A 56,368-nucleotide genomic window follows, 5' to 3' on the forward strand; every position below is an offset into this window, starting at 1 on the left:
GGTAGCGTGCGTAGCGCGTCGTGGCGAACGTTCTCGGCCGCGCGCCTCTCGGACATCCCGCAGAATGGATGCATGAGGTGCGCCCGAGCGCGATCGGGCACGGACGTCGACGCGGCCCCCTGGTCCGCTCCGTCCAGGCCCACCGCCTTCAGGCCGGCGCACCCGAGTGACGGCGTAGGAGAGAAGCGATACCTGTGAGCGCAGCGACAACGCGAAGCCGCACCACCGACCGCCTGTGTGCCGAGGCCGTCGACCTCGCCCGCGCCGCAGCCGAGGAGGCCGCCGCGCCCGGCGTGGTCGGCGAGCACGCCGGCCTCACCTCCGAGGGCGACCGTGTCGTCACCCACTTCTTCGAGTGCAAGGAGCTCGGGTACCGCGGCTGGCGCTGGGCGGTCACGGTGGCCCGCGCCTCCCGCGCCAAGATCGTCACCCTCGACGAGGTCGTCCTGCTGCCCGGCCCGGACGCCCTCCTCGCGCCCGAGTGGGTTCCGTGGAGCGAGCGCCTGCGCCCGGGCGACATGGGCCCCGGCGACCTCCTGCCCACCGACGCCGAGGACCTGCGCCTGGAGCCGGGCTACTCCGGCGACGACGAGCCGGTCCCGTCCTCGCCGGTCTCCGAGGAGATGGCGGAGCTGGTGGAGGCGGAGGACGCGGAGGTCACGGCCGGCACCCCCGCGAACCTCCCGGTCGCCCCCGCCCGCGGCTCCATCACCTCGGTCGCCGAGGAACTGGGCATGCGCCGTGCCCGCGTCCTGTCCCGTTACGGCCTGCACGTCGCCGCGGACCGCTGGGACGAGGCGTACGGCGCGAAGACCCCCATGGCCCAGGCGGCCCCCGCGACCTGCGTCAGCTGCGGCTTCCTCCAGCCGATCGGCGGCTCCCTCGGCCAGGCCTTCGGTGTCTGCGCCAACGAGTTCTCCCCGGCGGACGGCCGGGTGGTGTCCCTGTCGTACGGCTGCGGCGGCCACTCCGAGGCCGCGGTCATGCCGAAGCCGCCGGTCCCGGCCCCGCCGGTGATCGACGAGACCAAGGTCGACCCCTTCCCGCTGCGCCCGTCCGCGGACTCGGGCTCGGTGCCGGCGGTGGCGGACGAGGACGCGGCGGAGCTGGGCCACTCGTAGCCCCCGGTCCGGAGGGCGGCCCCTGGCGCTCTCCTCCCGCGCGCGGCGGTACCTTCGTGCTCACGCCGATGAGGAGAGTGAACGTGAGCAAGTTCGTGCGGCCCGCAGCCGAAGGTGCGGATCCCTTCGGGACCGCCCGTCTCAGGCGTGGTGTGCTGGATGCCTGGGCCACCAGCCCCGCCCGTTTCCGTGAGGACGCCAACGCCGAGGAGGATCTGGTCCTCGGCGGGTACCGGGACCGGCTCGTCGTCGAACTCGCGCAGAACGCCGCGGACGCCGCCGCCAGGGCCGGCGTGCCGGGGCGGCTCCGGCTCACCCTCCGCGACGGCGTCCTCGTCGCCGCCAACACCGGTGCCCCGCTGGACGCGGCCGGTGCCGAGTCGCTCGCCACGCTGCGGGCCTCCGCCAAGCGGGACACCGGGGACCGGGACGGGGCTGTCGGGCGGTTCGGCGTCGGGTTCGCGGCCGTGCTCGCCGTGACCGACGAACCCGCGGTCGTCGGCCGGCACGGCGGTGTGCGGTGGTCCCTCGCCGAGGCGCGGGAACTCGCCGCGGACACCGCGCGGCACAGCCCCGGGCTCGGCGACGAGATCCGGCGGCGGGACGGTCATGTGCCGCTGCTGCGGCTGCCGTTCGCGGCCGAGGGCTCCGCCCCGGACACGTACGACACCGTCGTCATCCTTCCCCTGCGCGACACCGCCGCCACCGACCTCGCCGAGCGGCTCCTCGACGCCGTGGACGACGCGCTGCTCCTCGCCCTGCCGGGCCTGGAGGAGGTCGTGGTCGAGACCGACACCGTGCGCACCCTGCGCCGCAGCACCGACGGCCCCTTCACGGTCGTGGAGGACTCCCGCACCGGCACGACCCGCTGGCGCACCGTCGCAGCGCACGGCCCGCTCACCCCGGACCTCCTCGCGGACCGCCCGGTCGAGGAACGCCTCCGCCCGCACTGGTCCGTGACCTGGGCCGTACCGGCCGACGCCGACGGCAGCCCCGCCCGCCCCGCCACCAGCCCGGTGGTCCACGCCCCGACCCCGAGCGACGAGCCCCTCGGCGTACCGGCCCTGCTCATCGCGTCCTTCCCCCTGGACACCACCCGCCGCCACGCGGCCCCGGGCCCGCTGACCGACTTCCTCGTCCAGCGCGCGGCGGACGCGTACACCGAACTCCTCGGCGCCTGGCGCCCGGTGGGGGAGGGGATCATCGGGCTGGTGCCCGGGCCCCTGGGCAAGGGCGAACTGGACGGCGCGCTACGAGCGGCGATCCTGGAGCGCCTCCCGCGGACGGAGTTCCTGCCCCCGGCGGCCGAGCCCACCGTCGGCCACGAGGGCGAGGGCGACCTCGACGTCGTACTTCCCGAGTCCCTGCGCCCCCGAGACGCCGAGATCGTCGAAGGCGCCGGGGTCGACACCGTCCGGGTGCTCGCCGAAGTGCTGCCCACCCTCCTGCCCGCCGGGCTCGAACGCCGGGCCGAGCTGCGGACCCTGGGTGTCGCCCGCGTCCCCCTCACCGACGCCGTCGACCGGCTCGCGGGGCTCGAGAAGGAGCCCGGCTGGTGGCGGCGGCTCTACGACAGCCTCGCCGGGGTCGATCCGGACCGGCTCTCCGGGCTGCCCGTGCCGATGGCCGACGGGCGGACCACCATCGGGCCCCGGCAGGTGCTGCTCCCCACCGCGGACGCGGCCCGTATCGACCCGGACGTGCTCACTCGGCTCGGGCTCAAGGTCGCCCACCCGGACGCGGCCCATCCGCTCCTGGAGAAGCTCGGCGCGCTGCCCGCCACCCCGCGCGCGGTCCTCACCACCCCGCAGGTCCGGGCCGCCGTCGCCGCCTCGCTCGACGACGAGGGCGGGCTGGACTGGGAGCAGGAGGCCCCGGACGCCGAGGAGTTGGCCGACACCGTCCTCGCGCTCGTACGGGACGCGGGCCTGGAGCCCGGCGACGAGCCGTGGCTCGGCGCCCTCGCCCTCCCCGACGAGGACGGCGAACTGGCGCCCGCCGGTGAACTCGTCCTCCCCGGCAGCCCCTTCCACAACGTGATGCGCGAGGGCGAACTCGCAACCGTCGACGCCGAGTTGGCCGACAAGTGGGGCGAGCAGCCGCTCGCCGCCTGCGGTGTCCTCGCCAACTTCGCCCTCGTCCGGGCCACCGACGTCGTCCTCGACCCGGACGAACTGGAGCCCCGGGAAGGGGACTTCGCGGAACCGGACGACGCCGGGCTGCTCGACGCCGTGGACGTGTGGAGCGAGGACGTCCTCGACCGCTTCCCCGACACGCCCGTACCGCCCGTCGCCACCGAGCTGATCGCCGTACGGGATCTGGACCTCGTCGACGACGACAAGTGGCCGCAGGCCCTCGCGCTGCTCGCCCAGCCGCCGCTCCGGGACGCGCTCACCCAGCCGGTCCGGATCCTGCTGCCCGACGGCACCCACGAAGTCGTACGGCCCTACACCGCATGGTGGCTGCGCGGGCACCCGGTGATCGACGGGCGGCGGCCCGCCGGTCTGCTGGCCGCCGGCGGCGACCCGCTGCTGCGCGGCCTGTACGACGAGGCCGACGCGACCGGGTTCGACGACGAGCAGGTGCTGAAGGCGCTGGGCGTGCGGACCTCGGTCGCGGCACTCCTCGACGAGCCGGGCGGGGCCGCCGAGCTGCTGGACCGGCTCGCCGACCCCGAGCGGCCGGTGAGCGGAGCCCAACTGCACGCCCTCTACGGGGCGTTGGCCGACCTGGACCCCGAACAGGTCACCCTGCCCGACGAGTTGCGGGCCGTCGTGGACGGGCGGGTCGAGGTCGTGGACGCGGCGGACGCCGTGGTCGTCGACTCGCCGGACCTGCTGCCCTTCACCGAGGGCGTGCCGCTGCTGCCGGTGCGGCCGGCGCGCGCGGCCGAGCTGGCGGAGCTGTTCCAGGTGCGGCGGCTGAGCGAGTCGGTGACCGGCGAGGTGGACTCCGAGGGCGCCGAGCACGACGTACCGGATTCGGTACGGGTGCTGCTGGGCCCGCGGACCCCCGCCACGTACGTGGAGCACGAGGAACTCTTCGTGGACGGCGTGGAGTTGGACTGGCGGCTGACCGGCGACGGCGTGCTGCACGCGGCCACCCTGGAGGGGGTCGCCGCGGGGCTCGCCTGGGCTGCCGGGCAGTGGCCGCGGCGGTTCGAGGTGGCGGCGCTGCTGGAGGATCCCTCGCGGACCGAGGAACTCGCGCGGGACCGCTGGTTCGACTGACCGGAAGGACCGCCCTTCACAGGGTGGTCCTTGATCTCAAGATTTCTCGCACAAATTCTTTACCCCCGTACAACCATTCCCCTCCGTCGCGGATCTGATCACGTGAGCCAACAGGCTCACTGGTCACTTCCTTACGGGGATCACATGCGTATGCGCACCACCGTGGCCGCCGTCACCGGCGCCCTGGCCCTGTCCGCCCTCGTTGCGCCGTCGGCCCTCGCCGCCGACGGCCCGAAGGCCCCCGCGGGTGTCGCCGCCTCCAACGAGGCCGCCCACTCCGCCGCCGGCAAGACCGCGTTCAGCACCGCGGACGTCACCGGCACGCCGTACGCCCTGAACGCCACCTTCTCCAACGTGAAGGTCAACAAGGGCAAGAACATCGTCGTGGGCACCACCAACGTCGTGAAGGTGCCGGTCTCCTTCACGCTGACCCACGGCGTCGAGGTCAACATCCACGCGGACGACTTCGTCTCCGCCGTCGAGCTCTACCGCGGCGCCTCCTTCGACGACGAGGAGTGGTGGATCGACAGCGACGTGGCGAAGTGCACCGACACCTCGGACACCGTCGCGACCTGCACCGCCACCGTCGCGGTCGACCCGTTCACCCTGCTGAACGAGGACGCGGGCGCCTGGAAGGCCGCCGCCTTCGCCGTCGCCTGGAACGACCAGCTCCCGGACGACCCGGACCTGGACCTGAGCAAGGTCGGCGTCGCCGTCAAGGACAAGGTCGCCGCCTACAACCTGCAGCGTCTGTCCAAGCTGACCGTCAACGCCGCGCCGGAGCCCGTCAAGAAGGGCAAGACCATCACGGTCACCGGCAAGCTCTCCCGCGCCAACTGGGAGACCACCAAGTACGCGGGCTACGCGAACCAGTCGGTGAAGCTGCAGTTCCGCAAGAAGAGCTCCAGCACCTACACCACGCTGAAGACCATCAAGACGAGCTCCACCGGCACCCTGAAGACGACGACCAAGGCCACGGTCGACGGCTACTACCGCTTCTCCTTCGCAGGCACCTCGACCACCCCGGCGGTCAGCGCCACGGGTGACTACGTCGACGTGAAGTAAGCGGCGAACACCTGCGAGTGACGGCGGCTTCCGGACGGGGACCCCGGAGGCCGCCGTTTCTCCGTGGATGGCAAGGGCTTCGCAATCCACGGTAAAAATCCCCGTTCCCCGTACAACTCCCCACATGCGTCACGGATCTGATCCCGTGAGCCAACAGGCTCCACGATCACTTTCTCCACTTGGGGAACACATGCGCATACGTGCCACTGTGGCCGCCGTCTCCGGCGCCCTGGCCATCTCCGCCTTCGCCCTGCCGGCCGCGCAGGCAGCGGACTCGTCGTCCTCGTACCAGGCGGAGGCCGCGAAGATCCTCGCCGCGCACTCGGGCAGGACCACGTTCAGCACGGCCGACGCCGCCGCCGCGGACCTCGGCGTCACCTTCTCGGACCTGAAGATCGCCCAGGCGATCAAGGTCGGCGTCAGCGGCCACTACTCCACCACGGTCACCTACACGCTGACCCACGGTGCGAACTACGACCTCACGTCGGACGACTTCGACAGCGGTCCGGTCATCTACAAGGGCTCGATCAGCGCCCCGACGAACATGCTCGGCGGCGAGCAGCCCGCGACCTGCACGGCCACCTCCGACACCACCGCCAGCTGCACGGGCAAGATCGACATCTACCCGGGCGAGGGCGACCTGGTCAACTCCGACGCGGGCAAGTGGTCGGCCGGCGCGCTCGCGCTGCAGTACAGCACCGGTGACTACTCCCTGCAGGGGTCCCTCGGCACCACCCTCGTCCAGCGCTTCTCCAAGCTGACGGTGAACGCCGCGCCGGAGCCGGTGAAGAAGGGCAAGACCATCACTGTCACCGGCACGCTCACGCGCGCCAACTGGGAGGACAACAAGTACCACGGCTACACCAGCCAGCCGGTGAAGCTCCAGTTCCGCAAGAAGGGCTCCACCACCTACACCACCCTCAAGGGCATCTACTCCAACTCGACGGGTGGCCTGAAGACGACGACCAAGGCCACGGTCGACGGCTACTACCGCTTCTCCTTCGCGGGCACCACGACGACCCCGGCGGTCAGCGCCACGGGTGACTACGTCGACGTGCAGTAAGCGGGGCTAGGCAGGGAAACGGCGGTCGACCCACTTCCAGAGCAGTTCCAGGGCGGCCGCCGCCACCGCCGCGATGCCCACCGCGACCCACGGCATCGTGACCCCGACCAGCTTCAGCGCGAAGAAGTGCTGGAGCCACGGGACGAAGAGCACGAACAGGAACGCCACGCCCATCGAGGCCACCAGCGCGATCCGCCACCAGGTGTAGGGGCGGGCGATGATCGCCAGCACCCACATCGAGATCAGGAAGAGCGTGAGCGTCGCGGCGCTGGTCTCCGCGTCCAACGAGCCCTCGCCGACGTAGTAGTGACGGGCGATCAGATACGTCACGAAGGTCGCGACCGCGGCCACCACCCCGCCCGGGATCGAGTACCGCATCACCCGCCGCACGAAGTGGGGTTGCGCCCGTTCCTTGTTGGGCGCGAGGGCGAGGAAGAAGGCCGGGACGCCGATCGTCAGGGTGGACAGCAGCGTCAAGTGCCGTGGCAGGAACGGGTATTCCACCTGCCAGCACACCACCAGCACCGCCAGCAGCACCGAGTACACCGTCTTCACCAGGAACAGCGTCGCCACCCGCGTGATGTTCCCGATGACCCGGCGCCCCTCGGCGACCACGTCCGGCAGCGTCGCGAAGCTGTTGTTGAGCAGCACGATCTGCGCGACCGCCCGCGTGGCCTCGGACCCCGAGCCCATCGAGACCCCGATGTCCGCGTCCTTCAGGGCCAGTACGTCGTTCACCCCGTCCCCGGTCATCGCGACCGTGTGCCCGCGGGACTGCAACGCCCCGACCATGTCCCGCTTCTGCTGCGGGGTGACCCGCCCGAACACCGTGCCCTCGTCGAGCGACTTCGCCATCTCCTCCTGCTCGGAGGGAAGTTGGCGAGCGTCGACCGTGCTGCCGCTCAGCCCCAGCTTCGCGGCCACCGCGCCCACCGAGACCGCGTTGTCCCCGGAGATGACCTTGGCCCTGACGTCCTGCTCGGCGAAGTAGCGCAGGGTGTCGGCCGCGTCGGGACGCAGCCGTTGTTCGAGTACGACGAGAGCGGTCGGCCGGGCCTCCCGCGCCGGCTCGGGATCGTCCAGGTCGCGGCCGGCGCGGGCCAGCAGCAGCACCCGCAGCCCCTGCTCGTTGAGGCGTGAGGTCTCCGCGAGGGCCGGGTCGCCGTCGCCCAGCAGCACGTCCGGCGCGCCCAGCAGCCACGTACTGGACTCGCCGTTGCCCTCGCTGAAGGTGGCGCCGCTGTACTTGCGGGCGGAGGAGAAGGGCAGCGACTCGGTGCAGCGCCAGTCCTCGACGTCCGGGTAGGCGTCGATGATCGCCTGGAGGGAGGCGTTCGGGCGCGGGTCGGACTCGCCGAGGGCGCCGAGCACCTTGCGCACGTACGACTCGTCGGCGCCCTGCAGCGGCCGCAGCTCGGTGACGTCCATGCCGCCCTCGGTGAGGGTGCCGGTCTTGTCGAGGCAGACGGTGTCGATGCGGGCGAGGCCCTCGATGGCGGGGAGCTCCTGGACGAGGCACTGTTTTCGGCCAAGCCGGATGACGCCTATCGCGAAGGCGACGGAGGTGAGGAGCACCAGCCCCTCCGGGACCATCGGCACGATCCCGCCGACCGTCCGCGCGACCGAGTCCTTGAAGCCGTGCTCCTTGACGAAGAGTTGGCTGATGACCAGGCCGATCGCGGTCGGGATCATCATCCACGTCACGTACTTGAGGATCGTGGAGATACCGGTGCGCAGCTCGGAGTGGACGAGGGTGAAGCGCGAGGCCTCCTCGGCCAGTTGGGCGGCGTACGCCTCCCGGCCCACCCTGGTCGCCTGGAACGCGCCGCCGCCGGCCACCACGAAGCTGCCCGACATCACCTGGTCCCCGGGCCGCTTGACCACCGGGTCGGCCTCGCCGGTGAGCAGCGACTCGTCGATCTCCAGGCCGTCGGCCTCGACGCACACCCCGTCGACCACGGCCTTGTCACCGGGCCCGATCTCGATGAGGTCGTCCAGCACGATCTCCGAGGTGCTGACCTGGGCGGCGACCCCGTCCCGCCGTACCGTCGGCTTCGCCTCCCCGATCACGGCCAGGGAGTCGAGGGTCTTTTTCGCCCGCCACTCCTGGATGATCCCGATGCCGGTGTTGGCGATGATCACGTACCCGAACAGGCTGTCCTGGAACGGCGCGACGAACAGCATGATCAGCCAGAGCACACCGATGATCGCGTTGAACCGGGTGAAGACGTTGGCCCGGACGATCTCCGCCATCGACCGGCTGCTGCGCAGGGGAACGTCGTTGACCTGCCCCCGGGTCACCCGCTCGGCCACCTCGGCCGCGGTCAGTCCGCGCGCTGTCACGGTGGCGGTCACAGGGTGCACAGGGTCGAGCTCGGCGCCCGCGTCGATGTGCGTCATGCATCCGACGGTACGTGCGGATTTGCGGCTTCACCCGCCGAGTGGGCGGAAGATCCGACCTGGGGAGGAGCAGACTCGTACGGCGGTAGTACGGCCTATTCGGCCGAGTCGGCCTCCAGGGCCGCCGCCCGCTTGATCGCCGCGTCGCGCCGCCGGACGAAGTAGATGCCGTACAGCCCGAGCACGCCGCCGGCGAGGCACGTCCACAGCCACCACAGGTGCCCGTGGTCGTCGTACCAGCCGTAGAAGGGCAACTGCACCAGGAAGAGGACGAACCACAGGATCGTGCCGCCGGTGATGGTGGCGACCACGGGGCCCTCCAGGGGCTCCGGCGCCTCGTGCTGCGGTGTCCACTTCGCCATGGGGACAGCTTACGAGGCGATCACATCTACGCGCGGAGATGGTCACCGGCGATCTCATATGTTCATACTGAAACCGTTTGCGCCTGTCCACTTCTGCTCGTAGGAACGTCCAATGCACACCGCCCTTGACCGCTATTTCAAGATCTCCGAGCGGGGCAGCACCCTGCCCCGCGAGATCCGGGGCGGGTTCGCCACCTTCTTCGCGATGGCCTACATCATCGTGCTGAACCCGATCATCCTCGGCAGCGCGAAGGACATGTACGGGCACCACCTGGACAACGGCCAGCTGGTCACGGCGACCGCCGTCACGGCCGCCTTCACCACCCTCCTGATGGGCGTCGTCGGCAACGTCCCGATCGCCCTCGCCGCCGGCCTCGGCGTGAACTCGGTCGTCGCGCTCCAGCTCGCCCCCCGGATGTCCTGGCCGGACGCGATGGGCATGGTCGTCCTCGCCGGTTTCATCGTGATGCTCCTGGTCGCCACCGGCCTGCGCGAGCGCGTCATGAACGCCGTCCCCTTCGGCCTGCGCAAGGCGATCTCCATCGGTATCGGCCTGTTCATCATGCTGATCGGGCTCGTCGACTCCGGCTTCGTCTCCCGCATCCCGGACGCCGCCCAGACCACCGTCCCGCTCCAGCTCGGCGCCGACGGTCACCTCAACGGCTGGCCGGTCCTCGTCTTCATCCTCGGCGCGCTGCTCACCCTCGCGCTCATCGTCCGCAAGGTCTCCGGCGCGATCCTGATCTCGATCGTCACCATGACCGTCCTCGCGGTGATCATCGACGCGGTCGCCAAGGTGCCCTCCTGGGGCCTGACCACCCCGAAGTGGCCCGGCAACCCCGTCGCCACCCCCGACTTCGGCCTGATCGGCAAGGTCAGCCTCTTCGGCGGCTTCGACAAGGTCGGCGTGCTGACCGGCATCCTCTTCGTCTTCACGGTCCTGCTGTCGTGCTTCTTCGACGCGATGGGCACGATCATGGGCGTCTCCGACGAGGCCAAGCTGACCAACGCCAAGGGCGAGATGCCCGGCATCAACAAGGTCCTGTTCGTGGACGGCCTCGCGGTCGCGGCCGGCGGCGCCAGCTCCTCCTCGGCCACCACCGCCTTCGTGGAGTCCACGGCCGGCGTCGGCGAGGGGGCCCGTACCGGATTGGCGAACGTCGTCACCGGCGGACTCTTCGCGATCGCGCTGTTCCTGACCCCCGTCGCCACCATGGTCCCGTCCCAGGCGGCCACCCCGGCGCTGCTCGCGGTCGGCTTCCTGATCCTGTCCAACTCGGTCAAGGAGATCGACTGGGCGGACTACACGATCGCCGTCCCCGCCTTCATCACCATGGTGATGATGCCCTTCACCTACTCGATCACCAACGGCATCGGCATGGGCTTCATCACCTTCGTGGTGCTGCGCCTGGCCGCCGGACGGGGCCGGGAGATCCCGGTGCCGATGTACGTCGTCGCGGCGGTGTTCGGCTTCTACTACCTGATGCCGGCGCTGGGTCTGACCTGACCTGACCGGTCAGGTCACCCCGTAGAACTTCTCCGTCTCCTCGACGGCGGTCTGGAACCGCTCGTCGAAGTCGTCTCGAATGAGCGTCCGGACCACGTAGTCCTGGACGCTCATTCCCCTTTTCGAGGCGTGGTCCCGGAGCCGGGCGAGCAGCTCCCCGTCTATCCGCAGGCTGAGCACTTCGGTCCCCATGCAGTCGAGGGTCGCTGGCCGGGTTCCGGTGATGTTCACTTTCCGCCGTCGACTCACTCGTACGGGTGATGCCGCGGTTTGCGTGGCCGGAGTCACGGGAATCCGGGTGCGCCCCAGCTTGTTTAGAGAGAGTAATGAGTTACGCTAAAGAGATGCCGGACCTCACCCATGGCGACGACGCTGCCGCCGTGAACTCGCTTCGCTCAGCTGTCATGCGGCTGTCCCGTCGGCTCAAGCACCAGCGGGTCGACGAGTCGCTCAGCCCCACCGAGATGTCGGTGCTGGGCACCCTGTCCAACTGGGGCCCGTGCACGCCGGGCGAGCTCGCCCGCAAGGAGCATGTGCAGCCGCCGTCGATGACCCGCATCGTCGCGCTGCTGGAGGCCAAGGGGCTGGTGCGGCTTGAGCCGCACCCCGAGGACCGGCGCCAGAAGGTCGTCACCAAGACCGAGCAGGCCGAGGCCATGCTCGAGGAGAGCCGCGCCAAGCGGAACGCGTTCCTGGCCAACCTGGTCGAGGGCCTGGACGAGGACGAGTGGGCGAAACTGCGCGCCGCCGCCCCCGTACTGGAGAAGCTCGCGCATCTCTGAGCCACATCTGTAAGCAACTTCGAGGAGGCGAACCCTTTTGAGTACGGGATCCGGAGCAGACTCCGCCCCCGCACCGAAGTCCACCCACAACTCCCCGCCCGCCCCGAGACCCGCCCGCAAGTCCTCGATGTTCAGCTCGCTGAAGGTCCGCAACTACCGGCTCTTCTTCGTCGGCCAGGTCGTCTCCAACATCGGCACCTGGATGCAGCGCATCGCCCAGGACTGGCTGGTCCTCAGCCTCACCGGCTCCGCGACCGCCGTCGGCGTCACCACGGCTCTGCAGTTCCTGCCGATGCTGCTCTTCGGCCTGTACGGCGGTGTCCTCGTCGACCGGCTGCCCAAGCGCCGCACGCTGCTGTTCACACAGACCTCGATGGGCGTCGCCGGCATCGCGCTCGCGCTGCTGACGCTCTCCGGCCATGTCCAGGTCTGGCACGTCTACCTCGCCGCCTTCGCCGTCGGCCTCGCGACCGTCGTCGACAACCCGGCCCGGCAGTCCTTCGTCTCCGAGATGGTCGGCCCGGACCAGCTGCAGAACGCGGTCAGCCTGAACTCCGCCAACTTCCAGTCCGCCCGCCTGGTCGGCCCCGCCGTCGCGGGCCTGATGATCACCGGCGTGGGCACGGGCTGGGCCTTCCTCTTCAACGGCCTGTCCTTCGTCGCCCCGATCGCCGGCCTGCTGCTGATGCGCGCCCGCGACCTGCACGTCGTCGAGCGTGCCCCGCGCGGCAAGGGCCAGCTGCGGGAGGGCCTGCACTACGTCGCCGGGCGCCCCGACCTGATCTGGACCATCGTCCTGGTCGGCTTCATCGGCACCTTCGGCTTCAACTTCCCGGTCTACCTCTCGGCCTTCGCGGACGACGTCTTCCACGCGGGCGCCGGCTCCTACAGCGCGTTCAACACGCTGATGGCGGTCGGCTCCCTGGTCGGCGCCCTGCTCGCGGCCCGGCGCGGCACCGCGAAGATGCGGGTGATGATCGGAGCGGCGGCGGCCTTCGGCGCGCTGGAACTCGTCGCCGCGACCGCCCCTTCCCTCTGGCTCTTCGCCCTGCTCATGGTCCCGATCGGCATGTTCGGCATGACGATCAACGTCACCGCCAACACCAGCATCCAGATGGGCACCGACCCCGCCATGCGCGGCCGCGTCATGGCCCTCTACATGATGGTGTTCCTCGGCGGCTCCCCGGTCGGCGCGCCCATCGCGGGCTGGATCACGGACGCGTACGGCGTCCGCGCGGGCCTCGCGGTCGGCGGCGCGATCGCGGCCACGGCGGCGGTCGTCATCGGCCTGGTGCTGGCCCGCGTGGGCGGCCTGCGGCTGTCGGTCGGCTGGAACGGCGGCCACCCGCACGTCCGGTTCGTGCCGCGGGAGCGGCGGGAGGAGCTGACGGCGGTGGCGTGAAGCCAGGGGGCTACACGCGCCGCTCCAGCAGCTGTCCGGGCCACTTTTCCTCGACCATGAAGGCCTGCACGCGGGTGAAACCGTTGCTCTCGTAGTAGCGGACGAGCTTGCCGTCGTCGCCGGCGTAGCAGTCGACCCGCAGCAGGGAGACCCCCTCCCGGCGGGTCTGCTCCGCCGCGTGCGCGAGCAGCGCGCTGCCGATGCCATGGCCCTTGAAGCGGCGGTCGGAGGCGAGCCAGTGGATGTACCGCTCGGGCTCGCCCACCGGCGGCAGGTGGGACAGGTAGGCGCCGGGCGAGTCCGTGAGGGTCAGGGTGGCGGCCGGCACTCCGTCGGCCTCGGCGATGTACGCGGTGCCCTCGTCCATGTACCGCCCGACCGATTCGACGGTCCTCGGGAACCCCGACAGGGGCTTGCTGCCCCACTGCCCGGTCCGCCCCTGCGCGACCAGCCACTCCACACAGCTGTCGAGCATGCCGAGTATCACGGGGATGTCGTCCGGCCCGCCTTCTCTGATGCTGATCTCCATGCCCTCATGGTGGCAGGCTGACCCGCATGAGACTCTTCGCCGCCGTGCTGCCACCGGAGGATGTCGCCGCTGAACTGGCCGCGGAAGTGGCCGAGTTGAAGCGACTGCCCGGCGCGGAGGGGCTGCGCTGGACCGGCCGCCCGGGCTGGCACTTCACTCTGGCCTTCTACGGCGAGGTCGACGACGACGTCGTAACGGAACTGTCGGCCCGGCTGGCGCGGGCCGCGCACCGGACCGGGCCCTTCGCGCTCGCGCTGCGGGGCGGGGGACAGTTCGGGCACGGGCGGGCGCTGTGGGCCGGGGCGGAGGGCGGGCTGCCCACGCTGCGGCTGCTCGCGGACCGGGCGGAGGCGGCGGCGCGGAAGGCGGGCGTGGAGATGGGGGAGCACCGGCGCTACAAGCCCCATCTGACGGTGGCCCGCAGCCGGGAGGCGTTCGACACACGGCCGTACCTGGAGGCCCTCGCGGGCTTCACGAGCCGGACCTGGACGGTGGACGAGCTGGTGCTGGTGCGCAGCAACCTGCCGGTGTCCGGGGTGCCGGGGGAGCAGCCGCGGTACGAGGTGGTCGCCCGCTGGGCGCTCGGCGGGGCCGGTTAGGCTCGGGTACGTGGACCCGAAAACCCGGAACCGGATCATGGCCGGTGCGCTTGTGCTTCTACTCGTGGTCGTCGTCGTGGCGGCGGCTGTCAGGTAAGGGGAACTGCGGCCGGTTCTCGGCTGCGGGCCGTATGTGGCCGGTCGCGCAGTTCCCCGCGCCCCTGGGCGGCGCCCTCACGGCGTTACCAGGCGAAGGCCTCCGGAGACGGCCCCGGACCCGGGAAGATCTCGTCCAGGCCTGCCAGCAGCTCCTCGCTCAGCTCCAGCTCCACCGCCCGCAGCGCCGACTCCAGCTGCTCCGCCGTGCGCGGGCCGACGATCGGGCCGGTGACTCCCGGGCGCGTGAGCAGCCAGGCCAGAGCGGCCTCGCCGGGCTCCACGCCGTGCTTGTCCAGCAGGTCCTCGTACGCCTGGATCTGGGCCCGGATCGTGGTGTTGGCGAGGGAGTCCGCGGCCCGGCCGCTCGCCCGGCGCCCGCCCTCGACCTCCTTCTTGATGACCCCGCCCAGGAGTCCGCCGTGCAGCGGCGACCAGGGGATGACCCCGAGGCCGTACTCCTGCGCGGCCGGGATCACCTCCATCTCCGCGCGCCGCTCGGCGAGGTTGTACAGGCACTGCTCGCTGACCAGCCCGATCGTCCCGCCGCGGCGGGCGGCGATCTCGTTGGCCTGGGCGATCTTGTACCCGGGGAAGTTGCTGGACCCCACGTAGAGGATCTTCCCCTGCTGCACCAGCACGTCGATCGCCTGCCAGATCTCCTCGAAGGGAGTGCGGCGGTCGATGTGGTGGAACTGGTAGACGTCGATGTAGTCGGTCCGCAGCCGCTTCAGGCTGGCGTCCACGGCCCGCCGGATGTTGACGGCGGAGAGCTTGTCGTGGTTGGGCCAGGCGTCGCCGTCGGCGGCCATGTTGCCGTACACCTTGGTGGCGAGGACGACCTTGTCGCGGCGGCCCTCGCCCTTCGCGAACCAGTTTCCGATGATCTCTTCGGTACGGCCCTTGTTCTCGCCCCAGCCGTACACGTTCGCGGTGTCGAAGAAGTTGATGCCGGCGTCCAGCGCCGCGTCCATGATCGCGTGACTGTCGGCCTCGTCGGTCTGCGGTCCGAAGTTCATCGTCCCGAGGACCAGTCGGCCGACCTTGAGTCCCGTGCGTCCGAGCTGCGTGTACTTCATGGTTGACAAGCCAACGACGTGGAGTGCGCTCTAGGCAAGGTCAGGAGTACAGCGCGGCGAACACGGCCCGCACCCGGGTGCCGTCCGGCGACTGCCAGGCACCGGTGACATGGCCGGTCGCGGCCTCGGGGCGGGTGTCGGGGGCGGTGGGGTCGAGGACGCGGTGGATGCGGAGGGTCGTGCCGTCCGGGGCGGGGAGCGCGGTGCCGGTCGCGTCGTCGGCGACCTCGACCGGGCGGGAGGGGGCGGGGAGACCGGGACCGGTGTAGGAGCGGGCCACCTCGTGGTCGGGGGTGTCCGTGATGCTCTGGGCCATGGCCTGGGCGCGGCCCTCGATGAGGGCGAGGAGCTCGGTGCGGAGTACCGGATCGTGGGTGCCGTCGTAGGCCCAGCGCGGGCCCAGCACGCCGTGCTCCATGGTGCCGACGAGGGCGTGTTCGGCGCCGGGGAGAGGGGCGCCGCGGTAGGTGAGGGGCACGTGGTAGGCGACGGGCGCGGGGCCGGCGGTGTCGACGGCAACCATGAACTCGATCCCGACCTCGCCCTCCGGGTCGTCCAGCCGGAACCCGCCGGCCTTGGTCAACTCGGGTGCGGCCGGGCCGCCTTGATACCACGGGCGGGTGGGCAGCCAGTCGGTGAGCAGCTCCAGCTTGGTGGGCTTGAGGGTGGTGTGGTGGATGATCGCCATGCGACGGATTCTGCCAGTCAGTCGCGGGGGAACTCGTCGGTCTTGAGGGTGAGACCGAGGTGGGTGGTCGTCATGTCGACGGCCACTCCGAAGGCCACGGAGAGTTCACTGACGTACTCGCCGTCCTTGGGCTGGGTGCAGAGGTGGCACTTGCCCTGGTAGGGGTCGGCGATGAGGTAGACGGGGACCTCGGCGAGCGCGTATGCCGCCTTCTTGGGGCCGTAGTCGTTGGCGGCCGTGTTCTTGGAAATGACCTCGGCGACGAACTCGACGTCCTGATAGCGCCAGCGTCCCTTGTCGTCCCGCACCGAACGGTCGGCCACGGCTGCCACGTCACAGGCGAAGCCGTTGAGATGCCCGGGGAAGTCGATTCTCACGTCCGAGGCCAGCCGGGTGCGCGGATACTTGGCCCGCAGCTGCTCCAGGATGTCGAAGACGATCTGGAAATGGGTGTGCCGCTGCGGTGACATGAAGATGTTTCCCCCGACGATCTCGACCTTCGTTCCCTCGGGGATGGGCATCTTCTCGAGCCACTCGAACATGACGTCCAGAGTGAGCTCGCCGCTCGCTTCGGCCATCTCGATCCTGTCTTCAACGACGGTCACCGTGGCGCTCCTCCCCGGCTGCCCCACGAACAGGTGCAGCCGCGCAGTACAACGATACGCACGGTGACCAGGACACGCGGAGAGGAACACATGCCCGAACTCGATCCCGTCCCCCTCCTCCGAGCCACCCTCGGCGAGGACAACATCCTCGGCATCCACCTGCACGCCGGGCGCTGACACAGGAGTTGATGAAGGTGTCCGGCGGCGCCAACCGCGGTACCCGCGCAACTGCGAGTACCTGTACGGGGAGTGGCTGCGCGGCGACTACGAGCGGGGGGTCGTGCCGGGGCCGGAGGTCATGCCCGATCTCGCGCCCCTCCTCACCATGACCCTCCTCGGGAACAGCACCCTCCACGGGCCCCCGCCCGCCGAACTCCTCGACCCCGTGCCGCCCGCCGACCTGCGGCGGGCGATCGTCGCCGGCGTGCCGGGGCTGATGGCGGACCTGGACAGCGACACCCGGAACGTCCTGCTCACCCTCGCCCGGATCTGGAGCACGCTCGTCACCGGCCGTATCCGTTCCAAGGACGCCGCCGCGGAGTGGGTGCTGGCGCGGCTGCCGGAGGAGCACCGGCCGGTGATGGCACACGCGCGTGCCGTCTATCTGGGGGAGGAGGGGGAGGAGCCGGGCGGGCTTCGGTCAGGGGCGCGGGCCTGCGCCGAGTTTCTGCGCCGGGCCGTCGAGGGTCACTCCTCGTAGGGCTCGCCGACGTCCCACGCCTGGTGCATCGCGTCCGCGAAGGCCGCCGCGATCCTGTGCTCGCCGCTCGCGTTCGGGTGTGTGCCGTCGTACGTGTCGAGGTTGATGTCGTACGACGGTGGCGGGGACGCCAGGAGAAGGGGGGAGCGGGGCTCGTCCAGGTCGGCGATCGTCTTCGCCAGGAGTTCGTTGAAGCGGGTGACCTGCGCGGCGAAGGGGGCGTCCGTCGTGGCGCGGACGTTCGGGATCACCGGGAGGACCGCCATGCGGACGCGCGGGTTGGCCGAGCGGGCCTCCGCGACGAAGCGGTGGACGTTCTCGGCGGTCTGCTCCGCGTTCGTGTAGAAGCCCAGGTCGATGAGGCCCAGCGACACCAGCAGCACATCCGCCCGGCACGACCGCACCGCCTCCGCGATCAGCGGCGCCATGTGCTGCCAGCCCTCGCCCCAGCCCGCCAGATGGGCGCGCGGGAAGTCGGGGTCGGCGTACTCGTACGAGACCGGCGCCCCCGCCGCCTTGTCGTACAGCGTCTCGCGCGGGCCGACCAGCGCGAACGGGCCGCCGTACGTGTCCCGCAGGTGCTGCCACATCCGGTACCGCCAGGTGTGTTCGCCCGCGCTCCCGATCGTCATGGAGTCGCCGACCGGCATGAACCTAAGCATCCGCTCATGATGGACGATCGGCGGGGGATCCATGGGACGGGTGGGGTGTGAAGCCTGACACCTTGCTGACAGTCCGGGTGCGATCAGTGAACCTCCCGGCGGGATGGCAGGCTTGGGGCATGCGCCGACCGTTCGCTCTCCTCGCCGGGATCCTGCTCGTGGGCGCCTTCGCGCTGCCCGCCTCCGTCGCCTCCGCCGCAGACGACGACGGCAAGGGGGACCAGGGGTTCACCATCAAGGACCCGCGGATCACCGAGTCCAGCGGTCTCACCGCCTCGCACCTCCACCCGGGCATCTACTGGACCCACAACGACCAGGACACGGGCAAGGGCGTCCACCTCTACGCCGTGGACAGCGGCACCGGGAAGACGGTCGCGACGATCACCCTCACCGGGGTGGGCACACAGCGCGACGTCGAGGCCGTCGCCATGGGCCCCGGCAACCAGATCTACGTCGGTGACATCGGCGACAACGACGGCGTGACCTGGCCGTACGTCTGGATCTACAAGTTCCCTGAGCCGAAGGTCCTCAAGGACCAGTCGATCCGGGCCACCCAGTACGTCGTGAAGTACACCGACGGCTCCCGCGACGCCGAGTCCCTCCTCGTCCACCCCAAGACGGGGCGCGTCTACATCATCGACAAGCACGAGGACGGCGGACACCTCTACGAGGGCCCGGCCACCCTCTCCTCCACCGGCACCAACGTCTTCAAGCCGGTCAAGCCCGTCGACCTGTGGGCCACCGACGCCGCCTTCTCGCCGAACGGCGAACGGGTCGTCGTACGCGGGTACCTGGGCGGCATCTGGTACGACTGGAACGGCGGCGACCTCAAGCGCGGCGGCCGTTTCGACGTGCCCCTCGGGCAGGGCGAGTCCGTCTCCTACTCCGCCGACGGCACGAAGATCCTGCTCGGCATGGAGGGCGCCAACAGCGAGGTGCAGGCCCAGGACGCCCCCGGCGGCGCCGCCGGCACCGGCTCCGACTCGCCCTCGTCCAGCGGGAGTTCGGGTGCGTCGGGGGACAGCGGCGACAACGCCGGCGGGAAACTCAAGGTCGGCGCCCTCGCCGTCGCGGTCGTGGCGGCGGTGCTGTTCGGTTTCCGGCGGCTGACCCGGCGTAACTAGCGGGTCGCGTGGGGACATTGGCCGGCATTCGGCCCTGCCCCAGTGCTTGACGTGTTCATGGTGGCTGGCTTCCATGGGAGATGCCGGGTTGTGGGAGCGCTCCCACTCGTTCCGGGCCCGAGCCTCCCGAACTCCCGAGAGGAAGCAGCGACATGTTCCGCAGCCTGCGAAGAGCGCTGTGCGCCGGTGCGGCGGCGCTCCTGCTGCCGCTGGCCGGCGCCGGGGTCCATCCGGCGGACGCGGCCGAGGCGCCCGGTGCCGGGTACTGGCACACCAGCGGCCGGCAGATCCTGGACGCGGCCGGGCAGCCGGTCCGGATCGCCGGGATCAACTGGTTCGGCTTCGAGACCGGCAACTACGTGGTCCACGGGCTCTGGTCCCGCGACTACAAGTCCATGATCGACCAGATGAGGTCGCTGGGCTACAACACCATCCGGCTGCCCTACAGCGACGACATCTTCAAGTCCTCCACCGTCCCCAACAGCATCGACTTCAGCAGCGGCAAGAACGCCGACCTGCAGGGCCTCAACTCCCTTCAGGTGATGGACAGGATCGTCGCGTACGCCGGTCAGGACGGGCTCAAAGTCATCCTCGACCGGCACCGGCCCGACGCGGGCGGGCAGTCGGCGCTCTGGTACACGGCGGCGGTCCCCGAGTCGACCTGGATCGCCAACCTCAAGGCGCTGGCGGCCCGTTACAAGGGCCAGGACACCGTCGTAGGCATCGATCTGCACAACGAGCCGCACGATCCCGCCTGTTGGGGCTGCGGGGACACGGCCACCGACTGGCGGCTGGCCGCCCAGCGGGCCGGGAACGCCGTGCTGGGGGTCAACCCCGCGCTGCTGATCTTCGTCGAGGGTGTGCAGACGTACAACGGCGTGTCCGGGTGGTGGGGCGGCAACCTGATGGGGGTCGCGCAGTACCCCGTGCAGCTCGATGTCGCGGGCCGGGTCGTGTACTCCGCGCACGACTACGCGACCAGCGTGGCCCAGCAGCCGTGGTTCGGTGACGCGTCCTTCCCGGACAACATGCCGGGCATCTGGGACAAGTACTGGGGCTACATCTTCAAGCAGAACATCGCGCCGGTGTGGGTGGGCGAGTTCGGTACGACGCTGGCGTCGGCCGTCGACCAGAAGTGGCTTGCGGCGCTGGTGAGTTACCTGCGGCCCACGTCGACGTACGGGGCCGACTCCTTCCACTGGACGTTCTGGTCGTGGAACCCCAACTCCGGTGACACGGGCGGCATCCTCAAGGACGACTGGACGACCGTGGACACCGTGAAGGACGGGTATCTCGCAAGCGTGAAGGCGCCGCTGTTCCCGGGCACGGGCGGCGGAAGCGGCGGTGGCTCCCCGGGGTCGGCCGCGTGCGGTGCCGCCTACACCGTCAGCAGCGACTGGGGGAGCGGGTTCAACGCCGAGGTGAAGGTCACCAACACCGGTACGGCGGCGATCTCGTCCTGGAAGGTGACCTGGACCTGGAGCGGCGGCCGGCAGGTCACCACCATGTGGAACGCCTCGTACACCCAGAGCGGCGCCACCGTGACCGCGGTGAACGCCGCGCACAACGGGAGTGTGCCGGTGGGTGGTTCGGTGACCTTCGGGTTCGGGGGCGCGCCCGGGGGCGGGGGTGTGCCGACGGTCAGCTGCGCTTCGGCATGAGCCCGTGCAACCGGCGCGGCTTGGGGGCGTCGAGCACGCTGACGCCGTTGTAGCGGAGGCCCAGGACGAAGAACATGGGAGTGGTGAAGAGCGCGACGGCGATCGCGATGATGCTGATGGGGAACAGGACCGGTAGCGACTGGCCCTCGGGCAGCGTCTTGCCGCCTTCGTGGACGGCGTAACCGAAGGCCACGACGAGGACGAGCAAGGACACTGCGGCAAGAGTCCGCAGGATGCCGGCGGTCCGGCGGGTACGGGCCTCGTCGCGGACCTGGGCCACGATGGCGGCGTCGCACTCCGAGCAGGTCAGTTGCACGGTGTGCTTGCCCGATGCCGGCCGGCGCACCCGGTACTCGGTGTCCTGCCAGGCGATCCTGCGGGTCCTGTTCACCACGCCGGTCGTCTTGTCGCTGAGGATGTGGCGCACCGCGACCTGCACGGTGCCGGGTATCGGTCTGTTCATGCCACAGCCGTACCCAGCGCACAGGGCCCTGTCACCGACAGGGCCCTGCAACAAGCTGCACGACCACGTGAACAACTACGTGGACAACCACGCAGGTCGGCCAGGGAGTTACAGCTTCTCGATCACGTAGTCGACGCACTTCGTCAGCGCGTCGATGTCCTCCGGGTCGATCGCCGGGAACATGGCGACGCGGAGCTGGTTGCGGCCGAGCTTGCGGTAGGGCTCGGTGTCGACGATGCCGTTGGCGCGCAGCACCTTGGCGACGGCGGCAGCGTCGACCTCGTCGGTGAAGTCGATCGTGCCGATGACCTGTGAGCGCTTCGCCGGGTCCGCGACGAACGGGTTGGCGAACTTCACGTCCTCGGCCCAGCCGTACAGCGTGCGCGCGGAGGTGGCCGTGCGGCGGACCGCCCAGTCCAGGCCGCCCTGGCCGTTGATCCACTCCAGCTGCTGGTTCAGCAGGAAGAGGGTGGAGAGCGCCGGGGTGTTGTACGTCTGGTTCTTGCGGGAGTTGTCGATCGCCGTCGGCAGGCTGAAGAACTCCGGGATGTGCCGTCCGCTCGCGTGGATGCGCTCGGCGCGCTCGATCGCGGCCGGGGAGAAGACGCCGATCCACAGGCCGCCGTCGGAGGCGAAGGACTTCTGCGGGGCGAAGTAGTAGACGTCCGTCTCCGCCACGTCCACCGGGAGGCCGCCGGCGCCGGAGGTTGCGTCGACCAGGACCAGGGCGCCCTCGTCGGCATCGGCCACGCGCTTGATCGGCATGGCGACGCCGGTCGAGGTCTCGTTGTGGGTGAAGGCGTAGACGTCGACGCCCGCCTCGGCAACCGGGTCGGGGTGCGTGCCGGGGTCGGTGGTGATGACGTCGGGCTCCGCCAGCCAGGGGGCGAGCTTCGCGGCCTTGGCGAACTTCGAGCTGAACTCGCCGAAGCTGAGGTGCTGCGACTTGTTCTCGATCAGGCCGTGCGTCGCGATGTCCCAGAACGCGGTCGACCCGCCGTTGCCGAGGACGACCTCGTAGCCCTCGGGCAGCTGGAACAGCTCGGAGATGCCCTCACGCACCTGGCCGACCAGGTTCTTGACCGGGGCCTGGCGGTGAGAGGTACCGAGCAGGGACGCACCGGTGGCGGCGAGCGCGTCCAGCGCTTCCGTCCGCACCTTGGAGGGGCCCGCGCCGAAACGTCCGTCGGCGGGCTTGATGTCAGCGGGAATCTGGATCTCAGCCACGGGGGGAGCGTAGCCGCTGGAGGAAACGTGGGCGAAACGTCGTCCGTCGGGTGAGACACGGGCGGGCCCGTACGGCCTCTCGTGGAGGGCCGCCTTCCGCGCCACACTCGGGGTCTGGGCGCAGGGGGGCGGGGCCGATGGACAGTGTGGACCACGGGAAGTACGAGTTGCGGCGAAGGCTCGGCCGCGGAGGCATGGGCGACGTCTGGGAGGCCGTGGACCTGGTGATGGAGCGCTCGGTCGTGGTGAAGCTGGTCCGCAAGGACCGCCAGGCCGACAAGGAGATGGGGGAGCGCTTTCTGAGGGAGTGCAAGCTCATCGGGCGGTTACAGCATCGCAACGTCGTACGTGCCTACAGCTGTGGATGGGACAAGGTCGACGGCCGCAGCGTGATGTACCTCGTCCTGGAGTTGCTCGACGGCATGTCCTTGGGCGACCGGATCCGGGAGGAGAGCAGAGGGAAGCGCCGGCTCTCGGTGGAGGACACGCTCGCTTGGGGCGTCGACATCTGCCAGGGGCTCGCGGCCGCCCATGAGAAGGGGCTCGTCCACCGCGACCTCAAACCGGACAACGTCCAGATCACCGCCGAGGGCACCGCCGTCATCCTCGACTTCGGGCTCGCCTGTCTCCAGGAGGACGAGCGGGGGACCCGGATCTCCGAGGAGGGTCTGATCGTGGGGACGGCCGCGTACATGTCCCCGGAACAGACCAAGGGCCGGCGGGTCGACCAGCGCTCGGACCTGTATTCGCTCGGTTGCCTGCTGTACGAGATGCTCACCGGCGATCCGCCTTTCCAGGGCTGGAACGTCATCCAGGAACACCAGCGGAAACCGCCGCTGCCGCCGAGGAGGATACGGGCGGACATCCCGGACGCCCTGGAAGAGCTCGTACTCGACCTGCTGGAGAAGCTGCCCGACAACCGTCCGCGGACAGCCGCCGAGGTGGCGCGGAGGCTGAAGGGCGTCGACGTGGTGGCGGCGCACCGGGAACCGGGACTGGATGCCGGTCCCCGACCGCGGACTGAGCAGCGCGAGGAGTGGAGCCCGGGACCGGAGAAGTGGTACGAGGTGGCCGGCGCGAGCCTGATCACCGGTCTCGGCACCTTCGGGCTGCTGTTCGGCGCCGGTGAGGTCGGCGCGGTTCCCTCGGTCGTCTGGGGTGCCGTGTTCGCCGCCGTTCTCTTCGTGTTCGGGGCGATGGCGAACTGGATGAGCCCGGATGCGGACACGGAGCTGGCGTGGAGCTGCCTCGGGGTACTGGGCTGGGTCGCGAGCGTGGTCGGATGCATCTGGCTCATGGCGGCCAGAGGCGACTTCCCCTGGTACTACGACTTTCTGATCGGCCTGGGCCTGAGCGGAGTCGTGCTCGTTCTCGAGTTCCTCGCCGTCATGGTCGGTGACGAGTGGGGCTGGAGCAGGGGTGCGGGCACGATGGCTCTGCTGGGCTCGGGCCTGCTCGCCGCTCTGGGCTGCGTGCTCTTCGCCGCGCACCTGCACTTCGTGTGGTGGACGACCGTCCTGACCGGGCTCGGACTGTGGGCCGGGACGCTCGTCCTCACCTCGATCGCATCCGCAATCGCATACGACCTGGCCCACCGCTGACCGCGGCCTCAGCCCTCCGACGCCCCCAACCGCACCGGCAACTCGAACAGATCGTTCTGGGTCACCACCGGCTTGTTGCGCAACTCGCCTGCCGGTACGGCCAGTTCGAGATCCGGGAAGCGCTCGTACAGCGCCGGGAGCGCCACCGACGCCTCCAGGCGGGAGAGGGCCGCGCCGGGGCAGACGTGGGGGCCGTGGCCGAAGGAGATGTGGCGGTTGGGGGAGGTGCGGGTGATGTCGAAGTCGGCCGCCGTGGGGCCGTGGGCCCGCTCGTCGCGGCCGATCGCGGCGTACGACACGATCAGCGCGTCGCCCGCCGGGAGGATCCGGTCGCCGACCTGGACGTCCTGTGTCGCGAAGCGGATCAGGACGTGCGAGGTGGGGGTGGAGTGGCGGAGGGTCTCCTCGATCACCGAGGACCAGTCCGCCTTCCCGGCGAGGACCAGGGCGCGCTGCTCGGGGTGGCGTGACAGCTGGACCACCGCGTTGACGATGAGGGAGATCGTCGTCTCGTGGCCCGCCGCGACCATCAGCTGGAGCGTGGAGACGATCTCCTCGTCCGTGAGGTGGTCACCGTCCTCGGAGGCCAGGATCAGGGCGGAGGTCAGGTCGTCACCGGGCTCGGCACGCTTGGCGGCGACCGTTGCCACCATGACGCCCGCGAGTTCCGTGAGGGTGGCGATGACCTCGGCGGGCGGGGTCTGCGTCGAGAAGAACTTCTCGAACAGCTCCTTGAGGCGGGGGAGTCGGGACTCCTCGATGCCCATGAGGTCGGCGATGACGTACATGGGGAGGGGGTAGGCGAAGGCCGCCTTCAGGTCGACGACGGCGCCCGGAGCCGGGGACAGGTCGTTCAGGAGGCCTTCGGTCAGCTCCGCTATCCGCTCCCGCATCCGCTCCACCCGCCGCGGCGTCAGCGCCTGCGCGACCAGCGCGCGCATCCGGCGGTGGTCCGCGCCGTCCACGGTCAGCATGGAACGGCCGGGATTGGCGAGCCCGATCAACGGCCAGTCCGGCGGGATCTCACCGCGCTGCCAGGCACCCCAGACGTTGATGTCCTTCACGAGCCGCGGGTCGGTCAGCAGCTGTTTCGCCTCGGCGTGATGCGTGACCGCCCAGACGGGGACCCCGCCCGGGAGTTCCACGGCGGCCAGTGGTCCCGCGGCGCGCAGCCTCGCGCTCTCGCCGTCGAGGTCGGTGACGAAGGGGTCCAGGGCGATACGGGTGTCTTCCATACCGGTGGTCATGGGGTAGCGCCTCCAAGGGCCGGGATCGTCGGAGTGCCGCGCCTGTCTCTCGGGGGTGGGGGAGTGCCGGACGCCGTCGGATCAGAGCGCCGGGAGCGGTGTGAAGCGGACCGGCAGGTGGGTCAGGCCTCTGAGCCAGGGGGAGGGGCGGCGGGTCAGGGATTCGGGCGGGACGGCCAGGTCGATGTCGGGGAGACGGTCCAGTACGACCTCGATGCCCGTGCGCGCGATGACCTCGGCGACCTCCTGCGCGGGGAACGGACACCGGTGCTCCCCGTGCCCGAAGGAGAAGTGCGCGCTGTTGCCGCCGGTGAGCGCGGAGCCGTCGGTACGGACCTGGGGGTCGGAGTTGGCGCCCTGGAGACCGAGCAGGAGCAGGTCCCCGGCGCGGATCCGCCGCCCGCCGAGCTGTGTGTCCCGGGAGGCCCAGCGGCCGGCCACGTTCTGCGTGGGCGTGTCCTCCCACAGCACCTCGTTCATGGCGTCGGCGACGCTGTTGCGGCCGCCGAAGAGCGAGGCCGCGAACCGTTCGTCGGTGAGCATCAGCCGCAGCGAGTTGCCGATCCAGTCGGCCGTCGGCTGATGGCCCGCCGCCATCATCACCATCAGGTCCTGGGCGATCTCCTCGTCGGTGAACCCGCTGCGGTTCGCGAGCATCCGCGATACGACGTCGTCCGCCGGCACGGCCCGCCGCTCGGCCAGCAACCGTGCCATGGACGCGGCCACATGGCCCTGCCCCGCGATCGCCCGCTCCCGCCCGTCGATCATGTCGTTGAGCGCGCTCACCAGCCCCGGCCCCTGCTCGTCCGGGAACCCGAACAGCCGCGCCAGTACCCGTACCGGCAGCAGCATCGCGTACTCGGCGACGAGGTCAGCCCCGCCGTTCGCGCAGATCCCGTCGATCAGCTCGTCCGCGAACTTCTCGGCGTACGTGCGCAGTTCGGACGGGTCGACCGCCTCCAGCGCGTCGCTGATCATCGCGGCGCGCTCGCGATGGCGTTCGCCGACGGTGTAGAGGATCGACGGCTGGCGGCGGCCGATCATCGGCAGCAGCGGCCAGTCGGCGGGGATGCGCTCCCACTGGTTCCACAGGTCCGAGTCCCGGCTGAACAGCACGGGATCGCCGGTGACCTGGTGCAGCTCGCGGTAGCCGAGCACCAGCCAGGCCGGTACGTCCCCGTCCAGCACGACCGGCGCCACGGCACCGTGCTCGCGCCGCATCTCCCGGTACAGCGCGGCCGGTTCGGCCTGGAACCTGGGCCCGCCGAGCGGTACGGGGGCGGGCGTGGGGAAGGGCGTGGGGACGGGCGCGGTCACAGGGCGAACTCCTCACGGCTGGTTTCAGAGGTTGCGGAGTGCAAGGAGCACCTGTTCCAGGACGTCGGGGTCGATGAAGGCCCCCTTGCGCGGGTGGCGGGCGCTGACGCGGCCCGCCGCGAGCAGGTCGGAGAGCAGGATCTTGGTGATGCTGACGGGCAGCCGCAGGCCGGCGGCCAACTCGACGACCGCGGTGGGGCGTTGGGCGAGCCGCAGGATCGTCGCGTGCTCCGACTGCATGCCGGTGGTCGGATCGCACTCGGCGACGACGAGGGTCACCAGGTCGAAGGGGTTGTCCGCGGCGGAGTGGGCGCGGCCACCGGTGAGGGTGTAGAGGCGGTCGGGTGAGTCGTCCCTGCCGGGGCGGCTCATGACGTCCGGGGCTGCGCGGTCAGGTGGAGGCCGAGTTGCTCGACGAGTTCGGTCATGTTGTGGCCGACGAGACCGGCGTCGGCGTCCTCGGCGGTCACGACGGCGAGGTGGGCGCCGTGGCCCGCCTCCACGATGAACAGCACGCCGCCGTAGAACTCGGTCATGGCCGAGCGCACACCTCCGCTGCCGTCCCCGAACTCCATGGACGCGCCGTGCGACAGCGACTGGATGCCGGCGGCGATCGCGGCGAGCTGATCGGCCTGGTCGACGGTGAGTTCGGGCGTCCGGCACAGCTTCAGCCCGTCCCGCGACAACACGAGCGCGTGCCGCGCCCCCGGAGTCCGCTCCAACAATCCCTCGATGAGCCAGGCGAGCTTTTCGTCAGCGGTGGACGTGCCGGTCATGAGGTGGTGGGGCCTTCCTGGTGGGAGGGAGCGGGGAGAGAGGGGGTGGGGGTGGCTGGTTCGGGGGTGTGCGGGGCGCGGGCTTCGGTGGCTTCGGTGGTGTCGGGCATACGGTCGCGGGTCTCGAAGCCGTGCGCTGTGTGTACGTCGATGCCGTGGGCGTCGGCGTCCGGTGCCGGTGGGGCCTGGTCCGAGAGGGAGCCGCGTACGGCCCGGCGGAAGCTGCTGAAGCGGGCGGCGCGGGCGAGGGGGTCGTCGAGGGAGATGCGGGCGGACTCGGGGGCGGAGGGGTCGGCATCGCCGAAGCCGTCGAAACCGTCGGCACGCGCGCGCGTACGTCCACGTTCCCGGTCGAACTCCGCCGCACGCGCGCGTGCCCGCTCCCGCTCACGCTCGGCCTCCGCGAGGGCCCGCCCACGACGCCGCTTGGGCAGCGCCACGGGAAGCCCGTCGCCGAGCGAACCGGCGCCGCGATCGGCGGCCTCATGGGTGCCTGAGCCGTCGAGCCCACCGCCGCTCCGGTGCTCGTCGTCGGACACATGCGCGTGCCCGTCGTACGCCACACGCGCGTGCCCGTTGGAGGACCCCGGCCCCGGTTCGTCCCCCGACACCCACGGCTTCCCGTCGGCCGGCATCCGAGGCGTCCCGTCGGCGGACTTCCGCACCTGCCCGTCGACCGGCAGCGGTAACTCCCCACTCCCCGGCCCGCCTTGACCGTCGTCGGCCACCCGCCCGGCCACCCCCACCCGCGGCAACGTCAGTCCCTCCTGCGGCCCGTTCCCGCTCACGTACTGCTCCGGTACGAGGATGTCCTGCGGGACCAGCATCAGGACGCCCGTGCCGCCGCGGGCCGACGGGCGGTAGGAGACCTTCAGGCCGTACTTGCGGGACAGCCGGCCCACCACGGCCAGGCCGAGGCGGGTGCCCGTGAGGCCGCCGAGGTCGGTCTCGTCGCCGGAGACCGCGCGTTCGGCGCGGCGGAGCTGGACGTCGCCCATCACCAGGCCGCTGTCCTCGACGGAGACGATGACCCCGGCCGGCACCTCCTCGACGTAGACATGCACCTCGGCCGTCGGCGGCGAGAAGTTGGCCGCGTTGTCGAGGAGTTCGGCCAGCGCGTGCATCACACCCTCCGCGGCGTGCCCCGCGACCGCGGCCTCGCTCGCGGAGTGCACCCGCACCCGCCGATACCCGCTGATCCGCCCCATCGCACCGCGCAGAATCGACTCCATGCCGATGGGCCGCGCCCAGCGCCGCCCCGAACGCGCCCCCGCCAGCACCGCCACGGAGTCCGCGAGCCGCCCCGCCTGCGCCGTACGGTGGTCGAGATGGAGCAGGTCGGCCAGGACGTCCTCGTCGTCGTGCCGCTCCTCCATCGCGCGCAGATCGGCGAGCATCCCGGTGGCCAGCGCCTGCATCCGCCCGGCCGCGTTCGCGGTCGCCGAGATCGCCGCGGCCCGCTCCTGGTCGGCCCGCCGCGCCCGTTCGGCCAGCCGCCCGTTCTCCGCGGTGAGCCGCGCCCGCTCCTCGGTGAACTCGGCGCTCAGCACGGCCCGTTCATGCACGAGTTCGGCGGCCAGCCGACCCCGCTCGTGCGTCAGCTCCTCGGTCAGCCGCGCGCGCTCCTGGTCGAACTCAGCGCTCTGCCGGATGCGGTCCTGCAGCAGCCGCCCGGTGTCCGCGGTCACGGCCTCCAGCCGGCGCCGGGTGATCCGTGCCGTCACGACCGCGCGCGTGGCCACGGTGACGGCCACACACAGCAGCAACGCGCCGATGCTCGCGCCGAGACCGAGCTCGGCACGCTGCGACCTCGGCGCCAGCGCGACCGCGCCGGCGACCGCCAGCGCGGCGAGGACGGCGGTGAGCAGGGGTACGGGCGCGAGGCTGCGAAGGCTGGGTCGTTCGCCGGGCAGGGTGGGGGCGGTCATGAATCGGGTCCTCGGTCGGAGTCCGCGGTCGAAGTCTTGCCGTGCGAGAAGCGACACCTGATGCTCAACTGGCGGTCACTATATGGGAGTTCGTGATCGAATTGGGAAGGTTCCGGATGCGTTCACAGTTTCCGCCGCCGATTCGTGAAGCCCTGCGTGAAGCCCTACGGGAAGCTTTGCGCATGGTGATGTTGACAGAGGCATCGTCACTGTCAGTGGCGGGATGCATGCTGGGAGCATGACGGATCTGGAGCGGGAGCTGCGGAGGGTCGTCCGGGGTGAGGTCGGTTTCGGCGTCACCGACCGGGCGCTGGTCACCATGGACGCGTCGAACTACCGGCGGGTCCCGCTGGGGGTCGTGGCCCCTCGCGACGCCGAGGACGTCGCGGCCGTACTGGCGGTGTGCCGCGAGCACGCCGTGCCGGTCGTGGCGCGCGGCGGCGGCACGTCGATCGCCGGCCAGGCCACCGGCACCGGCGTGGTCCTGGACTTCACCCGCCACATGAACCGCCTGGTCTCCCTCGACCCGGCCGCCCGCACCGCCGTCGTCCAGCCCGGCCTGGTCCTGGACCGCCTCCAGGAGGCCGCCGCCCCGCACGGCCTGCGCTTCGGCCCCGACCCCTCCACACACAGCCGCTGCACGCTCGGCGGCATGATCGGCAACAACTCCTGCGGCTCGCACTCGGTCGCCTGGGGCACGACGGCGGACAGCGTGAGCGAACTGGAGGTGCTCACCGCGCGCGGGCAGCGCCTGCGCCCCGGCCAGGGTTGGCAAGGCGCCCCGGAAGGCCTCCGGGCCCTGGTGGACGGGGACTTGGCCCGCCTGCGCACCGGCTTCCCTGACCTGCCCCGCCGTATCTCCGGCTATGCCCTGGACGCCCTGCTCCCCGAGAAGGGCACCGACGTGGCCCGCTCCTTCTGCGGCAGCGAGGGCACGCTGGGCGTGCTGACCGAAGCGGTCGTACGACTGGTCGAGGCACCCCGCGCGCGTGCGCTCGCCGTGCTCGGTTACGCCGACGAGAGCGCGGCGGCGGAGGCGGCGGCGGGCCTGCTGCCGTACCGCCCCCTGACGGTGGAGGGCATGGCGGCGGACCTGGTCCCGGCGTCCAGGGCGACCGGCCTGCCCCGAGGCGGGGCCTGGCTCTTCGTGGAGACGGGCGGAGACACACCGGACGAGGCACGCGCGCGTGCGCGGACGATCGCCGGTGCGGCCGACACGGTCGACTCCCTGATCGTCACCGACCCCGCAGACCAGCGGGCGCTGTGGCGGATCCGGGAGGACGCGAGTGGTACGGCGACGAGGATGCCGGACGGCAGCGAGGCCTGGCCGGGCTGGGAGGACTGCGCGGTTCCGCCGCCCCGGCTGGGCGCGTATCTACGGGACTTCCGCACCCTGCTGACCAGCCACCACCTACGAGGCACCCCGTACGGCCACTTCGGGGACGGCTGCATCCACGTCCGCATCGACTTCGACCTGCTCACGGAGCCGGGCATCGCCCGCTACCGCCGCTTCTCGGAGGAACTCGCCGAACTGGTGGTGGCCCACGGCGGCTCGCTCTCCGGCGAACACGGAGACGGACAGGCCCGGGCCGAGCTGCTGCCGAAGATGTACGGCGAGGACATGGTCGCCCTCTTCGAGCGGGCGAAGGACGTCTGGGACCCGGACGACCTCCTCAACCCCGGCATGCTGGTCCGCCCGTCCCCCCTGGACTCGAACCTCCGCTTCTCGCCCCTGCCCCGCAAGCCGGTCGAGGTGGCCTTCGGCTACCCGTCCGACGGCGGCGACTTCTCGGCGGCGGTACGACGGTGTGTCGGGGTCGCCAAATGCCGTACGACATCGGCCCCCGGGGCATCCGTCATGTGCCCGTCCTTCCGGGCGACCGGCGAGGAGGAGCACTCCACGCGCGGGCGTGCCCGGCTGCTGCACGAGATGCTGGCGGGCGAGGTGGTCACCGACGGCTGGCGGTCGACGGAGGTACGGGACGCGCTGGACCTGTGCCTGTCCTGCAAGGGCTGCCGCTCGGACTGCCCGGTCGAGGTCGACATGGCCACGTACAAGGCGGAGTTCCTGCACCACCACTACGAGGGCCGCCGCCGCCCGGCCGCGCACTACAGCATGGGCCGGCTGCCGGTATGGCTGAACTGGGTGGGCCGCACCCGCACAGCCTGGCTGGTCAACGCCCTCGCCTCGATCGGCCCGTTGGCCTCGCTCGCGAAACGGCTCGGGGGGATCGCGCCCGAGCGGGACATTCCGCGGGTGGCGGACGAGCGGTTCACGCAGTGGTACGGCCGCAGGGCGAGAGAGCAGATGCTGCGGATGATCCGGGAGCACGGGCTGGAGTACGAGGAGCCGGAAGAAGAGGAGACCGAAGAAGAAGCCGCCGAGGAGATCGACGGGGAGACCGACGGGGAGACCGACGAGGATATTGACGACGAAGGCGGCCTGCCCAAGCACGTCATCATCTGGCCGGACACCTTCACCGAGCACCTCTCGCCGGAAGTGGGCAAGGCGGCCGTGCGCGTCTTCGAGGCAGCCGGAATCATGCCGGTCCCGTTGCCGACGCTGCCCAGGCGGGTGAAGGAGGTGAGGGAGGCGGACGGCAGCACGTCGTTCACGCTCCGCCTGTGGCCGGCCCGCCGCCACCGCGTCTGCTGCGGCCTGACGTACATCTCGACGGGCCAACTGGACCGCGCCCGTGAGGTGTTGACGCGCACGCTGGACCAGTTCGGCGTGCTGCTCGACCCCGACCTGGCCGAAGCGCCGACCATCCCCTTCGTCGTCCTGGAACCCAGCTGCGCGGCGGCCCTCCGCACCGACCTCCCCGAACTCCTCCACGACGACCCGCGCGCGGCCCGCCTGGCGGCCTCGGTCATGACCTTCGCGGAGGCCCTGGAACGCCTGGCCCCCGACTGGACCCCACCCGCCCTGAACCGCCCGGTCACCGGCCAGACCCACTGCCACCAGCACGCGGTCCTGGGTGACGCTCCCGACCGCCGCCTGCGCGAGTCGGCAGGCCTGACCGGCGACCTGACAGGCGGCTGCTGCGGCCTGGCAGGCAACTTCGGCTTCGAGAAGGGCCACTACGAGGTGTCGAAGACCTGCGCGGAAGACCAACTGCTCCCGGCAGTACGAGAAGCCCCGCCCGGCACGGCAGTCCTGGCCGACGGCTACTCCTGCCGCACCCAACTGCAACAACTGGCCGGAGTCCGGGGCAGACATCTGGCGGAGGTACTGGCGGAGGGGCTGGACGAAGGGTCGGAGGGCCACCGTTCATAAGGTCGCTCTCAGGTTCATAAGGGAACTCTCAGGTTTGGCGCCCTCTCTCAGGAACCACCTAGGTATTCACAGCGCCTGTTTGCCGTTCCCTCGCCGACTTTGCCGTCCCTTGAGTTCCGCGCCGTGTAGGTTCTTCGACGTCGGGTTCCGGACGCGGAATTCAGCGAATGGCATCACAAGTACAGCGCGAACCAAGGAGTCGGAAATGAGCCTCAAGAAGCTCGCCCCGCTGCCCCCGAAGCCGAAGAACAAGCAGCTGCCGCCCCCGCCCCCGCCGAAGCCGAAGAAGAAGCACCACCCGAAGCCGGCGCCCAAGCCGCTGCCCGGCCAGGACAGCTGAACCAGCTGATTCACACTTGAAGAAAGGGGTCGATGGTGCACCGTCGGCCCCCTTTCTGATTTCCGGGAAAAGGGCAGGAAAGGGAGGGGAATGTGAAATGAGTAGGGATTATGAAGACGATGAGGAGCTCGAATACGAGGAAGACGACTTCACTCCCACCATTCCCGCCCGCACCGCCTTCCGTCGCTTCTGGCCGCTGACCAGAGGCCTGCGCCGCTGGCTGATCCTCGTCTGGGTGTGCACGGTCGTCGCCGCGCTCGCCGAGACCGAGGCGATCCTCGTGTTCAGCGACCTCACCGACAACGCCCTGCAGAAGGGCTCCCTCGCCGCGTTCTGGGGCCCGGCCGTGAAGTGGCTGGGCGTCGCCGTCGTCGGCGCGATCGTCGCGTACGCCGGCAACTCCCTCGCCGCCTGGGTCACCGAACGCTTCGTCATGCGACTGCGCGAGCATGTCTTCGACCACGTACAGCAGTTGCCCCCGCACTTCTTCCAACGCCACCGCCAGGGCGACCTGTTGTCCCGCCTGACCAGCGACGTCGACGCGATCGAGACCATGGTCGTATCGGGCTTGGTCGGTGCCGCCTCGGCGGCCTTCTCCGCCCTCTTCTATGCGGCCGCCGCCTTCTGGCTGCGCTGGGACCTCGCCGCCGCCACCTTCGTCCTCGCCCCCCTCTTCTGGCTCGCGGCCCGCCGCTTCTCCGGCTCCATCAAGGACGTCTCGCGCGAGGGCCGCGTCGCCGACGGCGCGATCACCTCCGTCGTCGAGGAGTCCCTCGGCAACATCGTGCTGACCCAGGCGTACGACCGCCGGGACGCCGAACGCCGGCGGCTGCACGAGGAGGCGACCGCCTGGTTCCGCGCCTCCGTCCGCTCGACCCGCCTCAACGAGGCGTACGAGCAGCTCGTGGCCGTCATCGAGACGGTGTGCGTGCTCGCGGTCATCGGCATCGGCGCCTGGGAGATCTCCACCGGCCGCATGACCCTCGGCCAGCTCCTCGCCTTCGCCGCCTTCCTCGGCTACCTCTACCCGCCGGTCCGCGGCCTCGCCCAGCTGGGCCTCACGGTCACCGCGGCGACCGCCGGCGCCGAGCGCCTCATCGAGATCCTCGACGTCGAACCGTCCGTCACCGACCCCCGCCACGGCACCGAGACCGGCCGCCCCGACGGCACGGTCGAACTCCGCGGCGTCACCTTCACCTACCCCGGCGCCGACACCACGGCCCTCCAGGACCTCTCCTTCACGGTCGCCCCCGGCGAGTTGGTGATCGTCACCGGCCCCAGCGGCGCCGGCAAGTCGACCGTCTCCAAGCTCCTCCTCCGCTTCTACGACCCCGAAGCGGGCGAAGTGCTCCTCGATGGCGTCCCCCTGCGCGACTTCCCCCTCGCCCGCCTGCGCGAGTACGTCACCCTCCTCCCGCAGGAGACCCTCGTCCTGCACGACACCGTCCGCGCCAACATCGCCTGCGGCCGCCCCGGCGCCAGCGACCAGGCCATCGAGGAGGCGGCGCGGGCGGCCGACGCGCACGACTTCATCGTCCGGCTGCCCGAGGGTTACGACACCCGGGTCGACCCCAACTCCGCCCGCCTGTCCGGCGGTCAGCTCCAGCGCCTCGCCATCGCCCGCGCGATCCTGCGCGACGCCCCGGTCCTCGTCCTCGACGAACCGACCACCGGCCTCGACGCGATGGCCGCCCGCCGGGTCGTGAAGCCCCTGCGCCGCCTGATGACCGGCCGTACGACCATCATGATCACCCACGACCTCAACCTCGCCCCCGACGCCGACCGCATCCTGGTCGTCGACCGCGGCCGGATCGTGGAGACGGGCCGCCACGACGAGCTGCTGGCGAGGGGTGGGGCGTACGCCCGGCTGCACCGTTCGCAGAACAGCGCGGTGATGGACACGGGGGAGCTGCGGATGCCGCTGTTCGTGGAACAGCCGGCGGCGCCGGCGCAGGCCGCCTACGGATACGAGGGGTACGACGCGTACGAGGCGTCCTGGCAAACACCGTCGTACACCTATGACGCCTACGACGCCTACCCGCAGTACGGCGGCCACGACCCGTACGCCGCCCCCGTCGCGACGATCCCCACCACCCTCCCCGACGGCCGTCCGCTCTTCCGTGACGAGGAGCCCTGGCCCGGGATCTGACGCGTCTCACACTCCAGGACAGCTGCAAAACGGGTTTACGTGCCTGACCGAGGTCATTACCCTGGACTCGGCAGTGCACCAAGTTGAACGAACCCCGAGCACCAGGACCGCCCGTGACCACGCCCGGCACCACCACCCCGTCCGCAGTGACGCATGCCCCGGCCGTGCCCGGCCCCCGGACCTCGCTCGGTCCGGTGGGCCTGGTGCTGGCGGGCGGTGTCTCCGTGCAGTTCGGCGCGGCGCTCGCGGTGAACCTGATGCCGCGGGCCGGCGCGCTGGGCGTCGTAACCCTGCGGCTCGTGGCGGCGGCCGTGGTCCTGCTCCTCTTCTGCCGCCCCCGTCTGCGCGGCCACTCGCGCTCCGACTGGGGCACGGTGATCGCCTTCGGCGTCACCTTGGGCGCGATGAACGGCCTGTTCTACCAGTCGGTCGCCCGCATCCCGCTCGGCGCGGCCGTCACCCTCGAAGTCCTCGGCCCGCTCGCGCTCTCGGTCCTCGCCTCCCGCCGCCTGGTCAACGTCGTGTGGGCCGGGCTCGCCCTGGCGGGCGTCTTCCTGCTCGGCGGCGGTGGCTTCGACGACCTCGACCTCGTCGGGGCGGCCTTCGCGTTGAGCGCGGGCGCGATGTGGGCGGCGTACATCGTCTTCAGCGCGCGCACGGGCCGCCGCTTCCCGCAGGCCGACGGCCTTGCCCTCGCGATGGCGGTCGGGGCGCTGCTGATGCTTCCGCTGGGCATAGCGGAATCGGGTACGAAGCTCCTCGACCCCACCACGATCGCCCTCGGCTCGGCGGTCGCGGTGATGTCCTCGGTCCTGCCCTACACCCTCGAACTCCTCGCCCTCCGCCGCCTCCCCGCCTCCACCTTCGCCATCATGATGAGCCTGGAACCGGCCCTGGCGGCCACGGCCGGCTTCCTCATCCTGGGCCAGGCCCTCAGCCTGGTGCAGGCAGCGGCGATCGCGCTGGTGATCGCGGCGAGCATGGGGGCGGTGCGGACACAGGTGGGGCGGGGCAAGGCCGGTACGGCTCCGGCTCCGGCAGCGGTGGCGCCGGAGGCGTGACGGCCCGGCCGCCCTCTGGTTGCGGCGCGTCAGGACGTTGGCGACGGCGCGTAGTGGCGGGCGAGGTCGGTGACGAGGTCACGGAGGTGAGCCCTCGCTTCGGCGGGGCCGTGCACAGTGATGGTGCTCCCGAACGGCAGTAGCGTTCGCACGTCCTCCAGGTGCAGGAAGCGGATCCTCACCCTGTGGCCGGTGGCGGATTCCTCAGGGTCGTCCGGGACGAGTCGTTGGCCGAGGATCCGTCGCGCTCGCTCGATCTGGGTTTCGTCGATGGTGGCGCTGACCTCTATCGCATGGTTGTGCTCCCACTGGTCGACGAGCGCCGCGGCGACGGTGGCCAGGGTCTGGTTCTCGCGGATCCGTCGTGGCCGGTCGACTTCTTCCCATGCCGTGATCCGTTCGAGCCGGTACATCCGTGGCACTCGGGCGTGGTCGGCGACGAGGTACCAGATGCCCGCCTTGGCCAACAGCCCGAAGGGATCCACGACCAGGTCGCGGGGGCATGATTCGCGTGGGCTGTCGTACTCGATCCGTAGCCGGCGACCGCGCCGCACCGGGCCGATCAGCGCAGCGGGAGTCGTGCCGGAAGCTCGTGCCTGGAGCCAGGGACGGCTGTCCACGTGCACCACGTCGGTGAGCGGCAGGAGCTCATCGACCCGATGCGGCTGTGCAGCGGCGATCTTGGAGAGCGCGCGCCGGCTTTCGGCCGATGCGTCGAGTTCCGCGCGTTGCTTCTCGTCCAGCCCGGTGAGCGACAGATGATCGCGCTCGCCCGGTGTGAGTCGCGTGAGGTCGAGCCCGGACCCGGGCAGCATGGTCACGCCTCCGAGGCGGCCCCGTTGCGCGGTCACCGGCAGACCGGCGTCGCGGAGCCAGTTCAGGTCCCGGGTGATGGTCCGAAGGGACACCCCGAGCGCCGAGGCGAGTTCCTGTGTGGTCACGGCATTCCTCGATGCCAGGAGCAGCATCAGGGAGAAGAAGCGGTCAGGGGTCACACACCAATTTTTTCCAGGAATTGCGACAGGATGCGGCGCATATCCCGGTCAGGCTGGACCCATGAACACATCCGTCATCTCCATCGTCTATGTGAACGACGCTCCCGCCGCAGCGCGTTTCTACGGCGACCTCCTCGGCATGAGCCCCTCGTTCGAGACTCCGGGATACATCACCTTCGACCTCGGGCCAGGCGCTGACCTCGCTGTGTGGTCCGGCCGGTTCGAGGATCTGTCGGCGGACGTCCCACGAACCAGTGAGGTGTGTCTGGCCACCGACGGTGGGCCCGACGAGGTCAACGCACTCTTCATGCAGTGGCAGTCCAAGGGCGTCACGATCCTGCGCGAGCCACATGACGCGGGGTTCGGGCTGACCTTCCTCGCCGCCGATCCGGACGGGAACCGTATCCGCGTCGCACCGCGGGGCTGAAAGGCCCTAGCCGGCGACTTTCTCCCACACCGACACGTGCTGCTTGCTCTCGCCGGTGAAGGGTTCCCGGGACCACCCGTCCCACCGCTCACGCAGCCGCATCCCGGCCAGCCGGGCCATGAGGTCGAGCTCCGAGGGCCATACGTACCGGAACGGGACGGCGAGATACGACCCGCGCCCGTCCTCGTCGACCCTCACGTGGTGCGAGCTCATCGACTGAGTCGCCAGGTCGTCGTACAGGTCGAACCCGACCCGACCGTCACCGACCCGGAACGGTACGGCGTTCTGCCCGGGCGGCAGCCGTCGCAGATCGGGGATGCCGACCTCGACGACGAAGTGCCCGCCGGGTTCCAGGTGCTCGGCGACATTGCGGAAGCAGTCGACCTGGGCGTCCTGGGAGGTCAGATTCATGATCGTGTTGAAGACGAGGTAGGCGAGGGAGAATCCTCCGTCGGCCTCGCCTTCGACCTCGACCTTGGCCGTGCTGAAGTCCCCGATGGTCACGCCGATCGCGTCCCCACCCGGCTTGGCCCGCATCCGTTCCACCATGGCCCGGGACATCTCGATGCCGTGCACCTCTACGCCCCGTTCGGCCAACGGCAACGCGATACGCCCGGTGCCGATCCCTAGTTCGAGGGCACGCCCGCCCCCGGCCAACTCCGCCAACAGATCCACGACCGGCCCGACCACATCCGACGCGAACATGCCCGCCGCGGACTCGTCATACCCCGCGGCAACCGACTCTCCGAAGTAACCGTCGTCATCAAGCACCGGGTGACGGTACTTCGGGGGTGGTGGGGGGCGCGCGGGATTTTCCGGGCACGGCACCTTCGCACCTTGCCTCAGATATTAGTTAGTGCTAATGTTTTGGGGTGGCCGAACCATATGAGCTGCGGTTCTTTGAAGATGTGCTGGACTGGATCAAGACGCTTGCCAAGGAGGACCCGGACAGCCACCTTCATGTCATAGCCGCTCTGGAACGGCTCCAAGAAGTAGGTCCGGCGCTTCGGCGCCCGACGGTTGGCGCGATCGACAAGAGCCGCTACCGGAACATGCGGGAGCTGCGTCCGCGCAGCGGTGGGACGGTGAGCATCCGGATGCTGTTCGTCTTCGACCCCGAACGACGGGCCATCTTCCTGGTGGCGGGCAACAAGGCGGCAGGACGGCAGTGGTCGGCCTGGTATCCCAAGGCGATCAAGGAAGCGGACGACAAGTACACGGCTTACCTTGAAGCGCTGGAGCAGGAGAAGAAGGAGGGGCAGGGCAGATGAATCTCGGCAGCATGGCCGACCTGACGGCCGACATCACCCCCGAGAAGCGCGAGCGCATCGATGCCATCAAGGCGGAGATGGTCGACGCCGAGCGGGGACACGAACTGGCCGCTCTCCGTAAGGCCCAGGGCTTCACACAGGTCCAGGTCGCCAAGGCCATGGGGGTCACCCAGGGGCGGGTCAGCCAGATCGAGCGAGGCCTGGCCCGCCTGGACACGTCGACCATGGCGGCGTATCTGCACGCGATCGGTGGCGAGTTGACCATAACCGCCACGGTGGGCAACCTCTCGGTGAAGCTGTAGGGGCGGTGAACCTCCGGGTGGATGAGGCGATCCACGAGTGCTCCCCGTGGGTGGAGGGGCGGCTGCTTCCGTGCCCGGAGCGCACTCCCGGGGCGCTGCGCGCCGCGTGCGCCGTTGTGGCCCCTCAGCTTCTGGCCGCTTACGACCAGGCCAAGGACCAAGCACTCGCAGAAGCGGTGGAGTACGGCTCGCTCGCCGGCACGAGACCACTTGGCAAGGGCGGCGGCCATCTACCGAGATGCGGCGCGGGCGTTCTCAGGTCCTCATGAGCCTTGACCTTGCCCAAAGGTGAAGGCCGACAGTGTCCGAGGTGACCAAGCCGGCGAGCTGGACATGATCGGCTTCGACCGCACCCGGACGAGGGGAACCTGCATGGATGACGACGCTCTCCTGGCAGAGCAGAGGGCCTACTACAGGGCCGGCGCGAACGAGTACGACCGACCCTACGCAGGGTACGAAGCCCTGCAGGAATTGCTCGTTGTCGTCGATGAGCTCCCGATCGCCGGGGACGTACTGGAGTTGGCCTGCGGGACGGGCCAGTGGACCCTGAGGCTCGCTGACCGGGCACGTTCAGTGACGGCTGTCGACGCGGCAGCCGAAGTTCTGGCCGTTGCCCGGGTGCGCACTGCATCCCTTTCCGTCCGGTTCCTTGAGGCCGATCTGTTCGGGTGGAAGCCGCCACGACGCTACGACACCGTGTTCTTCGCCTTCTGGCTCTCCCATGTCCCGCCGACGCGGTTGCCCGATTTCTGGAACACCGTCGCCGCCGCACTCGCCCCGGGCGGCAAGGCGATCTTCGTCGACGACGGCCCTGCCGCAGCCGCATACGAGGAGGTCCTCGCGAACCAACCGGCTCCGGCGGCGCTGCGCAGGCTCGACGACGGCAGCCAGTACCGCATCGTGAAGGTATTCCACGACGCTCAGACCCTCACGGACGAGCTCACCGCGCTGGGTTGGTCAGCCCGTATACGGACCAAGGCCGGGCACCTCATCGGCATCGCAGAACCGCGTGCGGTCCCGCTCAGGTGAGATCACTCCCGACCGCGGCACGGATCAAGGCCGAGAAGGCGCCGGGGGAGAGCGTGAGCACGCCGGCCGCGGGGTTCTTGGAGTCGCGGACGGCTATGTGGGGGGTGAGGTCGGCGACTTCGACACATTCGCCGCCGCTGCTTCCGCTGTACGACGACTTGAGCCAGGCGGTGGGGCCGAGGGGGGCGCACTCGACGCATTCGCCACCGGTGTCGCCGCTGTACGACGACTTACGCCACCTCGCGCCCGTCAGCCTCTGGTTGGTGCCCATATCGCTCCTCCATCACGCGGGTGATCAGAGCCGCCGAGTCGTCCACCGAGAGCGCGGCGGCCTGAAGATGATCGTATCGGACCGAACCCTCCTTAACGGCTTCCGGGTTGGCGGTCATATGGCCCTGGACGAAGTCCTCGGTGTACACGATGTCCGGGTCATCGGCGAAGCGCAGGAGGGTGAACGAGCCCATGAGACCTGTGTGCGCGCCCGCTTCGAACGGCAGCACCTGGATCTCCAGCCACCGCCGCTTCTGCATGGCCAGCAGGTGTGCCAACTGCTCCCGCATGACCTCCTTGCCGCCCACCTGCTGGTGCAGTGCCGCTTCGCTGAGCACGACCCACATGACCGGCGGATCCTCCCGCTCCAGGATGCGCTGGCGTTCCAGTCGGGCAGCCACCTTGGCGTCGAGGTCACCCTCGTGCCGTGTGCTGAGCACCGCGCGTGCGTAGGCCGGAGTCTGGAGCAAGCCGTGCACCAACTGCGCCTGGTACGTCGCGATGTAGGTCGCCTTCGCCTCCATCTCCGCATACGGCTGGAACCAGCTCGGCAACTGGCTCCGCAACACCAACCCGACCAGCCGCGAAAACGCCCCGTCCGTGCCCAGCGCCGCATCCACCCGCTCGGAGAACTCCCGCGTCGGCACCTTGTACGTCGTCTCGATCTGCCCGATCAGCGACCCCGTACAGAACACGATCGACCCCAGCGCGTTCTGCGTAAGCCCTGCCGCCTCCCGCGCCCGCCGCAGCTCAAAACCGTAGTAATCCAACGGCGACGCACTCGGATCAAGCTCGCGAATGTGCATCCAGACCACCTCCCATCACCGACGGTAGCCGATCAAGTACGTACAGATCCGAGGTTGTGGAAAACCAAAACAATGCAAGCACGCTTGCTTGTTTCCGGCACCGCTGCCATGCTCGCCCCATGGCAGACCCGACGCCCGTGATCGACGATCTCCGCGAGGAGGGCGAGGAACTCGACGCCCTCGTCGCCGAGTTGAGCCCGGAGCAGTGGGCGCTCCCCACCCCCGCCGCCGGCTGGACCGTCGCCCACCAGATCGCGCACCTCGCCTGGACGGACCACCACTCCGTGCTCGCGGTGACCGATCAGAACTCCTTCTCCCGCGAGGTAGAGAAGGCGCTCGCCCAGCCCGGCGACTTCGTCGACAACGGAGCCGAGGAAGGGGCGACCAAGCCCCCGGCGCAGCTGCTCGCGGACTGGCGGGCCGGGCGCACCGCGCTCGCCGACGCCCTCCGCGCCGCCCCCGCCGGCGCCCGTTTCCCCTGGTACGGGCCGCCCATGGCGACCGCCTCCATGGCCACCGCCCGCCTCATGGAGACCTGGGCCCACGGCGGCGACATCGCGGACGCGCTCGGCGTCACCCGAACCCCCACCGACCGCCTCCGCCACATCGTCCGCCTCGGCGTCCGCACCCGCGACTTCGCCTTCGGAGTGCACGGACTGGAGCCGCCCTACGAGGAGTTCCGCATCGAACTCACCGCTCCCTCCGGCGAGTTGTGGGTGTACGGGCCCGAGGGCGCCGACGACCGCGTGACCGGCCCCGCCCTCGACTTCTGCCTCCTGGTCACCCAGCGTGCCCACCGCTCCGACCTCGCCCTCGAAACCGTCGGCCCCGACGCCGACCGCTGGCTGGACATCGCCCAGGCCTTCGCCGGACCCCCCGGCACCGGGCGCGCACCCAAGGGGGGTGCCGCATGACCCTCCGCACCCTCCGTATCGGCAACGCGTCCGGCTTCTACGGCGACCGTTTCGACGCCATGCGCGAGATGCTCACCGGCGGTGAACTCGACGTCCTCACCGGCGACTACCTCGCCGAGCTGACCATGCTCATCCTCGGCCGGGACCGGCTGAAGGACCCCGGCGCCGGGTACGCCCGCACCTTCCTGCGGCAGTTGGAGGAGTGCCTCGGCCTCGCCCACGAGCGGTCCGTGAAGATCGTGACCAACGCCGGCGGGCTCAACCCCGCCGGACTCGCCGACGCCGTACGGCAGTTGGCCGACCGGCTCGGGCTTCCGGTCCGGGTCGCCCACGTCGAAGGCGATGACCTCAAGGACCGCCACCCCGACAGTCTCGCCGCCCACGCCTACCTCGGCGGGTTCGGGATCGCCGAGTGTCTCAAGGGCGGCGCGGACGTCGTCGTCACCGGCCGGGTGACCGACGCGGCGCTGGTCACCGGGCCCGCCGCCGCCCACTTCGGCTGGAAACCCACGGAGTACGACCGGCTCGCCGGCGCCGTCGTCGCCGGGCACGTGCTGGAGTGCGGGACACAGGCCACCGGCGGCAACTACGCGTTCTTCGACGAGCGCGCCGGCGACCTGCTCAGGCCCGGCTTCCCCCTCGCCGAGCTGCACGAGGACGGCAGCTGCGTCATCACCAAACACCCCGGCAGCGGTGGTTTCGTCGACGTCGGCACGGTGACCGCGCAGCTGTTGTACGAGACCGGGGGCGCCCGGTACGCCGGACCCGACGTCACCGCCCGGCTGGACACCGTACGGCTCACCCAGGACGGGCCGGACCGGGTGCGCATCGACGGGGTGCGGGGGGAAGCCCCGCCGCCGACCCTCAAAGTCGGCCTCAACCGCCTCGGCGGCTTCCGCAACGAGGTCGTCTTCGTCCTCACCGGGCTCGACATCGAGGCCAAGGCCGAACTGGTGAAGGGGCAGTTGGCGGAGGCCCTCGGCAAAGTCGCCGACACCCGCTGGGAGTTGGTCCGCACCGACCGGCCCGACGCCGACACCGAGGAGACCGCGAGCGCCCTGCTCCGGCTGGTCGTACGGGACCCCCGACAGGAGGCCGTGGGACGGGTGCTCAGCGGCGCGGCGGTCGAACTCGCCCTCGCCAGCTACCCGGGCTTCCACGTCCTCGCCCCGCCCGGAAAGGGCTCGCCCTATGGGGTCTTCGAGGATGTGTACGTCCCCCATGGCGCCGTCGACCATGTGGCCGTCCTCCACGACGGCCACCGGATCCCCGTGGCGCCGGCCCAGGACACCCTCGTACTCGAAGACCTGACGGAACCACCGGCTCCGGCGCCTCTGTCGGAGGGGCCCGTCCGCCGCGCCCCCCTAGGGCTCCTCATCGGTGCCCGCAGCGGTGACAAGGGCGGGAACGCCAACGTAGGCGTGTGGGCGCGCACGGACGGGGCCTGGTCGTGGCTCGCGCACACCCTCACCGTCGACCGCTTCCGCGAACTCCTGCCGGAGACGCGTGACTTGAAGGTCACCCGGCACGTCCTGCCGAACCTCCGCGCCCTCAACTTCGTCGTCGAGGGCATCCTCGGCGAAGGCGTCGCCGCCCAGCACCGTTTCGATCCGCAGGCCAAGGCGCTCGGCGAATGGCTGCGCTCCCGCCACCTGGACATCCCGGAGGTCCTGCTGTGACCGTCATCAACTCCGGCCTGGACACCGCAGGTTCGGACTACCGGGCCAACCGTGAGGCCATGCTCGGCAAGCTCGCCGACCTGGACGCCGAGCATGCGAAGGCGCTCGCGGGCGGTGGTGAGAAGTACGTCCAACGGCACCGGAAGCGCGGGAAGTTGCTCGCGCGGGAGCGCATCGAGCTGCTCCTCGACCCGGACACGCCCTTCCTGGAGCTGTCGCCGCTCGCCGCTTGGGGGAGCGACTACGCGGTCGGTGCCTCGCTCGTCACCGGCATCGGGGTCGTGGAGGGTGTCGAGTGCCTGATCACCGCCAATGATCCGACCGTGCGCGGGGGTGCCAGCAATCCCTGGTCGCTGAAGAAGGCCCTGCGGGCGAACGACATCGCGCTCGCCAATCGGCTGCCCTGCATCAGCCTGGTGGAGTCGGGCGGGGCCGATCTGCCTTCGCAGAAGGAGATCTTCATCCCCGGGGGCGCCATCTTCCGGGATCTGACGCGGCTTTCGGCGGCCGGCATCCCGACCGTCGCCGTCGTCTTCGGGAACTCCACCGCCGGCGGCGCGTACATCCCCGGGATGTCCGACCACGTGATCATGGTCAAGGAGCGCGCGAAGGTCTTCCTCGGCGGTCCGCCGCTCGTGAAGATGGCGACCGGTGAGGAGAGCGACGACGAGTCGCTGGGCGGCGCCGAGATGCACGCGCGCGTGTCGGGGCTCGCGGACTACTTCGCCGTGGACGAGCAGGACGCGCTGCGGCAGGCGCGCAGGGTCGTCGCCCGGCTCAACCACCGCAAGGCGTACGCCGATCCGGGGCTCGCCGAGCCGCCCAAGTACGACGCCGATGAGCTGCTGGGCATCGTCCCGGGGGATCTCAAGACCCCCTTCGACCCGCGCGAGGTGATCGCCCGGATCGTCGACGGCTCGGACTTCGACGAGTTCAAGCCCCTGTACGGCAGCAGCCTCGCCACCGGCTGGGCCGCCCTGCACGGCTATCCCGTCGGGATCCTGGCGAACGCCCAAGGCGTGCTGTTCAGCGAGGAGTCCCAGAAGGCCGCCCAGTTCATCCAGCTCGCCAACCAGCGCGACATCCCGCTCCTCTTCCTGCACAACACCACCGGCTACATGGTCGGCAAGGAGTACGAGCAGGGCGGCATCATCAAGCACGGCGCGATGATGATCAACGCGGTCAGCAACAGCAGGGTCCCGCACCTGTCCGTCCTCATGGGTGCCTCGTACGGCGCCGGGCACTACGGCATGTGCGGGCGCGCGTACGACCCGCGCTTCCTGTTCGCCTGGCCCAGCGCCAAGTCGGCCGTCATGGGCCCGCAGCAGCTCGCCGGCGTGCTGTCGATCGTCGCCCGGCAGTCGGCGGCCGCGAAGGGGCAGCCGTACGACGACGACGCGGACGCGGCGCTGCGCGCCATGGTGGAGCAGCAGATCGAGTCCGAGTCGCTGCCGATGTTCCTGTCCGGGCGGCTGTACGACGACGGCGTCATCGACCCGCGCGACACCCGCACCGTTCTCGGCCTGTGCCTGTCCGCCATCCACACGGCGCCCTACGAGGGCGCGCGCGGTGGCTTCGGCGTCTTCCGGATGTGAGGGAATGATTACTTCTGTTCTGGTGGCCAACCGGGGCGAGATCGCCTCCCGGATCTTCCGCACCTGCGGTGAGTTGGGAATCCGGACGGTCGCGGTGCACTCGGACGCCGACGAGAACGCGCTCCACGCGCGCGTGGCCGACACCGCCGTACGGCTGCCGGGCGCGGCGCCCGCGGAGACGTACCTGCGCGCCGACCTGGTGGTGAAGGCGGCGGTGAGCGCCGGCGCGGACGCCGTGCACCCCGGCTACGGCTTCCTCTCCGAGAACGCCGACTTCGCGCGTGCCGTCGTCGACGCCGGGCTGGTGTGGATCGGGCCGCCGCCGGAGGCGATCGAGGCGATGGCGTCCAAGACGCGCGCCAAGGAGCTTATGGGGATCGAGCCCCTCGGTGATGTGAGTGAGTCCGACCTGCCGGTGCTGGTGAAGGCGGCCGCGGGCGGCGGGGGGCGCGGGATGCGGATCGTGCGCCGTCTTGAGGAGCTGGGCGCCGCGCTGGAGGGTGCGCGCGCCGAGGCCGCGAGCGCCTTCGGGGACGGGGAGGTGTTCGTCGAGCCGTACGTGGAGGGCGGCCGGCACGTCGAGGTGCAGGTGCTCGCGGACGCGCACGGCACGGTGTGGGCGCTGGGCACACGCGACTGCTCCCTCCAGCGCCGCCACCAGAAGGTGATCGAGGAGGCGCCGGCGCCCGGGCTCCCGGAGGGGCTCGCGGAGGAGTTGTGCGCGCTGGCTGTGCGCGCCGCGCGCGCCGTCTCGTACGTCGGCGCGGGCACCGTCGAGTTCCTCGTCGCGCCGGACGGCAGGGCGCACTTCCTGGAGATGAACACCCGCCTCCAGGTCGAGCACCCGGTGACGGAGGCGGTCTTCGGCATCGACCTCGTGGCGGAGCAGATCCGCGTCGCCGAGGGCCACGCACTGGAGGAACGCCCACCACGCGCGCGTGGCCACGCCGTCGAGGCCCGTCTGTACGCCGAGGACCCGGCGAGCGAGTGGGCCCCGCAGACCGGCACCCTGCACCGCCTGACCGTCCCCGACGGCGTCCGCCTGGACACGGGCTACGGCGACGGCGACGAGATCGGCGTCCACTACGACCCGATGCTCGCGAAGGCCGTCGCACACGCCCCCACGCGCGCGGAGGCGCTCCGCAAACTCGCCGGAGCCCTCGACCGGGCCACGATCCACGGCCCGACCACCAACCGCGACCTCCTCGTCCGCTCCCTGCGACACGAGGAGTTCACGGCCGGCCGCATGGACACCGGCTTCTACGACCGCCACCTCACGGCGCTGACCACTCCGACGCCGGATCCGCTGGCGCCCCTGGCCGCAGCCCTCTCCGAGGCCCCGGGCGCCTCCCGCTTCGGCGGCTTCCGCAACCTCCCCTCCCAGCCGCAGACCAAGCGCTACGCGATGGCGGGCGAGGAACACGAGGTCCACTACCGCCACACGCGCGCGGGCGGCCTGGAGGCGGACGGGGTGCGGGTCGTGCACGCCGCGGCCGATCTCGTCGTACTCGAAGTGGACGGCGTACAGCGGAAGTTCGAGGTGGCGAGGTACGGCGACCAGGTGTACGTCAACGCGACGTCCCTGAAGGCCCTGCCCCGCTTCCCGGATCCGACCGCGCAACACGCCCCGGGCTCCCTCCTGGCCCCGATGCCCGGAACGGTCGTGAAGGTGGCCGAGGGCTTGGCCGTAGGAGCCGCTGTGAAGGCCGGGGAGCCCCTCCTGTGGCTGGAGGCGATGAAGATGCAGCACAGGATCACAGCGCCGCTCACAGGCACGCTGACGGCCCTGAACGCCGCAGTGGGCCAGCAGATCGAGGTCAACGCATTGCTGGCGGTTGTCGAGGTTTCCCAGGAGGACAAGTGAGCACCACGCTGGAAACGGAAGAGCACAAGGCCCTGCGATCCGCCGTCGCCGCCCTCGGTAAACGCCACGGCCGCGACTTCGACCGCGAGGCCCTCTGGTCCGAGGCGGCCAAGCTCGGCTACCTCGGCGTCAACCTCCCCGAGCAGTACGGAGGAGGCGGCGGAGGCATCTCCGAACTCTCCATCGTCCTCGAAGAGTTGGGCGCCGCAGGCTGCCCCCTGCTCATGATGGTCGTCTCCCCGGCCATCTGCGGCACCGTGATCGCCCGCTTCGGCACCGACGCCCAGAAGCAGGAGTGGCTCCCGGCCCTCGCCGACGGCTCCCGCACGATGGCCTTCGGCATCACCGAACCCGACGCCGGCTCCAACAGCCACCGCATCACCACGACGGCCCGGAAGGACGGCACCGACTGGCTGCTCACCGGCCGCAAGGTCTTCATCTCGGGCGTGGACATAGCCGACGCCACCCTCATCGTCGGCCGCACGGAAGACGCCCGCACCGGCAGGCTCAAGCCCTGCCTGTTCATCGTCCCGCGCGACGCCGAAGGCTTCTCGCGGCGGCAGATCGACATGGAACTGCAGGCCGCGGAGAAGCAGTTCGAGCTGACCCTGGACGACGTACGGCTGCCCGCGGACGCGCTCGTCGGGGACGAGGACGCCGGACTCCTCCAGCTCTTCGCCGGCCTCAACCCCGAGCGCATCATGACGGCAGCCTTCGCGATCGGCATGGGCCGCCACGCGCTCGCGCAGGCGATCACGTACGCCCGCGACCGCACCGTCTGGAACACCCCCATCGGCGCCCACCAGGCCGTCGCGCACCCCCTCGCCCAGGCGCACATCGACCTCGAACTCGCCCGCCTGATGATGCAGAAGGCGGCGGCGCTGTACGACGCCGGGGACGACGTCGGCGCGGGTGAGGCCGCGAACATGGCGAAGTACGCGGCGGGCGAGGCGTGCGTGAAGGCCGTCGACCAGGCCGTGCACACCCTCGGCGGCAACGGCCTCACCCGCGAGTTCGGGCTCGCCAAGTTGATAACAGCCGCGCGCGTGGCTCGTATTGCTCCGGTGAGCCGGGAGATGATTCTCAACTACGTCTCCCACCAGACCCTGGGCCTGCCCAAGTCGTACTGAGCGACCCTCTTCGGCGCCTTGGAGGAACCGTGTTCCGCAGCGAGTACGCAGACGTCCCGCCCGTAGAACTCCCCATCCACGAGGCCGTGCTCGGCCGGGCCGCGGAGTTCGGGGACGGGCCCGCCCTGATCGACGGGACTGACGGCACCACACTCTCGTACGAACAACTCGACCGTTTCCACCGGCGGGTAGCCGCCGCGCTCGCCGAGGCGGGGGTGCGCAAGGGGGATGTGCTCGCCCTGCACAGTCCGAACACGATCGCCTTCCCGACGGCGTTCTACGCGGCCACGCGCGCGGGGGCGTCCGTGACGACCGTGCATCCACTCGCTACCGCCGAGGAGTTCGGCAAGCAGCTGCGGGACTCGGCGGCGCGCTGGATCGTCACCGTGTCGCCGCTCCTTGAGACCGCGCGCCGGGCCGCCGAACTCGCGGGCGGCGTCGAGGAGATCTTCGTCTGCGACAGCGCGCCCGGGCACCGGTCGCTGATCGACATGCTGGCCTCCGCCGCGCCCGAACCGGCCGTCGACATCGACCCGGTGACGGACGTGGCCGCGCTGCCGTACTCGTCCGGGACGACCGGCATCCCCAAGGGCGTGATGCTCACGCACCGGCAGATCGCCACCAACCTCGCCCAGCTCGCGCCGATCATGCCGGCCGCCCCCGGCGACCGGATCCTCGCCGTGCTGCCCTTCTTCCACATCTACGGCCTCACCGCGCTGATGAACGCGCCGCTCAGGCAGGGCGCCACGGTCGTCGTGCTGCCGCGGTTCGACCTGGAGACCTTCCTCGCGGCCATCCAGAACCACCGCATCACCGGCCTGTTCGTGGCCCCGCCGATCGTCCTGGCCCTCGCCAAGCACCCGCTGGTCGCCCAGTACGACCTGTCGTCCCTGAAGCACATCGTCAGCGCCGCCGCCCCGCTGGACGCGAAGCTCGCCGCGGCCTGTTCCGAGCGGCTCGGCCTGCCGCCCGTCGGCCAGGCCTACGGCATGACCGAACTCTCGCCCGGCACCCACGTCGTCCCCCTCGACGCCATGAACGAGGCCCCGCCCGGCACCGTCGGCAAGCTCATCGCCGGCACCGAGATGCGGATCGTCTCCCTCGACGACCCCGACAAGGACCTCGGCGTCGGCGAGTCCGGCGAGATCCTCATCCGCGGCCCCCAGGTCATGAAGGGCTACCTCGGCCGCCCCGACGCCACCGCCCAGATGATCGACCCCGACGGCTGGCTGCACACCGGAGACGTCGGCCATGTCGACGCCGACGGCTGGCTGTTCGTCGTCGACCGGGTCAAGGAACTCATCAAGTACAAGGGCTTCCAGGTCGCTCCGGCGGAGCTGGAGGCGCTGCTCCTCACCCACCCGGGCATCGCCGACGCGGCCGTCATCGGCGTCTACAACGAGGACAACAACGAGGTCCCGCACGCGTACGTGGTCCGCCAGCCGACCGCGACCGACCTCTCCGAGGGGGAGGTCATGATGTACGTCGCCGAGCGCGTCGCCCCCTACAAGCGCGTCCGCCGGGTCACCTTCATCGACGGCGTCCCCCGGGCCGCCTCCGGCAAGATCCTGCGCCGGGAACTCAGGGAGCGGACGTGACGTTGATCGGACGTACACGCGCGCGTGGAGTGGAATCGCTCAGCCTCGACTCCCCGGGCAACCGCAACGCGCTCTCGGCCGCCCTCGTGGGCGAGCTGTCCGACGCGCTCGCGGACTGCGCCAAGGACGGGGACGTACGCGCGATCGTCCTGACCCACACCGGCAACACGTTCTGCGCGGGCGCCGACCTGCGCGACCCGCCGCCCCCGGACGGGCTCGTCCAACTCCTTCGCCAGATCGTGGAGTTGCCCAGACCCGTCGTCGCCCGGGTCACCGGACACGTCCGCGCGGGCGGCCTCGGCCTGCTCGCCGCCTGCGACATCGCCGCCGCGTCGACCGCGGCCACCTTCGCCTTCACGGAGGTACGGATCGGGGTCGCCCCCGCGGTCATCTCCCTCCCGCTCCTGCCGCGCACCGACCCCCGCGCCCTCGCCCGCTACTACCTCACCGGCGAGCGCTTCGACGCCCCCGAGGCCGCCCGCGTCGGGCTGCTCACCGCGGCCGGGGACGACGTGGACGTCGTACTCGAACCGATCCTGGACGGGCTGCGGCGGTCCGCCCCCGAGGGGCTGGCGGAGACGAAAGCGCTGCTCACGGCTAGGGTGCTGGAGTCATTCGATCGGGACGCGGACCACCTCACCGCGCTCTCGGCGCGGCTGTTCGCCTCCCCGCAGGCCCGCGAGGGGATGACGGCCTTCCTGGAACGACGGGAACCACCATGGGTGCTGTGACCACGGACGCCGACGACGAACGCGTCGAACGCCTCCCCAAGCAGGACCGCAGCCGGGCCACCCGGCAGCGGCTCCTGGAAGCCGCCGTGGCCTGCCTCGCCGAACGCGGCTGGGCGGGCTCCACGGTCTCCGTCGTCGCCGAACGCGCCGGCGTCTCCCGCGGCGCCGCCCAGCACCACTTCCCGACCCGCGAGTCCCTCTTCACCGCCGCCGTCGAGTACGTGGCCGAGGAACGCTCCACGGCCATCCGCGAGCTGTTCCCGCAGGGCGCGGCGGCGGCCGACCGCCGGGCGGTGATCTCCGCCCTCGTCGACCTCTACACCGGCCCCCTGTTCCGTGCCGCCCTGCACCTGTGGGTGGCCGCCTCGAACGAGGAACAGCTGCGTCCGCAGGTCACCGAGCTGGAGGCCCGGGTGGGCCGCGAGACCCACCGGATCGCGGTGGAGCTGCTGGCCGCGGACGAGTCCCGGCCGGGCGTACGGGAGACCGTGCAGGGCCTGCTGGACATGGCGCGGGGGCTGGGCCTGGCGAACCTGCTGACCGACGACACGGGCCGCCGGGAGCGGGTGGTGGCCGAGTGGGCGGGGATCCTGGACGCCGTACTCAAGTAACTCAGGGGCTGGCTGAGACCGGTACTCAGGGACTGAGCCGCTCCACCCGCCAGCCGCCGTCCGGTTCCGCCACGTACCGCAGGCGGTCGTGGAGGCGGTTCTCGCGGCCCTGCCAGAACTCCACCGTCTGCGGGGCCACCCGGAAGCCGCCCCAGTTCGGCGGCACCGGGACCTGCTCGCCCTCCGGGTAGCGGGACTCCAACTCGGCGTACGAGGCGTCGAGTTCGGCGCGCGAGGGGATCACGCTGGACTGGGCGCTGGCCCAGGCGCCGAGCTGCGAGCCGTGCGGCCGGGTGCGGAAGTAGCCGGCCGTCTCGTCGCGGCCGGTACGGCGGGCGACGCCGGTGACGATGACCTGGCGGGCCATCGGATGCCACGGGAAGAGCAGCGAGACGTACGGGTTCTCCGCGAGCTCGCGCGCCTTACGGGAGTCGTAGTTGGTGTAGAAGACGAAGCCCTGCTCGTCGAACTGCTTCAGCAGCACCGTGCGCGCGCTGGGGCGGCCCTCGGCGTCCGCCGTGGACACGACCATGGCGTTCGGCTCGAAGAGATGGGCCTCGACCGCGGCCTGCTCGAACCAGTGCGCGAACTGCGCCACCGGAGTGGCGGCCAGCTCGGACTCGGCGAGGCCTTCGGCCCGGTACTGCTTGCGCATCGCGGCGGGATCGAGGGGAACGGCGTCTCGGTCGGTCACGCGGTCATCTTGCCGTACACACGCCGATGCCACGCGAGGTATCCCCCACAACCATGGCACTGAGTGCCGCCGCGTCTCCCCAAAAGTGGCACTCGGGGATATCGTGCTGATGCCGTTCCGGTTGAGTGACCCGCCGTACGGGGCATCACCAGGGTGGCCGCCCAGGACCGCGAGTCGCACGACCGACCGGGGATCCGGAGGTGGAGCCGCCGCTTCCGTAGCAAGCACCTGTCGTACACATCACGAGGAGCCGCCTGATGTCCGACTTCGTACCCGGACTCGAGGGAGTCGTCGCGTTCGAGACGGAGATCGCCGAACCGGACAAGGAGGGCGGCGCCCTTCGGTACCGGGGCGTCGACATCGAGGACCTGGTCGGTCACGTCTCGTTCGGCAACGTATGGGGGCTGCTGGTCGACGGCGCCTTCAACCCCGGCCTGCCGGCCGCCGAGCCGTTCCCGATCCCCGTGCACTCCGGTGACATCCGGGTGGACGTCCAGTCCGCGCTCGCCATGCTGGCGCCCGTGTGGGGCCTGAAACCCCTGCTGGACATCGATGCCGAGCAGGCCCGCGAGGACCTCGCCCGGGCCGCCGTCATGGCGCTCTCGTACGTCGCCCAGTCCGCGCGCGGACAGGGTCGGCCGATGGTCCCGCAGCGCGAGATCGACAAGGCGCAGTCCGTGGTCGAGCGGTTCATGATCCGCTGGCGGGGGGAGCCGGACCCGAAGCACGTCGCGGCCGTCGACGCGTACTGGACGTCCGCCGCCGAGCACGGCATGAACGCGTCCACGTTCACGGCACGGGTGATCGCGTCCACGGGTGCGGATGTGGCCGCGGCGCTGTCCGGTGCCGTGGGAGCGATGTCGGGCCCGCTGCACGGCGGGGCGCCCTCCCGCGTCCTCGGCATGATCGAGGAGATCGAGCGGACGGGCGACGCGGAGGCGTACGTCAAGCAGGCCCTCGACAAGGGCGAGCGGCTGATGGGCTTCGGCCACCGGGTGTACCGCGCCGAGGACCCACGCGCGCGCGTACTGCGCCGTACGGCGCGTGAACTGGGCGCTCCGCGCTTCGAGGTGGCGGAGGCGCTGGAGAAGGCGGCCCTTGCGGAACTGCACGCGCGCCGTCCCGACCGGGTGCTCGCCACGAACGTCGAGTTCTGGGCGGCGATCGTGCTGGACTTCGCGGAGGTGCCGGCGCACATGTTCACGTCGATGTTCACGTGTGCGCGTACGGCGGGGTGGTCGGCGCACATTCTTGAGCAGAAGCGGACGGGGCGGCTGGTGCGGCCGTCGGCGCGGTATGTGGGGCCGGGGGTGCGGGCTCCGCAGGACATTGAGGGGTATGGGGGGATCGCCCACTGACGGGGGGTGTTCCCCGCGCCCCTGAAAAACGGGCCCTTCGGGCCCGTTTTTCATGCCGCCGTGAGCAGGGTTGCGTGGTGCCGTTCCGCCACCAGCGGGTGGGCTCGGAGCTTGCCCTTGAGTTCGTTGTAGCCGTACTCGGCGAAGAGGGGGTTGGTGGGGTCGTCCGTGATTCCGGGGGCCGTGCCGGCGTACGGGAAGGGGAGGGGATCCACCCTTGCATCCAGCCGCGGGTTGTAGAAGAAGGGCACGGAGAAGCGCTCCGTGGCACCCGGCGGGCTGACGACGCGGTGGTTGGTGGCGATGAGGTAGCCGTTGGTGGCCACCTCCAGCAGTTCACCCAGGTTGACGACGAACGCGTCTTCCAGCGGCGGAACGTCATGGAAGAGCCCGTCGCCCCTCTGCACCTGCAAGCCCCCCACCTGGTCCTGGAGCAGCAGGGTCAGGAAACCGTAGTCCTTGTGGGCCCCCACACCCTGGTCGGCGCCGTCGCTCGCGCTGCCCGGGTAGCGGACGAGCTTGAGGTGCGGGTGGGCCTGGGCGCCGAAGATTGGGTCGTAGAAGTCGGCGGGGGCGCCGATGGCGGTGAGGAGTTCGTGCAGCAGGCGGTGGGCGACGGTGCTGAGGCGGTCGATCCAGGCGAGTGCGGCGGTACGGAGCTCGGGGAGGGCGGCGGGCCACTGGTTCGGGCCCTCCAGCCACCAGTACGCGGGCTCACCGGGGCCGGGTGTCCGGGCGGGGCGCTCGGCGCCGATGTCGAGCTGGTCGCGCCAGTCCCGGCTGCCGCCGGTGCGCTCGTCGCCGGTGCGGGTGTAGCCGCGGAAGTGGGGGGAGTTGATGTTGTCGAGGGCGAGCCGTTCGGCTTCGGGGAGCCGGAAGAAGGCGTGCATGGCGCGGAGCAGCGCGGCGCGCTCCGCGGGGTCGATGCCGTGTCCGACGAGCTGGAAGAAGCCGACGTCGTGGGCGGCGCTGTGCAACTGGGCGTGGAGCAGCGCACGGGCCTGGGGGCCGCGGTCGGCGGCGGAGAGGTCGATGATCGGGAGCTGGGCGTACGACGGGGGCGTCGACGTGTGCGTCATGGGGTGCGTCCGAGGGGTGAAGCGAGGGGAATGGGCTGGATGCTGGATCAGGCGACCGAACGCCGACAGCCCATGCTCGTGACGCGCACGTAGTCCACGTGCCGGCGTCGAACGAGTATCGGAAGCATGGCCACAGAGTACTGCGCCGGAAACGCAGACGACCCGCGAGCTCTGGTCCCTCCGCCTCGGCGAAGGAGCCGGCCGGACGTACCGGCGAGCTCGCGGGTCGGGTGACTGCCTGGGATTGGGCCGGCTGCACGGTTCTCTCCCGTGCTGGTCCGGCACCGCACTCGGTGTGGTGACGGGCCGCTAGCCCGCAGTCACCTCACGCGTCCGGTATTCATACATCTGCCGAACCACCTCCCTTCTCGTGTAGCCCACACCCTAAGAACGCCTCGCCGCACGATCAACCACTTTTTTCCGAGAGGAAAACCCCGGCCAGCCGCGGCAGCCGCCGACCCATCTCGTACGGGTCGTCGAAGTCGAAGTCCTCGCCCATGTCGCCGACGGTGGAATCGGCATGCGAATGCTCGGCCGCGTACTCCTTCCAGGCCTCGTAGAAGGCCTCCGCGCGGCCCGTCACGACCTCGAAGGCCTCGGCGGCGCAGTAATTGACCTCCTCGATGAACAGGGCGCGGTCGTCGGGGCCACCGGCTGCGACGAGGACCGCGGGATGCCCGGCAAGGCTGTCGGGTACGGCGACGACACGCTCGTACCACTCACGGCCCTGGGCGATCAGCCCGGCGCGGAAGTCCACGAAGCTGTCGTCGGAGCAGCCGCCTCCGATGAGGTAGGCGGCGGCCCAGACGTCCCAGCGGTACAGGGCCTCGTGCAGTGCGTCGAAGCGTTCCTGGTATTCGAGGATCTCCCGGCGGGTGCGGCGGGTCAGCAGCTCGACGAGTGCCTGGTCGAAGGGGTGGTCGGGCCTGGTGCGGCTGCGTGCGGTCTCGACGAGGTGCCAGAAGTCGTCCGTGGTCATGGCGGAGACTGTGGCAGCAGGGTCTGACAACGAGGGGGGCCGGTGTGGCCGAGGTTCGGTTTGAGCGGGTCGTCGGGGACCGGATGGTCGAGGAGTGGCGGTACGTGCACAACGTCGTCGTTCCGCCTGCCGCTATGTCTCTTGACGCGGCGCGGGAGCGGGGCGGGCGGAATTGGCTGGAGAACGTTTATCTGGGGGATGTGCTGGTGGGGTGTTCCACCGTGCGGCCGCCGGAGGGCGTGGGTGGGGTGGCCACCGTTATCGCGCGGGTTTTGCCTGAGTATCGGCGGCGGGGGATCGGGGCGGCCCTGTATGAGCGGGGGCTTGCGTACGCGCGGGGGCTGGGGGCCGAGGGGGTTGAGACCTGCGTGCTGGCCGCCAATGACGATGGGCTGCGGTTCGCCGCGCGGGTCGGGTTTGTGGAGGTCGAGCGGTACGTGCTCGACGGTGAGAGTGATCTGTGGGTTGATCTTCGGCTGGGGTAGGGCTGATTGTGGGACGTGAGGCAGGTTGCAACGATTCCCTCAACTTGTGGGAACTCGGTGTGTGCTGCGTCACGTTCGAGTTAGATGATTGCGAGTGAGCGAACCGACGCGCCGTGCGTGCGGACGCAGCTTGGCAGGGGGTCCAGGTGAGTGCTTCCCGGCGTAGTGGGACCACCGATGAGCTGGGGCCCGACGAGCCCGAGCGGGCCGGCCCCGTGGGCCCCGACGGCTCCGATCTGCTCGCCGCGCTCCTCGACGGGATGGACGCGGCACTGTGCGCCTTCGACGCCGACGGAGTCGTAACCCATTGGAACCGTGAGGCCGAGCGGATTCTCGGCTGGACCGCGGCCGAGGCGGTGGGGCGGCACGGGTTCGCGGGGTGGGCCGTGCGGGAGGCCGACGCCGAGGAGGTCGAGGGGCGGCTGATGGCCGCCATGCAGGCCCCCGGGCGGCAGGTGCACGAGTTCGCGCTGCTGACCAAGGACGGCGG

General features: G+C 70.6%; 52 protein-coding genes and 1 pseudogene (1 of these 53 only partly in view). 31 read left to right on the plus strand and 22 right to left on the minus strand.

Going from position 1 to position 56,368, the window contains the following annotated elements; translation table 11 throughout:
• Window positions 1-194 precede the first annotated feature (194 nt).
• The 4 genes from ABZ848_RS22340 to ABZ848_RS22355 all read left to right on the plus strand — a co-directional run bounded on the left by ABZ848_RS22340 (window position 195) and on the right by ABZ848_RS22355 (window position 6,479).
• On the plus strand, window positions 195-1,121 hold the full coding sequence (locus ABZ848_RS22340; RefSeq protein ID WP_360834365.1) for a DUF3027 domain-containing protein: 927 nt from the start codon (window positions 195-197) through the stop codon (window positions 1,119-1,121).
• An 83-nt stretch (window positions 1,122-1,204) separates the two neighbouring features.
• Complete coding sequence (locus ABZ848_RS22345) at window positions 1,205-4,351, plus strand: molecular chaperone Hsp90 (protein ID WP_360834367.1); 3,147 nt, start codon at window positions 1,205-1,207, stop codon at window positions 4,349-4,351.
• A 144-nt stretch (window positions 4,352-4,495) separates the two neighbouring features.
• On the plus strand, window positions 4,496-5,416 hold the full coding sequence (locus tag ABZ848_RS22350) for a hypothetical protein (RefSeq protein WP_360834369.1): 921 nt from the start codon (window positions 4,496-4,498) through the stop codon (window positions 5,414-5,416).
• Between the two features lie 190 nt (window positions 5,417-5,606).
• Window positions 5,607-6,479, plus strand: coding sequence for a hypothetical protein (locus ABZ848_RS22355; protein ID WP_360834371.1), 873 nt, complete (start codon window positions 5,607-5,609; stop codon window positions 6,477-6,479).
• A 6-nt stretch (window positions 6,480-6,485) separates the two neighbouring features.
• Here ABZ848_RS22355 and ABZ848_RS22360 read toward each other — a convergent pair whose 3' ends face one another.
• Together ABZ848_RS22360 and ABZ848_RS22365 are read right to left on the minus strand one after the other, a co-directional pair.
• Window positions 6,486-8,879 (minus strand): HAD-IC family P-type ATPase, encoded by a 2,394-nt coding sequence (locus ABZ848_RS22360; protein WP_360834373.1) that lies wholly within the window; start codon window positions 8,877-8,879, stop codon window positions 6,486-6,488.
• A 95-nt stretch (window positions 8,880-8,974) separates the two neighbouring features.
• Entirely contained in the window at window positions 8,975-9,241 is a 267-nt protein-coding gene (locus ABZ848_RS22365; protein WP_360834375.1) for a DUF2530 domain-containing protein, read from the minus strand.
• Window positions 9,242-9,353: 112 nt separating this feature from the next.
• Between ABZ848_RS22365 and ABZ848_RS22370 the strand changes: the two genes are divergently transcribed.
• Window positions 9,354-10,748 carry an NCS2 family permease gene (locus ABZ848_RS22370; RefSeq protein ID WP_360834377.1) on the plus strand — a complete coding sequence of 465 codons (1,395 nt, stop codon included), beginning with the start codon at window positions 9,354-9,356 and terminating at the stop codon, window positions 10,746-10,748.
• A 9-nt stretch (window positions 10,749-10,757) separates the two neighbouring features.
• Here ABZ848_RS22370 and ABZ848_RS22375 read toward each other — a convergent pair whose 3' ends face one another.
• The gene (locus ABZ848_RS22375) at window positions 10,758-10,940 is read right to left on the minus strand and encodes a ribbon-helix-helix protein, CopG family (protein ID WP_360834379.1); all 183 of its coding nucleotides are present in this window, start codon (window positions 10,938-10,940) and stop codon (window positions 10,758-10,760) included.
• Between the two features lie 152 nt (window positions 10,941-11,092).
• Here ABZ848_RS22375 and ABZ848_RS22380 point away from each other — a divergent pair, with 152 nt between their 5' ends.
• Both ABZ848_RS22380 and ABZ848_RS22385 read left to right on the plus strand, forming a co-directional pair.
• Window positions 11,093-11,530, plus strand: coding sequence for a MarR family transcriptional regulator (locus tag ABZ848_RS22380; protein ID WP_360834381.1), 438 nt, complete (start codon window positions 11,093-11,095; stop codon window positions 11,528-11,530).
• 37 nt (window positions 11,531-11,567) lie between these two features.
• Window positions 11,568-12,932, plus strand: a complete 1,365-nt coding sequence (locus tag ABZ848_RS22385; RefSeq protein WP_360834383.1) for an MFS transporter — start codon at window positions 11,568-11,570, stop codon at window positions 12,930-12,932.
• Between the two features lie 10 nt (window positions 12,933-12,942).
• Here ABZ848_RS22385 and ABZ848_RS22390 read toward each other — a convergent pair whose 3' ends face one another.
• Window positions 12,943-13,461 (minus strand): GNAT family N-acetyltransferase, encoded by a 519-nt coding sequence (locus ABZ848_RS22390; protein ID WP_360834385.1) that lies wholly within the window; start codon window positions 13,459-13,461, stop codon window positions 12,943-12,945.
• Window positions 13,462-13,487: 26 nt separating this feature from the next.
• On the opposite strand from ABZ848_RS22390, the gene thpR reads away from it, so the two are divergent.
• A complete protein-coding gene (gene thpR, locus ABZ848_RS22395; protein ID WP_360834387.1) occupies window positions 13,488-14,060 on the plus strand; it encodes an RNA 2',3'-cyclic phosphodiesterase in 573 nt (190 codons plus the stop codon).
• Between the two features lie 182 nt (window positions 14,061-14,242).
• On the opposite strand, the gene ABZ848_RS22400 is transcribed toward thpR, so the two are convergent.
• Genes ABZ848_RS22400 through ABZ848_RS22410 form a run of 3 tightly spaced genes read right to left on the minus strand, consistent with a single transcriptional unit; the run spans window position 14,243 to window position 16,528 of the window.
• Window positions 14,243-15,235 (minus strand): aldo/keto reductase, encoded by a 993-nt coding sequence (locus tag ABZ848_RS22400; RefSeq protein ID WP_360834389.1) that lies wholly within the window; start codon window positions 15,233-15,235, stop codon window positions 14,243-14,245.
• A 40-nt stretch (window positions 15,236-15,275) separates the two neighbouring features.
• Window positions 15,276-15,923, minus strand: a complete 648-nt coding sequence (locus ABZ848_RS22405) for a 1,4-alpha-glucan branching protein (protein ID WP_360834391.1) — start codon at window positions 15,921-15,923, stop codon at window positions 15,276-15,278.
• A gap of 17 nt (window positions 15,924-15,940) precedes the next feature.
• Window positions 15,941-16,528: a Uma2 family endonuclease gene (locus ABZ848_RS22410; protein ID WP_360834393.1), complete on the minus strand. Its 588-nt coding sequence runs from the start codon at window positions 16,526-16,528 to the stop codon at window positions 15,941-15,943.
• A gap of 214 nt (window positions 16,529-16,742) precedes the next feature.
• Here ABZ848_RS22410 and ABZ848_RS22415 point away from each other — a divergent pair.
• A pseudogene (locus ABZ848_RS22415) lies at window positions 16,743-17,228 on the plus strand (DUF4111 domain-containing protein); the annotation flags it as partial.
• Here ABZ848_RS22415 and ABZ848_RS22420 read toward each other — a convergent pair.
• Window positions 17,216-17,890, minus strand: coding sequence for an SGNH/GDSL hydrolase family protein (locus ABZ848_RS22420; protein WP_360834395.1), 675 nt, complete (start codon window positions 17,888-17,890; stop codon window positions 17,216-17,218). The pseudogene ABZ848_RS22415 and the gene ABZ848_RS22420 overlap by 13 nt on opposite strands.
• Before the next feature lie 119 nt (window positions 17,891-18,009).
• Between ABZ848_RS22420 and ABZ848_RS22425 the strand changes: the two genes are divergently transcribed.
• Both ABZ848_RS22425 and ABZ848_RS22430 read left to right on the plus strand, forming a co-directional pair.
• Window positions 18,010-19,014, plus strand: a complete 1,005-nt coding sequence (locus tag ABZ848_RS22425) for a WD40 repeat domain-containing protein (RefSeq protein ID WP_360834396.1) — start codon at window positions 18,010-18,012, stop codon at window positions 19,012-19,014.
• Window positions 19,015-19,166: 152 nt separating this feature from the next.
• Entirely contained in the window at window positions 19,167-20,675 is a 1,509-nt protein-coding gene (locus ABZ848_RS22430; RefSeq protein ID WP_360834398.1) for a cellulase family glycosylhydrolase, read from the plus strand.
• Here the strand turns inward: ABZ848_RS22430 and ABZ848_RS22435 are convergent.
• Together ABZ848_RS22435 and serC are read right to left on the minus strand one after the other, a co-directional pair.
• A complete protein-coding gene (locus ABZ848_RS22435) occupies window positions 20,656-21,138 on the minus strand; it encodes a hypothetical protein (RefSeq protein ID WP_360834400.1) in 483 nt (160 codons plus the stop codon). The genes ABZ848_RS22430 and ABZ848_RS22435 overlap by 20 nt on opposite strands.
• Before the next feature lie 108 nt (window positions 21,139-21,246).
• A complete protein-coding gene (gene serC, locus ABZ848_RS22440; protein ID WP_360834402.1) occupies window positions 21,247-22,365 on the minus strand; it encodes a phosphoserine transaminase in 1,119 nt (372 codons plus the stop codon).
• Between the two features lie 137 nt (window positions 22,366-22,502).
• Between serC and ABZ848_RS22445 the strand changes: the two genes are divergently transcribed.
• Window positions 22,503-23,966: a serine/threonine-protein kinase gene (locus ABZ848_RS22445; protein ID WP_360834404.1), complete on the plus strand. Its 1,464-nt coding sequence runs from the start codon at window positions 22,503-22,505 to the stop codon at window positions 23,964-23,966.
• A gap of 8 nt (window positions 23,967-23,974) precedes the next feature.
• On the opposite strand, the gene ABZ848_RS22450 is transcribed toward ABZ848_RS22445, so the two are convergent.
• The 5 genes from ABZ848_RS22450 to ABZ848_RS22470 form a co-directional block, all read right to left on the minus strand.
• Window positions 23,975-25,213: a cytochrome P450 gene (locus tag ABZ848_RS22450; protein WP_360834406.1), complete on the minus strand. Its 1,239-nt coding sequence runs from the start codon at window positions 25,211-25,213 to the stop codon at window positions 23,975-23,977.
• Between the two features lie 81 nt (window positions 25,214-25,294).
• A complete protein-coding gene (locus tag ABZ848_RS22455; protein ID WP_360834408.1) occupies window positions 25,295-26,530 on the minus strand; it encodes a cytochrome P450 in 1,236 nt (411 codons plus the stop codon).
• A 24-nt stretch (window positions 26,531-26,554) separates the two neighbouring features.
• Window positions 26,555-26,902, minus strand: a complete 348-nt coding sequence (locus ABZ848_RS22460; protein WP_360834410.1) for a DUF742 domain-containing protein — start codon at window positions 26,900-26,902, stop codon at window positions 26,555-26,557.
• On the minus strand, window positions 26,899-27,306 hold the full coding sequence (locus ABZ848_RS22465; RefSeq protein ID WP_360834412.1) for a roadblock/LC7 domain-containing protein: 408 nt from the start codon (window positions 27,304-27,306) through the stop codon (window positions 26,899-26,901). The genes ABZ848_RS22460 and ABZ848_RS22465 overlap by 4 nt, the downstream gene beginning before the upstream one ends.
• Entirely contained in the window at window positions 27,303-29,234 is a 1,932-nt protein-coding gene (locus ABZ848_RS22470; protein ID WP_360834414.1) for an ATP-binding protein, read from the minus strand. Before ABZ848_RS22470 ends, ABZ848_RS22465 begins: the two co-directional genes overlap by 4 nt.
• Window positions 29,235-29,472: 238 nt before the next feature.
• Between ABZ848_RS22470 and ABZ848_RS22475 the strand changes: the two genes are divergently transcribed.
• The 4 genes from ABZ848_RS22475 to ABZ848_RS22490 all read left to right on the plus strand — a co-directional run bounded on the left by ABZ848_RS22475 (window position 29,473) and on the right by ABZ848_RS22490 (window position 36,061).
• A complete protein-coding gene (locus ABZ848_RS22475) occupies window positions 29,473-32,511 on the plus strand; it encodes an FAD-binding and (Fe-S)-binding domain-containing protein (protein WP_360834416.1) in 3,039 nt (1,012 codons plus the stop codon).
• A 205-nt stretch (window positions 32,512-32,716) separates the two neighbouring features.
• A complete protein-coding gene (locus tag ABZ848_RS22480) occupies window positions 32,717-32,851 on the plus strand; it encodes a hypothetical protein (RefSeq protein ID WP_278196063.1) in 135 nt (44 codons plus the stop codon).
• Between the two features lie 97 nt (window positions 32,852-32,948).
• Window positions 32,949-35,000, plus strand: coding sequence for an ABC transporter ATP-binding protein (locus tag ABZ848_RS22485; RefSeq protein WP_360834418.1), 2,052 nt, complete (start codon window positions 32,949-32,951; stop codon window positions 34,998-35,000).
• 113 nt (window positions 35,001-35,113) lie between these two features.
• Window positions 35,114-36,061, plus strand: coding sequence for an EamA family transporter (locus tag ABZ848_RS22490; protein ID WP_360834420.1), 948 nt, complete (start codon window positions 35,114-35,116; stop codon window positions 36,059-36,061).
• Between the two features lie 29 nt (window positions 36,062-36,090).
• Here the strand turns inward: ABZ848_RS22490 and ABZ848_RS22495 are convergent, their stop codons facing one another.
• Window positions 36,091-37,056, minus strand: a complete 966-nt coding sequence (locus tag ABZ848_RS22495; protein WP_360834422.1) for a WYL domain-containing protein — start codon at window positions 37,054-37,056, stop codon at window positions 36,091-36,093.
• Between the two features lie 61 nt (window positions 37,057-37,117).
• Here ABZ848_RS22495 and ABZ848_RS22500 point away from each other — a divergent pair, with 61 nt between their 5' ends.
• Entirely contained in the window at window positions 37,118-37,483 is a 366-nt protein-coding gene (locus ABZ848_RS22500) for a VOC family protein (RefSeq protein WP_360834424.1), read from the plus strand.
• 6 nt (window positions 37,484-37,489) lie between these two features.
• Here the strand turns inward: ABZ848_RS22500 and ABZ848_RS22505 are convergent, their stop codons facing one another.
• Window positions 37,490-38,254 carry a class I SAM-dependent methyltransferase gene (locus ABZ848_RS22505; RefSeq protein WP_360834426.1) on the minus strand — a complete coding sequence of 255 codons (765 nt, stop codon included), beginning with the start codon at window positions 38,252-38,254 and terminating at the stop codon, window positions 37,490-37,492.
• Window positions 38,255-38,355: 101 nt separating this feature from the next.
• Between ABZ848_RS22505 and ABZ848_RS22510 the strand changes: the two genes are divergently transcribed.
• The 3 genes from ABZ848_RS22510 to ABZ848_RS22520 all read left to right on the plus strand — a co-directional run bounded on the left by ABZ848_RS22510 (window position 38,356) and on the right by ABZ848_RS22520 (window position 40,085).
• Window positions 38,356-38,754, plus strand: coding sequence for a type II toxin-antitoxin system RelE/ParE family toxin (locus tag ABZ848_RS22510; RefSeq protein ID WP_360834428.1), 399 nt, complete (start codon window positions 38,356-38,358; stop codon window positions 38,752-38,754).
• A complete protein-coding gene (locus tag ABZ848_RS22515) occupies window positions 38,751-39,056 on the plus strand; it encodes a helix-turn-helix transcriptional regulator (RefSeq protein WP_360834430.1) in 306 nt (101 codons plus the stop codon). The genes ABZ848_RS22510 and ABZ848_RS22515 overlap by 4 nt, the downstream gene beginning before the upstream one ends.
• A 372-nt stretch (window positions 39,057-39,428) precedes the next feature.
• Complete coding sequence (locus tag ABZ848_RS22520; protein WP_360834727.1) at window positions 39,429-40,085, plus strand: class I SAM-dependent methyltransferase; 657 nt, start codon at window positions 39,429-39,431, stop codon at window positions 40,083-40,085.
• On the opposite strand, the gene ABZ848_RS22525 is transcribed toward ABZ848_RS22520, so the two are convergent.
• Window positions 40,078-40,356 carry a DUF397 domain-containing protein gene (locus ABZ848_RS22525; RefSeq protein WP_360834432.1) on the minus strand — a complete coding sequence of 93 codons (279 nt, stop codon included), beginning with the start codon at window positions 40,354-40,356 and terminating at the stop codon, window positions 40,078-40,080. The two genes, ABZ848_RS22520 and ABZ848_RS22525, sit on opposite strands and share 8 nt — an antisense overlap.
• Window positions 40,316-41,161: a helix-turn-helix transcriptional regulator gene (locus ABZ848_RS22530; RefSeq protein WP_360834434.1), complete on the minus strand. Its 846-nt coding sequence runs from the start codon at window positions 41,159-41,161 to the stop codon at window positions 40,316-40,318. The genes ABZ848_RS22525 and ABZ848_RS22530 overlap by 41 nt, the downstream gene beginning before the upstream one ends.
• A 119-nt stretch (window positions 41,162-41,280) precedes the next feature.
• Here ABZ848_RS22530 and ABZ848_RS22535 point away from each other — a divergent pair, with 119 nt between their 5' ends.
• Genes ABZ848_RS22535 through ABZ848_RS22570 form a run of 8 tightly spaced genes read left to right on the plus strand, consistent with a single transcriptional unit; the run spans window position 41,281 to window position 51,283 of the window.
• On the plus strand, window positions 41,281-42,075 hold the full coding sequence (locus ABZ848_RS22535; RefSeq protein WP_360834436.1) for a TIGR03084 family metal-binding protein: 795 nt from the start codon (window positions 41,281-41,283) through the stop codon (window positions 42,073-42,075).
• Complete coding sequence (locus ABZ848_RS22540) at window positions 42,072-43,754, plus strand: acyclic terpene utilization AtuA family protein (RefSeq protein WP_360834438.1); 1,683 nt, start codon at window positions 42,072-42,074, stop codon at window positions 43,752-43,754. Before ABZ848_RS22535 ends, ABZ848_RS22540 begins: the two co-directional genes overlap by 4 nt.
• Complete coding sequence (locus tag ABZ848_RS22545; RefSeq protein ID WP_360834440.1) at window positions 43,751-45,349, plus strand: carboxyl transferase domain-containing protein; 1,599 nt, start codon at window positions 43,751-43,753, stop codon at window positions 45,347-45,349. Before ABZ848_RS22540 ends, ABZ848_RS22545 begins: the two co-directional genes overlap by 4 nt.
• 4 nt (window positions 45,350-45,353) lie before the next feature.
• Complete coding sequence (locus ABZ848_RS22550; protein WP_360834442.1) at window positions 45,354-47,213, plus strand: biotin carboxylase N-terminal domain-containing protein; 1,860 nt, start codon at window positions 45,354-45,356, stop codon at window positions 47,211-47,213.
• Window positions 47,210-48,343, plus strand: coding sequence for an acyl-CoA dehydrogenase family protein (locus ABZ848_RS22555; RefSeq protein WP_360834444.1), 1,134 nt, complete (start codon window positions 47,210-47,212; stop codon window positions 48,341-48,343). The genes ABZ848_RS22550 and ABZ848_RS22555 overlap by 4 nt, the downstream gene beginning before the upstream one ends.
• Before the next feature lie 29 nt (window positions 48,344-48,372).
• Entirely contained in the window at window positions 48,373-49,941 is a 1,569-nt protein-coding gene (locus ABZ848_RS22560) for a 4-coumarate--CoA ligase family protein (RefSeq protein WP_360834446.1), read from the plus strand.
• Window positions 49,938-50,672, plus strand: coding sequence for an enoyl-CoA hydratase family protein (locus ABZ848_RS22565; protein ID WP_360834448.1), 735 nt, complete (start codon window positions 49,938-49,940; stop codon window positions 50,670-50,672). Before ABZ848_RS22560 ends, ABZ848_RS22565 begins: the two co-directional genes overlap by 4 nt.
• A complete protein-coding gene (locus ABZ848_RS22570; RefSeq protein WP_360834450.1) occupies window positions 50,660-51,283 on the plus strand; it encodes a TetR/AcrR family transcriptional regulator in 624 nt (207 codons plus the stop codon). Before ABZ848_RS22565 ends, ABZ848_RS22570 begins: the two co-directional genes overlap by 13 nt.
• Before the next feature lie 25 nt (window positions 51,284-51,308).
• Here the strand turns inward: ABZ848_RS22570 and pdxH are convergent, their stop codons facing one another.
• Window positions 51,309-51,977, minus strand: coding sequence for a pyridoxamine 5'-phosphate oxidase (pdxH, locus tag ABZ848_RS22575; protein ID WP_360834452.1), 669 nt, complete (start codon window positions 51,975-51,977; stop codon window positions 51,309-51,311).
• 257 nt (window positions 51,978-52,234) lie between these two features.
• On the opposite strand from pdxH, the gene ABZ848_RS22580 reads away from it, so the two are divergent.
• Complete coding sequence (locus ABZ848_RS22580) at window positions 52,235-53,335, plus strand: citrate synthase 2 (RefSeq protein WP_360834454.1); 1,101 nt, start codon at window positions 52,235-52,237, stop codon at window positions 53,333-53,335.
• A gap of 50 nt (window positions 53,336-53,385) precedes the next feature.
• On the opposite strand, the gene ABZ848_RS22585 is transcribed toward ABZ848_RS22580, so the two are convergent.
• On the minus strand, window positions 53,386-54,414 hold the full coding sequence (locus ABZ848_RS22585) for a 2-oxoglutarate and iron-dependent oxygenase domain-containing protein (protein WP_360834456.1): 1,029 nt from the start codon (window positions 54,412-54,414) through the stop codon (window positions 53,386-53,388).
• 406 nt (window positions 54,415-54,820) lie between these two features.
• A complete protein-coding gene (locus ABZ848_RS22590; RefSeq protein ID WP_360834458.1) occupies window positions 54,821-55,393 on the minus strand; it encodes a DUF4240 domain-containing protein in 573 nt (190 codons plus the stop codon).
• A 44-nt stretch (window positions 55,394-55,437) separates the two neighbouring features.
• On the opposite strand from ABZ848_RS22590, the gene ABZ848_RS22595 reads away from it, so the two are divergent.
• Together ABZ848_RS22595 and ABZ848_RS22600 are read left to right on the plus strand one after the other, a co-directional pair.
• Window positions 55,438-55,878: a GNAT family N-acetyltransferase gene (locus tag ABZ848_RS22595; RefSeq protein ID WP_360834460.1), complete on the plus strand. Its 441-nt coding sequence runs from the start codon at window positions 55,438-55,440 to the stop codon at window positions 55,876-55,878.
• Between the two features lie 146 nt (window positions 55,879-56,024).
• A protein-coding gene (locus tag ABZ848_RS22600) for a PAS domain-containing protein (protein WP_360834462.1) crosses the window boundary here: on the plus strand, window positions 56,025-56,368 show its start. It continues 1,072 nt past the right edge of the window; only the first 344 of its 1,416 coding nucleotides appear in the window; it begins with the start codon at window positions 56,025-56,027; its stop codon lies beyond the right edge, outside the window.

Origin of the sequence: Streptomyces sp. NPDC047081 (genome assembly GCF_040643775.1) — a bacterium.
Lineage (GTDB): Bacteria > Actinomycetota > Actinomycetes > Streptomycetales > Streptomycetaceae > Streptomyces.

Excerpts from the sequence above, each read along its gene's own strand:
- ABZ848_RS22350 (WP_360834369.1), top strand. The coding sequence starts at position 4,496 with ATGCGTATGCGCACCACCGTGGCCGCCGTCACCGGCGCCCTGGCCCTG.
- ABZ848_RS22355 (WP_360834371.1), top strand. The coding sequence starts at position 5,607 with ATGCGCATACGTGCCACTGTGGCCGCCGTCTCCGGCGCCCTGGCCATC.
- ABZ848_RS22360 (WP_360834373.1), bottom strand. The coding sequence starts at position 8,879 with ATGACGCACATCGACGCGGGCGCCGAGCTCGACCCTGTGCACCCTGTG.
- ABZ848_RS22365 (WP_360834375.1), bottom strand. The coding sequence starts at position 9,241 with ATGGCGAAGTGGACACCGCAGCACGAGGCGCCGGAGCCCCTGGAGGGC.
- ABZ848_RS22370 (WP_360834377.1), top strand. The coding sequence starts at position 9,354 with ATGCACACCGCCCTTGACCGCTATTTCAAGATCTCCGAGCGGGGCAGC.
- ABZ848_RS22375 (WP_360834379.1), bottom strand. The coding sequence starts at position 10,940 with ATGGGGACCGAAGTGCTCAGCCTGCGGATAGACGGGGAGCTGCTCGCC.
- ABZ848_RS22380 (WP_360834381.1), top strand. The coding sequence starts at position 11,093 with ATGCCGGACCTCACCCATGGCGACGACGCTGCCGCCGTGAACTCGCTT.
- ABZ848_RS22390 (WP_360834385.1), bottom strand. The coding sequence starts at position 13,461 with ATGGAGATCAGCATCAGAGAAGGCGGGCCGGACGACATCCCCGTGATA.
- thpR (WP_360834387.1), top strand. The coding sequence starts at position 13,488 with ATGAGACTCTTCGCCGCCGTGCTGCCACCGGAGGATGTCGCCGCTGAA.
- ABZ848_RS22400 (WP_360834389.1), bottom strand. The coding sequence starts at position 15,235 with ATGAAGTACACGCAGCTCGGACGCACGGGACTCAAGGTCGGCCGACTG.
- ABZ848_RS22405 (WP_360834391.1), bottom strand. The coding sequence starts at position 15,923 with ATGGCGATCATCCACCACACCACCCTCAAGCCCACCAAGCTGGAGCTG.
- ABZ848_RS22420 (WP_360834395.1), bottom strand. The coding sequence starts at position 17,890 with ATGCTTAGGTTCATGCCGGTCGGCGACTCCATGACGATCGGGAGCGCG.
- ABZ848_RS22425 (WP_360834396.1), top strand. The coding sequence starts at position 18,010 with ATGCGCCGACCGTTCGCTCTCCTCGCCGGGATCCTGCTCGTGGGCGCC.
- ABZ848_RS22430 (WP_360834398.1), top strand. The coding sequence starts at position 19,167 with ATGTTCCGCAGCCTGCGAAGAGCGCTGTGCGCCGGTGCGGCGGCGCTC.
- ABZ848_RS22435 (WP_360834400.1), bottom strand. The coding sequence starts at position 21,138 with ATGAACAGACCGATACCCGGCACCGTGCAGGTCGCGGTGCGCCACATC.
- ABZ848_RS22445 (WP_360834404.1), top strand. The coding sequence starts at position 22,503 with ATGGACAGTGTGGACCACGGGAAGTACGAGTTGCGGCGAAGGCTCGGC.
- ABZ848_RS22450 (WP_360834406.1), bottom strand. The coding sequence starts at position 25,213 with ATGACCACCGGTATGGAAGACACCCGTATCGCCCTGGACCCCTTCGTC.
- ABZ848_RS22460 (WP_360834410.1), bottom strand. The coding sequence starts at position 26,902 with ATGAGCCGCCCCGGCAGGGACGACTCACCCGACCGCCTCTACACCCTC.
- ABZ848_RS22465 (WP_360834412.1), bottom strand. The coding sequence starts at position 27,306 with ATGACCGGCACGTCCACCGCTGACGAAAAGCTCGCCTGGCTCATCGAG.
- ABZ848_RS22470 (WP_360834414.1), bottom strand. The coding sequence starts at position 29,234 with ATGACCGCCCCCACCCTGCCCGGCGAACGACCCAGCCTTCGCAGCCTC.
- ABZ848_RS22475 (WP_360834416.1), top strand. The coding sequence starts at position 29,473 with ATGACGGATCTGGAGCGGGAGCTGCGGAGGGTCGTCCGGGGTGAGGTC.
- ABZ848_RS22480 (WP_278196063.1), top strand. The coding sequence starts at position 32,717 with ATGAGCCTCAAGAAGCTCGCCCCGCTGCCCCCGAAGCCGAAGAACAAG.
- ABZ848_RS22485 (WP_360834418.1), top strand. The coding sequence starts at position 32,949 with ATGAGTAGGGATTATGAAGACGATGAGGAGCTCGAATACGAGGAAGAC.
- ABZ848_RS22500 (WP_360834424.1), top strand. The coding sequence starts at position 37,118 with ATGAACACATCCGTCATCTCCATCGTCTATGTGAACGACGCTCCCGCC.
- ABZ848_RS22515 (WP_360834430.1), top strand. The coding sequence starts at position 38,751 with ATGAATCTCGGCAGCATGGCCGACCTGACGGCCGACATCACCCCCGAG.
- ABZ848_RS22520 (WP_360834727.1), top strand. The coding sequence starts at position 39,429 with ATGGATGACGACGCTCTCCTGGCAGAGCAGAGGGCCTACTACAGGGCC.
- ABZ848_RS22525 (WP_360834432.1), bottom strand. The coding sequence starts at position 40,356 with ATGGGCACCAACCAGAGGCTGACGGGCGCGAGGTGGCGTAAGTCGTCG.
- ABZ848_RS22530 (WP_360834434.1), bottom strand. The coding sequence starts at position 41,161 with ATGCACATTCGCGAGCTTGATCCGAGTGCGTCGCCGTTGGATTACTAC.
- ABZ848_RS22535 (WP_360834436.1), top strand. The coding sequence starts at position 41,281 with ATGGCAGACCCGACGCCCGTGATCGACGATCTCCGCGAGGAGGGCGAG.
- ABZ848_RS22540 (WP_360834438.1), top strand. The coding sequence starts at position 42,072 with ATGACCCTCCGCACCCTCCGTATCGGCAACGCGTCCGGCTTCTACGGC.
- ABZ848_RS22550 (WP_360834442.1), top strand. The coding sequence starts at position 45,354 with ATGATTACTTCTGTTCTGGTGGCCAACCGGGGCGAGATCGCCTCCCGG.
- ABZ848_RS22570 (WP_360834450.1), top strand. The coding sequence starts at position 50,660 with ATGGGTGCTGTGACCACGGACGCCGACGACGAACGCGTCGAACGCCTC.
- ABZ848_RS22580 (WP_360834454.1), top strand. The coding sequence starts at position 52,235 with ATGTCCGACTTCGTACCCGGACTCGAGGGAGTCGTCGCGTTCGAGACG.
- ABZ848_RS22585 (WP_360834456.1), bottom strand. The coding sequence starts at position 54,414 with ATGACGCACACGTCGACGCCCCCGTCGTACGCCCAGCTCCCGATCATC.
- ABZ848_RS22590 (WP_360834458.1), bottom strand. The coding sequence starts at position 55,393 with ATGACCACGGACGACTTCTGGCACCTCGTCGAGACCGCACGCAGCCGC.